Origin of the sequence: Methylobacterium planeticum (assembly GCF_008806345.1) — a bacterium.
Lineage (GTDB): Bacteria > Pseudomonadota > Alphaproteobacteria > Rhizobiales > Beijerinckiaceae > Methylobacterium > Methylobacterium planeticum.
The window spans coordinates 54,099-100,632 of sequence record NZ_VZZJ01000019.1; the positions used below are offsets into that span (position 1 = coordinate 54,099).

A 46,534-nucleotide genomic window follows, 5' to 3' on the forward strand; every position below is an offset into this window, starting at 1 on the left:
GATCAACTACGCGGTGCCCGACCCGGTGATCCCCCTCGACGTCGTGGCGAGCGCCCGCGACGAGCGCGTGGAGCGGGTCTTGTCGAACTCCTTCGGGTTCGGCGGGCAGAACACGTGCCTGGTCCTGGGCTCCGAACCCGCATGAGCACCTCCTCCCACGGCCGCGTCCTCGTCACCGGGGGCGCCTCGGGCCTCGGCGCCGCCATCGTGCGGGCGCTCTGCGGGGCCGGCCACGACGTCGCCTTCACCTACCGGTCCTCGGCCGGCAAGGCGGAGGCGCTGATCGCCGAGCTCGCCGCCGCCCATCCGGACCGGCAGGTGACGAGCCATGCCCTCGACCTCGCCGATCGCGCCGCCCTCACGACCTTCTGCGAGGAACTCGAGAGCGAGACCTGGCACGGCCTCGTGCACAATGCCGGGCAATCCTACGACGCGCTCGCCGCGATGCTGTCTCAGGACCGGGCCGAGGCGGCGATGCAGGTCAATTTCTGGTCGCTGACCCAGATCGCCAAGGCGATGGTGCGCGGCATGATCCGGGCGCGCAGCGGACGTATCGTGGCGATCGGCTCGGTGGCGGCCCTCCAGGCCAACCCGGGCAACGCCGCCTACGCGGCGAGCAAGGGCGCGCTGATCGCCTATTGCCGGACGCTCGCGGTCGAGACGGCCAAGCGCGGCGTCACCGTCAACGTGATCGCGCCGGGCTTCATCGACACCGAGATGATGGCGCCCTACGCCGCTCACCGGGAGGGCATGGAGCGCCAGATCCCGGCCGGCCGCTTCGCCGAGCCGGACGAGGTGGCGGCGCTCGCCGCCTTCCTGATGGGGAGGACGGCCGCCTACGTCACCGGCGCGGTCCTTCCCGTCGATGGCGGCCTCACCGCCATGATGGGCGTGCACCGCTCCTGAGGCCGACGATGCGACCTTGCCTCCCGCACGTCTCGATCGTGCTGCTTCTCGCCCTCGCCGGGCCGGCCCGCGCCGAACCCGAGCCCTTCCGGGTCGACGGGCTGCCGCGCGGCGAAGCCCTCAGCATCCGCGAGGAACCGGATGCCGGCGCGGCCGTGATCGGCGAGATCCCGGCCGGGCGCCGGCTGCTCGGCTTCGGATGCACCAACGACACCCCGAGCCGCACCACCTGGTGCCGGGTCAAGTTCGGCCGCTCCCTGGGCTGGGCCCGGCGTCGCTACCTCGCGCCGGAGTGATCCGCGGGTTGATGCGCGGGGGCGCCCTGTTATGACGGCCGGCACATTCGCCCGCCCGCGAGGGGCGGGCACGCGTCCTTGCCGCCACAGGAACAGCTCATGCAAGCCCTCCAGCTCTTCGGCGACCGCGACCTGCGCCTGAGCGAGGTCGAGGCGCCGCCCCCGCCCGGGCCCGGCGAGGTGCGGGTGCGGGTGCGGGCGGTCGGGCTCAACTTCATCGACGTCTGGGGCTTCCGCGGCATGGCCTTCGCCAAGCGCAAGCTGCCGCTCACCGTCGGAGCGGAGGCGGCGGGCGAGATCGCGCAGGTGGGTGAGGGCGTCGAGGGCTTCGCCGCCGGCGACCCGGTCGTGATGTACGGGGCCCAGACCTGCGGCCATTGCCGGGCCTGCCGCGAGGGGCGCGACAACCTCTGCGAGGAGGTCGCCGGCGTGATGGGCTTCCACATCGACGGCTTCGCGCGCGAGTTCGTGACCTTGCCGGCGCGCCTCGTGGTGCCCGTCCCGAACGGCGTCAGCTTCACGGACGCCGCCTGCGCGCCGATCGCCTTCGGCACGGTCCAGCACATGCTGTTCGACAACGCGCGCCTGGAGCCCGGCGAGAGCATCCTGGTCCATGCCGGCGGCTCCGGGATCGGCACCGCCGCGATCAAGATGGCGAAGGCCATCGGCTGCACGGTCTTCACCACGGTCGGGGACGACGAGAAGGGTGCCAAGGCCGCCGCCCTCGGGGCCGACCACGTCATCAACTACCGCGACGAGCGCTTCGAGGGCGAGGTGCGACGCCTCACCAGGCGCAAGGGTGTCGACGTCGTGTTCGAGCATGTCGGGCCCGACACCTGGAACGGATCGCTCCTCTGTCTCAAGCGCGGCGGGCGCCTCGTGACCTGCGGCTCGACCTCCGGCGTCTCGACCACGATGAACCTGATGCAGCTATTCCAGCAACAGTACCGCATCACCGGATCGTTCGGCTGCTCGATTCGCAACATCCGTGATTCGCTGGGCAAGATGGCGGGCGGATTGGTGCCGGTCGTCGACACGGTTTATCCATTGGCCGACTTCGCGAAAGGCCTCGAGCGGCTCGAATCCCGCAAGGTTTTCGGCAAGATCCTCGTAGCGCTCTGAGGCCATCTCCCCACTGGAGCTGAAATGTTCTAAGCGGGTACACATCCCGCGTTGCCGAGACGCCGCCTGCCAGAGAATCCCGTTGCTGCGCCTCGCCCTGATCCTCAGACGAAACCTGCCCCGGATGCTGGGCTTCGCCATGATCCCGTTGATCCGCGGGCTCTTCCTCCTGGCCCGTGCGCTCGGGCCTGAGCGCGCGAGCGATCTCGGCGGCGCCCTGTTCCGGACCCTCGGGCCTCGGCTTCCGGCCCATCGGACCGCCATCGCGAACCTGCGGGCCGCCTTCCCCGAACGGGATCGGGCGGAGATCCAGGCGCTGGCCCGCGAGGCCTGGGACAATCTCGGCCGTACGGGGGCGGAATACGCCCACCTCGCCACCCTCTTCGATTACGATCCCGCCATCGCCACGACCCAGCGCATGGAGGTGGAGGGGATCGACCACTTCTTCGCCCTGCGCGACGACGGCCGGCCGGGCCTCGTCTTCTCGGCCCACCTCGCCAATTGGGAATTGCCCGCGATCTGCGCCGCGAAATTCGGGCTGGAGACCACCGCGGTGTTCCGGCCCCCGAACAACCCGGCCGCCGCCCGCCTCGTTCAGGAGGTGCGTCGCGAGACCATGGGGGGCCTCGCCGCCGCCGGACCCGGCGCGGCCTTCGCCATGCAGGGCGTGGTGGAGCGGGGCGGCCATCTCGGCCAGCTCATCGACCAGCACTTCACCCGCGGCGTCGTGGTGGAGTTCTTCGGCCAGCCCTGCCTCGGCAATCCGCTGCTTGCCAAGCTCGCCCGCCACTACGATTGCCCCGTCCACGGCGCCCGGGTCATCCGGCGGCCCGGCGCGCGCTTCCGCCTGGAGCTGACCCCGCCGCTCGATCTGCCGCGGGATGCCACCGGCGCCATCGACGTGCAGGGCGCCATGCAGGCGATGACCCGGGAGGTCGAGGCCTGGGTGCGGGAGAATCCGGGACAGTGGCTCTGGATGCACCGGCGCTGGCGCCCCGCGATGCTGCCGAAGCCCAAGGTCGATGGTGACGCAGCTCATGCCAACGTGAAGTCCGTTGCGCCCGACCGTGCGTTCACATGAGATGAGACCCGATGCGCCTCGGCCGCGCCCCCGTCTCGCGGCGCTCCTGATCGGCGTGGGGTCGGCGCTCCTTCCGCCCGCGGGGCCAGCGCTCGCGGCCGAGCCGTTGCGGGCCGTGGTGGAACTCTTCACGAGCCAGGGCTGCGCCGTCTGCCCCCCGGCCGACCAGATGCTCGGTGAACTGGCGCGACGCCCGGGCATCCTGGCCCTGACCTTGCCGGTGACCTACTGGGACTATCTCGGCTGGAAGGACACCCTGGCCCTGCCGCCATTCAGCGAGCGGCAGCGGGCCTATGCCAGCGCCCATGGCGAGCGCCAGCTCTACACGCCGCAGGCCGTCATCAACGGCGGCGCCATCGTGGTCGCCTCCGACCGGCCGAACGTCGAGCGGATCCTGCGCGAGACCCGGGCACTCAACACCTTGCGGGTGCCCGTGGCGAGCGAGGAGCACGGCGAGCGCATCATCGTGGAGATCGGGGCCGATGCCGACCCGGGCGCCAAGGGCGACGTCTGGCTGATTCCGGTCCTGCGCCATCGGCCGGTCTCGGTCGAGCGCGGCGAGAACAAGGGCCGGGTCGTCGTCTACGTCAACGTCGCGCGCGGTCTCCAGCGACTCGGCCCCTGGACCGGCCAGCCCGCGCAGTTCGAGGTGCCCCGCAGCACCACGCGGGTCGGCGAGGCCGATACCTACGTCATCGTGGTCCAGGGCGCCTCCGGCGGCCGCCCCGGCCGGATCTGGGGCGCCGCCAAGGGACCGGGCCTCTGAACCGCGCGCGGACCGCCTCCGTCAGAGGCGGCGTGCGGAGCCTCAGACCCACTCGCCCCCACGCATCACCGGCACGGCGCGGCCATCCGGCGTGAGGCCGTCGACGTCGATCTGGTCCGAACCGATCATCCAATCGATGTGGATCAGGCTGCGGTTGGCGCCGCGCTCGGCGAGGTCGGCCTCGCTGAAATCCGCGCCGCCGTTGCGGAAGCACTTGCTGTAGGCTTGGCCGAGGGCGATGTGGCTCGCGGCGTTCTCGTCGTAGAGGGTGTTGTAGAACAGGAGCCCCGAGGCCGAGATTGCCGAGGAGGCCGGCACCAGGGCGACCTCGCCGAGGCGGCGGGCACCCGCATCGGTGTCGAGGACGCGGGCCAGCACGTCGGCGCCCGCGCGCGCCGCGGATTCGACGATCCGCCCGCCCTCGAAGCGCACCCGGATGCCGTCGATCAGGGTGCCCTGGTAGGAGAGGGGCTTCGTGCTGGTCACGTGCCCGTCGACCCGCGCCTTATGGGGCGTGGTGAACACCTCCTCGGTCGGGATGTTCGCGTTGCAGAGGATGCCGGACCGGGAGGTCGAGGCCCCGCCGCACCATTCATGGTCGTCGGCGAGCCCCACGGTCAGGTCTGTGCCGGGGCCGCGGAAGCGGAGCGCCGCGAACCGATGCTCGTTGAGCCAGACGGTGCGGGTGGCGAGATCCGCGTTGTGGCGCTCCCACGCCGCGACCGGATCGGGCCCATCGACCCGGGAGGCGGCGAAGATCGCGTCCCAGAGCCTCGTCACCGCCTCGTTTTCGGGCAGGTCCGGGAAGACCGTGCGGGCCCAGGGGGGCGTTGCCGCCGAGACGATGGTCCAGTTGGTCGCGAAGTTGGCGATGAGTTCGAGGGCCGGCACGTAAGCCTTGGAGCGGGCCCGATTGGCCCGCGCAACCTTGTCCGAATCCTGGCCTGCCAGGAGCGAGGGATCGTCGCCGCTGATCGCGAGCCGGGCCGCACCGCTGCGGAAGGCATCGGCCATGCCGCCGTAGAGCCAGCCGGCCGCCGTGTCGAAGGCGGCCTCCGGTGCGTGAGCGAAGCGGGCGAGCGTCGCGGCATCGTCCGCGTACAGGGTCGTCACCAGGGACGCGCCGGCCTTGTAGGCCTGCTCCGTGATCGCCCGGGCGAGCGGCACCGCGTCGAGGGGCGCCGTCATCACGAGTTCCTGCCCGGGGCGAAGGTTCAATCCGACCCGCACCGCGACTTCGGCCAGACGGTCGAGGCGCTCCGTGAAGGGCGCCCCCGACGGGGTGCCGGCGGCCTTCGGGTTCTGGGGAGCCGTCATGGGTGGCAGGTCCTCGCGCTGTCCGTGCCGATCTCAAGCCTCAAGATCAGGGGCAAGATCGGTGCGAGTTCGGCCGATTCAAGCGGCACGCGACCAAGTGATCTCGCCGAGGTTCTCCCGGAAGGCGAAGCGCATCAGATGATCGGAGACCACATTCTCGAGGCGGGTCAGGCCAGCCGGGTCCGCCGTGACGACGCGCATCAGCAGCGCATCGGGTTCGGCCTCGAAAGTGCAGACCCGGTCCTCGCCGAACGGCACCGTGCCGTGCTCCGCCGTGCTCTCGACCGGGAATTTATGGCTCCAGTGGCGGCAGAGCTGCTGCAGGTAGCGGCTGGCCTCGGCGGTCTGTACGCGGGCCTGTGAGGTGGGCATGGATTCGTCTCCTTGTCTCGATCACGCGTGCGATTCGTCGGAGCTGCGGCTCATGCGGACGGCGTGCCATCCACCCCGTTGGGGCAGGGCGCGACCGCAGATCCCGAGAATTTCGCGAAAGCCGTTAAGGTCTCGATAACGCACCGACCTGCGCCCCTCACCCGAAATTCCGATCGCTCCGTCGCGCCGGAGGCTGGGTTCGCCCCGGCTACCCGTGCGCGATAAGGTTCCCATCCTGACCGGTATTTGTGCGCCGCACAATAGCTGCCCCGGCAAAGGATCACGGCATCCCAAGGGGTCGTTCGCCCGACGGACCGGCAAGATCACCTCTGCCTCCGGCACGATCCTCGAAATCGTGATCGCCTCGAAATCGTGATCGCGCCGACACCGCTCGGATTAACGCTCCCGGGGCCGATTGCGTTGCATCGCACCAGCCTCCGAGGCTCGTGAGCGGCCGTGGGTCGTCAGGACGTTCGAGACTCGTCGCTCACCACCTTGCCGGGGTTCAGGAGGTTGGCCGGATCGAGGGCGGCTTTCAGGCGGCGCATCAGGTCGAGGCCGACAGGGTCCCCATAATGCTGCAGCGCGTCGCGCTTGATCAGGCCGATGCCGTGTTCCGCCGCGATCGAGCCGTTCAGACGCGCGACGCTGTCGTGGACGATGCGGTTGAAGCGGCCCCATTCCGCCAGGAAGGCTGCCCGGTCCATGCCCAGAGGCTGGCTCAGGTTGAAATGGATGTTGCCGTCGCCGAAATGCCCGAAGGCGCAGGGGCGCAGACCTGGCATCGCGGCGCGGCAGGCGGCTTCCGCCTCCTCCAGGAAGTCCGGCAGGCGAGCGAGGGGCACCGAGACGTCGTGCTTGATCGAGGCGCCCTCGTGCCGCTGCGCCTCCGGCAGTCCCTCGCGGAGCGCCCAGAGGGCGGCGTTTTGCGCCTCGCTCGCCCCGATCGTCGCGTCCTCGACGATCCCCGCCGCGAGGGCGTCGGCGAGGGCCGCCTCGAGGGCCGCCCCCATCCCGTCCCCGGGCCGGGGGCTCGAGAACTCGACGAGGGCGTAGGTGTCGTGGGCTGCGGCGAGGGGGCGGACGGCGCCCGGCATATGCGCCAGGACGATGTCGAGGCCGAAGCGCGGCATCACCTCGAAGGCGGTGAGGCCCGGGCCGACCACGCGCCGCATCGTTTCGAACAGGGCGAGGGCGGCGCGCGGCGAGGCGAGCCCGACGAAGCCGACCGCCCGCGAGAGCGGCTTCGGGAACAGCTTCAGGGTCGCGGCCGTGATGATCCCGAGGGTGCCCTCGGACCCGACGAAGAGATGCTTGAGGTCGTAGCCGGCATTGTTCTTCCGCAGCCCCTTCAGCCCGTTCCAGATCCGGCCATCGGCGAGCACCACCTCGAGGCCGAGCACGAGGTCGCGGGCATTGCCATAGGCGAGGACGGCGGTGCCGCCCGCGTTGGTGGCGAGGTTGCCGCCGATGCTGCAGGAGCCCTCCGAGGCAAGGGAGAGCGGGAACAGGAGGCTTGCCGCCGCCGCCGCCGCCTGCACCTCGGCGAGGATCGCACCGGCCTCGATCGTGAGCGTCGCGCCGACAGGGTCAAGGTCGCGGATGCGGGACAGGCGCGCGAGGGAGAGCACGATGCCGCCGCGCGGCACCCCGCCGCCGACGAGGCCGGTATTGCCACCCTGCGCCACGATCGGCACCCCCGCCGCGGCGCAGGTCCCGACCGTGAAGGCGACCTCGGCGGTGTCGGCCGGCCGCACCAGGGCGCAGGCCGTGCCGCGATAGAGGCCGCGGGTCTCGACCAAGTGGGGCGCGAGGGCCTCCGCCTCGGTGAGCACCTGCGCCGGACCCAGGCGCCCGCGCAGGGCCGCCAGCACGGCGTCGGAGATCGGGGCGGGCTCGGTCATGATCGTCCGGGGATATCAGCGCCGCGCAAGGGGTGGGATGGCGCCGACCGTCGCATCCGCTAGATACCAGACAGACCGGACCTTTGCAGGGCGGCGCGCCCGGCCGGCGCGGCGCCCCACCGGTCGAGGCCACGAGGCAACGCCATGCTCTCCGTCATCCCGAACCCGCCGCGCGTCGCGCTGCCGATCGTCGGCAGCGCGGACCTGTTCCCCGTCCGCCGCCTGTACTGCGTGGGGCGCAACTACGCCGCCCATGCCCGAGAGATGGGCGCCGATCCCGAGCGCGAGCCGCCCTTCTTCTTCATGAAGCCCGCCGACGCCCTGCAGATCGCGGGCGGGGCGGACCCGGTGCCCCATCCCTATCCGCCGCGCACGCGGAACTACCATTTCGAGGTCGAGCTGGTGGCGGCCCTGGGCACGGGCGGACGCGACATTCCCGTCGCGTCCGCCCTCGACCACGTCTACGGCTACGCGGTCGGCCTCGACATGACCCGGCGCGACCTGCAGGACGAGGCCAAGCGCATGGCGCGCCCCTGGGACCTCGGCAAGGCGGCCGATGCCTCGGCGCCGATCGGCCCGCTGCACCCTGTGAGCCGGATCGGGCACCCGGACCGCGGGCTGATCGGGCTCTCGGTCGACGGAGCGCCGCGCCAGAAGGGCGACCTCTCCGAGATGATCTGGTCGGTGGCCGAGCAGATCGCCTACCTGTCGGCCTATTTCGAGCTGCAGCCGGGCGACCTCTTGTTCACCGGCACCCCTTCCGGCGTCGGCCCGGTCCAGCGCGGGGAGACGATGGTGGCGAGCATCGCAGGGCTCGGCGAGATCGCGCTCGCGGTGGTCTGATCGCCCGGATGCTCCTCGATCGGCCGCTGCTGCGGCGCCTTTTCCATCTCGGTGCCCTAGCTACGCGCGGCATGACGCTCGGGGTGCGCGGCGCCGCGATCGACGCGCAGGGTCGCGTCTGCCTCGTGCGGCACACCTACGTGACGGGCTGGCACCTGCCCGGCGGCGGCATCGAGCCCGGCGAGGCCGCCCCCGACGCCATGATGCGCGAGTTCCGCGAGGAGGCGGAGATCCTGCCGACGGCGGGATTGCGCCTGCACGGCTTCTACCGGAATGCCGCCGCGGCCGGCCGCGACCACGTCGCCCTCTACGTCGCCCCCGCCTTCACAATCCTGGGGCGCAAGGCGCCCGACCGCGAGATCGCGGAATGCGGCTTCTTCCCCTGCGACGCCCTGCCGGAGGAGACCACGCGGGCGACCCGCGCCCGTCTCGACGAGATCCGCGACGGGCTCCCGCCGGCCGCTCTCTGGTGAGGCGGAGCGGGCGCGCCGCCCAGGCGGAAACCCTCAAACTCAGCGCTTGCAACCTCCGGCGGAATGGTGTTTAGAGATCGCCGTCCGGGGCCGCCGGGGCCGACAGCCTCGCAACGGCGCCGCTGTGAGAGCGGGTGTAGCTCAGGGGTAGAGCACAACCTTGCCAAGGTTGGGGTCGAGGGTTCGAATCCCTTCGCCCGCTCCAATTTTCCCAACCGACTGAATGACTTAGAGGCCGCCTTCGGGCGGCCTTAGTCGTTTCTGGGAACGCGCGGAAGCAGGGCGGAAGCAACAGAACCGCGAGTTTGGCGGCCTTGTCGCGACAGCATGCCGCGCCAAATGCTGGCTCGCTGGTGAGCGCGGTTGCGCACCGAACGCTTGCGGGGAGAGGGGGGCCTGATCGTGAACCAACGCACTCAGATGCTGATCGCCGGCGCGGCGATCTGCGCTCTCGCTACAGCTGCCGTGCTGCTGATCCTGGAGCCCGACGACCCGAAGGTAGCGCTGGGCGACACCGCTGCCGCTGCGCTGTTCGCCTCAATCATCGTGCTCGGGAAGATCCGCCGGGATCAATGGGAGCGATGACCCCCGCCATTCTCACTGAGACGCTAAGCGCCAGGATTTTCGCCATCGAGGGCGCGCTCGGACTCATCCGGCAACGGCAGGACGTTCACACGCAGGGCCGCAACGTTCGCGCCTACCTGATGGACGTGCTTGATCTCGTGCGACGCGATCCTGGTATCGATGCAGCGGTTGATGACCTGCACCGCAGTGTCTGCGCCTTTGTAGAGGCTGAACCAGCCGAGGGTGGCGTGGAGGCAAGGCGGTTAAGGCTGCTCGACGACGCTCACTCTCGTCTCCTCGATCGGCTGAGGGCTGCGGGCATCAAGATTGCGCCATCAGGCGGCAAAGACGGGATAGGCTGAGGATGGCCGTTGTTACGGAGCACCTGAAGGCGAAGGGCTATCTGAAGTAAGCAAATTCTCTGTGCGCGGTGAATAGTGAGCTGATAACTATGGTGGCATCGAAGCGATGGGTGGTTGCTTATAGCATTGACGCCACTGCAGGGCTTTATGACGAGCTTGAAAGTCTGAACTACACTCATCCTCGCGGAAAATTCAGCATAACTTTGAAAGAGAAAAGCGATCTTATGCTCGAAGAAGAGCATATGATAGCTTTTTTAATATTGAGCAGCCATACGATTGTATCAGCGCATGAAGCTGCAGATGATTATCTGCAAGAATGGATCAATCATCTCTGCTTTGTAACATGTGGTTCTTTCCGTCGGCGAAGAAAGATCTTTGTATTAGATTGGTCGGACGGGATTAAAGAACGGGAAAGTCTGATATGGACCGATGCGCTAAATGGGCCGTATATTGGATTTTTGAATGCTGAAATATTGAAATCGATTGAAGCACTTCAAGCAGTCGAATTAACTACACCGCAACGTAGTGCGTTACGCTGGTTTTCTGCTGGCCTCAGAGCCGAAATAGAAGAGGATCAATTTCAGTATTTCTGGTTTTGCCTGGAAATATCTGCGACATCTAGAAAAAATAAAATGAAAGTCACAGACAAGTGCCAGTTCTGCAGCGGGGATCTTAAGTGCTCTCAATGCGACAAAGTCTCGACTCACCGCCCATTTGCCAAGCAAGATATACAAAATTGGCTCAGAGAAATGCAAGTTGAAGATGATATAATAGCGTGTCTTTTTAAAACTCGAAATACGCTGCTTCACGGCGAAGATCGTGATGGCGTTGAGTCGGCAATAAGAGAACAACAACCGGACTTTGTTTTTGAGCAAGCGGTGAATTTGATCGGGAAGATTGCTTGGACGTCGCTATTGCGGTCCATTGACGGATCTGTTCGCATTCAGGATCTATATCTAGTCGGCAAGGACGATTTTGTGCGGCGAGTAGTGCGCGGGCAAGCGCAAGTTTTTGTAGGCACTCCCATTAGCGAACATGATCCCCAAATCGAACAAATAATTTTGCCTAAGATTTCTTTGGTAAAGAAATAAATGTATTCGCCTAGTATGCAGCTTCAAATCACGGGTGCCGCGCCAAGTGGGCCACCCTCGACAACCGCGCATGGCCGGATACATTTCCTGGCTGGGATCCCGCCTTGCTCGGTGTGAGTTTTGTGGCCTATGGGTCAGGCAAATCAGAAACGACTTCGTCATCGCGATCTAAGATCGGGTCGGCTAAAATGTGTCTACTGTGGCAGTCGCTCGGCCGACACGGTGGATCACATGCCGCCAATTGGAGCCTTTACATCACGGCGACGCCCAAACGAGCTAGAGTTTCCCGCATGTGAAGGCTGCAATGCCGCAACACGCGATGTGGACAATATAATTTCATGGTTGTCTCGTTTGCAGATGACCCGCGAGCCAGCGAACGACCGCGAGTTTGTGGAATTGACTGGCGTAATCTCCAGAAACTATCCAGAGGTATTCACATCCATTAAGGAACCAAAGCAAGTTGAATCGATTTGTCTGCCGTCAGGGCTAATTGTTCCTGCGAATTTCTCGCAGTTTGAATTTGATGAGTATCTAGGCGTTGTATTGAAGCTGTTCGGACTAAAGTTCGCGCTCGCGATGCATTGGTTAGGAACCCGGAAAGCACCCACAGCAGACGATCGAATACTGGTGTGGCCGGTCGGGAGCGGGTCGTTCGCCGCTGAGGAGACGCCAAAACAGCTTCTGAGAATGCTCCCGGAGACGAGAGCCTTGCAGCAGGGGCGAAAGATATTCAGTGGGCAATTTGTTTTTACAAGTCATTTCGAAGAAAGCAAGAACGGGAGTGTTCATTTCTGCGCATTCCGAGATAGCTTTGGGATATTTGCTTCATTCAATCCACTGCCGGATGATAATCTATCTGATACAGATGCCGAAGCAGTAGATAGTCTTTGCTTCAGACCATCCGATCTGTATCGATCGTATCCTTTTGGGCTGCCTCGGCTAACGCAAGAACAGCTTGATAGACGAGAGGCCTGGAAACGAACTCGGCCAGTGTGGCCTCGACAGCCAGGGTTCATAAGGTAAGTTCGCGCCATGCGCACCACCCTGCTCGCCCTCGCTCTCTGCCCCACCATCCTGGCGCCCACGCCGGCCGGCGCGGCTCCGCTGTGCGACGAGCTCTGGGGCGAGCGGAATGCTGTCTACGCCGAAGCCGGCTACTGCTTCCGCACGCCGCGCGGGATCCGCGCCTTCGGCAACGCCGGCTGCCGCTTCGACGACATTCGCGACGTTCCTCTCTCAGCTCGCGACCGGCAGAAGGTGTCGGCCATCGTGCGTGAGGAGCAGCGGAGCGGGTGTCGGGAGTGAGATCCGGCTCGCCTGCTCAAGCCCTATTGCCCTGGCTCCAATCGCGCCCTGAGCGTGACCAGAGGCCGTAGACGACGAGCGCGGCCACCATGCCGAACGCCAGGATCTTCAGACCCTCAGAGGTCAGGTGCTCGGTCGAGACGGCTTCGGCGCTTGGCGTCCAGCGCAGCACCGAGCGGGTGACCGCGGCCATGATGGCCACGTAGAGGGCAAGCGCGCACGCAGTGTGAAGCCAACGGGGCATGGGGCACTTTTATCAGCCCTGGTCGAATCTTGGTGCTGCGCTATGGCCACAGCGGGCCACTCCGGCTTCTTGCTGTCGCAACGACAAAGGCATGGCAGCGTCGCTTTCTTCTCGGATGGCAACCGCATGCCGAACGCACTATATCGCTCTCATGACTGAAACCGACCCGAGACTTCATCCATACTCCCTCGAGATCCTGCTGCCCAAGGCCGATGGCGGCTCCTATCAATGGGCCATTCGGAAGAATGGTAAACTGGCGCAGCGCTCTGACCGCAGCCTTCACAGCGAAGACAAAGCTCGTGAGAACGGATTAGCTCAGATCGAGAAGCTGCTGTCCGGCGTGGGCGATCGGTAACTCGCGCACCGCCACCATGACCCGCCTCAGCCCGCCCAGTTCGCCGCGGCGGGCTTTTTCAGGCCGGCCTGTCACATTCGTAAAGGCCCAGCGTCGAGAACCGGGCGATGGTCATTGCGCTGGGTGCCCACCTGGCCCGGTCCCGTTGGCGTTCTTTCCCCCCGGTTGTCCGCGGCGGAATCGGTCTCCGAGACCTACTCAGCCCCGCAGCCCCAGCTCGCGGGGCATTTTCGTGCACCTCGCACTAGACATTTGCAAGCGCTCCGCAGCCCGACGCGACGGAACATGCCTTAGCCGGTCTTCACACCCGGCGCGGTCCTGCTGGTTTCGTCATTCCCCCGATCGTAGCCAGCAGGGCGGACTCCCACGAACCACTCCACCCCACAGCCTCACGGCTCGCGGGGCTCTTCCTTGCTAGCAGTCAGCGCCATGCTCGATCGGCGCGCGGCGTTCTCAGAAGAAGCGGCGCCTGCCGAATTCAGCGTCGTAGCCGCGGCTTCTCCCATAGCCATAATTATGATGGCGATTGTGACCACCAAAGTGCCGACCGTAGCCACCACCATAGCCGCCGCGGCGGTAGCCGTGTCCGTAATGCCCGCGGTGGCCATACCCACGACCATAGCCGCCACCGTATCCGTACCGAGCGAGGTCGATGCTGGTTGCGGCCTCAGGTACGGCTGCTACTCCGATCTGCGCCGCTGAAGCTGGTGCGGACGTCAGGAACAGACCGGCGGCAAGCAGGCTCGCCGCGAACGTGATCTGTTTTTGCATAGGGCTTCTCCTCGTGGATGCGCCGCCTTTGAACCTGACGCGAGCTCAGGCTAGGGCATCCAGTCTGAACCGCGGCCATCGACCGCGGCCCAGGCATCACCGAGGCGACAGGATTGTTGCTCCCCCAGCGATATGATCTTCTCCGCTGACTGAACCTCAGCGTAGGCGGGTACGTGCTCAGATTTATCGGTCGCTGGCTTTTGCTCTCCGTTCCAGCCGGGATCGTCATCGGCAAGTTCATCAAGGCCGGCAAGGGCCCAGAACCAAGAGATCCGAAGGCTGACCGCTGAGCGCCCCGGGTGTTCGTATCGTTGCGGGACTTTTCTACGGTTTAGGCCTTCGGGAAGTCAGGACGCTCGTGGATAGCGCGAAGTATTTTGTACGTGGTGAGTGGCTTTCGTCCGTTCTCACGCACGATGATGCAAACCCGCTCGTCTGGCCGCCCAGACCATTGTCTGACAGCTCGCCGAACCGCGTCGCTTAGCGGATAAATTTTGCTCACTGGCTTGAGCCGCCTCAAACTCGGCAACTCATTCCAGACAATCTTTACCGGCTCGTCATAATCTATCCGCAGCATCTCTTTACCTTGCCAGCCCCGAGATGCACCCATCAATCGAGAAAAATTGGATAATTCAACGGCGGCACTGCTGGCTGTACGCATTTGCACCGATCAAAACAGATGAGAGCAATATTATTTGTTAACATGAGCTAATCGCAGCCGAGAACTTCGCTCTTTGTAATGAGCCTCGGGAACTTAGCCTCAGCGCGGTCGCTCCACCGCGAGCTGCGCCGACAGCCGCCCATCGCAAGTCAGGTCGACCACCTCACCCATGATGCTCAGCGCCCGCTGAAGCTCCTCGACGGTGAGGTCGGGCTAGGCAACGTCGGTATCAGGGCCGCCCCAGAGCGTCCCCGCTTCATCGTCGCGTCCTTGAACAGCGTGCCCTCGGTCGACGAGTTCACCTTCGCGCCCGGCGGCAGGGTCACGTTGAGATCTAGGCGCCCGCGGTTGTCGAAGGTGGCGTTTCACGACCTTCTATAGGCAGACCCATCCTCGGCCTTTGCAGGCTCCTCGACATAATGACCTTGCTTCGGCACGGCGACGATGTCGAAGTCGCGGGCCAATGTGTGCAGCGCCTTGCGAAGAGCGGATCCATGCAGTGGACGACCGTGCCCCGTGATCGCAAGCTCGGGCTCAAGACCAGCCAAGGCTTGGACTGACCGTCGGGCGGCGTCCCAATCAACCGTAAAATACATCGGCGGACCATGCAGTTCAGGCTCTTGCACGGCGACAGCGTAGGCCGACTCCTGGGCTGTCGTCACAAAGGCATCGGCCGCGATGAGGGTTCGATCGGCCTCACGCCAGAGAGCCACCTGGCCGACGGAGTGACCCGGCGTGTGAATCCAACGCCAGCCCGGCATCGGCGGCACCGAGCCATCCTCGGGCAGACTTTTGAGATGGTCGGATACATCGACAGGCGCACGCGGAAAGAGCGGGGAGAGCCGAGCTACCAAGCCGCCACCAACAGTGGGGTCCGGGGGCGGGTAGGCGGCTGATCCGTTGAGGTACGGGTGCTCAAGCGGATGAGCCCAAACCGGCACCTGCCATTCGCGTGCGAGGTCCTCAACCACGCCAACATGGTCGAAATGACCGTGAGTGAGCACGATTGCGGACGGGCGAGCGCCCGTACCGAAGCGCTTCTCGGCGGCCTTTATGATGGCCGCCTTCGAGCCCATCACACCCGCGTCGATCAAGACCCAGCCGCGATCACCTGCACCAGGGCGGCCGTAATAGATCACGTTGACGATGGCGTGGCGTTGGTAAGCAAGGTCGCCCCCAACCTCGTGAGTGCCATCTGATCCAAGCGGCCCATCAGCGCGCGCATCTGGATCAACGGGGATCTGCTGTGACATCAGGCGCCTCTGTAGCGGGCCTCGGGCTGGCCCCTTGGTCGACCAATCTTGCCTACGAGGTCGAAGTTCCAGGTCGGGCTGGCCGCCCTCAGCATGCCACGGCCCATGCCCCCGGCGTTCAGTTGTTACGCCGCTCTGCCGCCATCTGCGCCGACAGCCGACCGACGCAATCCAAGTCGACCATCTCGCCCATGACGCCCAGGGCCCGCTGAAACTCTTCAGCGGTCCAACCTGCCAGAGCATCCGCCCATGCCCTTGTCAGCAAGGAAGCTGGAGAGAGCCGAGCCAACAAGGCGCCCGTCCGGGCGATCATCGCCGGGCCAGACATCTCGACAACCACATACGGCCACGTACAGTCCGGCTATGCGCTCCACACTCTTCACTCTTGCCTTGGCCGTCGCTGTAAGCGTGGCACAGGCGCAGCAATTGCCGACCGTACCCGAACTTCTGGCTGCTGAAGCCAAAGCACAGCAAGGCTGCGAAGGGACCGGAGATCCTGCCGTCATCAAGGAGCAATGTACGCTGCGCGACCGTCTGAGCGGCCGGTTGGCTCAGGCCGGCTATTGCTGGGGACGTAAGGGTCAGCTCGACGCGAAGAAGGAATGGCACAAGTGCGAACCGGATTCGATCTACGTCGACGACGTCGAGGCCGTTAAGCGCTGAATACGAGCGCCCCCTCACAGTAGGCCCGCCCAGCTCACTTCAAGAGCATCAGTCCATACCGCGGTCAGCGGTAACGCGACCCTGTCGGTGTCTGAAGCGCCGCTGTGGGATCAATCTGAAACTGGGGTGGTGCAGCTCAGCGCGTGTGGTTCCGCAGGAGGCGCTGCATGCTCGCCATCGAGGGCGAAAGCTTGGGGGCCGGCTCGGGAGCGGCCGGTGTGCCATCGCGCTCGAGCTGCCGCAGCATGTTCGACTTCGCGAGGCCGCGGCCTGAACTCCGACCGGAAACCGCCGAGGCTCGCGCCGCGCAGTAGGATTCGATCATGGCCTGGGCCGGGCTCTGTGCGATTGGCGGATGCGCCGGGTCGGGGCGCGGCTTGAAGCGCGTGACGTCGGCTTGCTGCTGCTCGTCGACGGCAGCCATGATCTGCAAGCCGCTTGGCAAGCTGGCGTAGGTCTGCCGGCGGATCGCCTGCAGTTCGGCGTGATATGCGTGGTCCATCAGTTCACGATCTCCAGTGGCGGGCGGGTCGGGACGGCCTCAACCCAAGCCACAAGCTCGGGCAGGCTGGCTAAGTCGGGCGCAGCAGCAAGAAGCCGGCGCACCCGCATGACGGGAAGGTCGAAGCGGCACGCCAAGAGGAACGCGAGGCGCGGACGCCCCTCGGCCTCGGGCGATTCGTCGATCTCGCGCAACCGTTCGCGAGCGGCGGATTGCCGGACCAGGATCGTGTCAGCAAGCAAGGCAGCCTCGGGGACGATCTCCATCATGCGGCGCCCCGCAGCGCGGTGACGTTACCTTCGTGGCGGGGCACCACCGGCACGAGCTCGAGCCGCTCGCAGACCTTGCGCTCGATCTTCGGATCTGGCCGGAGGTCGCCGCCCAGATGTGCCAGGGCGGTGTCGGCGCCGCGGTAGTGCTCCGGTGTGCAGTAGGCGTCGCCGTAGACGTGCAGCGCCGGGAGACTGACGTAGGCGTACAACCGGTCGAGGGCGACGCCGGAGATGCCCTCGCGGTACGTCGAGCGAGTGAACGTGCGTAAGGTGCAGTGAAACGTGCCGTTGCTCCCGTACATGTGGTCGCTCCGCGGAGGCGTGTAGCTGCCGCGCTCCGGGTTGTTCGAGTTCCTCTGAACCTTCTCCTGAGCGTCTTCGGTTAGCGGCTCCACTCGGCCGTCGATCACCCAAAGGCGGACCGTCTCCTGCAAGATGATCTCCTCCGGCACGCCGTTGCCGCTGCGCACCTCGTCTTCCGGCGAGGGAATGAACTCGAACTCCGGCGCCTCCCGTTCCGCATGCTGGCGGGCCACTTCGGCCTCAGCGAGGTCGCGGAGGAGAGTGCGAAGGGCTCCAGCGTGATGCTGGTACTCCTGCGGCAGGCGAGCGCGGATCGCGTCGCACTTCTGCCGGGCATCGTCGTGGATCGCCTTGCGCCGGGCGCGGTCCTCAGCAGCACGCGCCATTCCGAGCCGCTGGACGAGGGCAGCAACGAGAGCCTCGGCCTGGTCGAGGCGGACGGTGGCCGCCGCTTTCTCCGCGAGACGCTTCTCCAGCTCGGCCTGCGGGCTGTCGAGCAAGCCGTCACGGTAGGCTGCCTCGACCGCCTCGCGCTCCCGGGTCGCTACCTCGATCTGGCTGCGGGCCTCGACGAGGGCAGCCTCGATCTTGGCGCTGTCGGTCTCCTTGCGGGCGATGCCCACGAGGCTGGCAAGGTCCTTGGCGAGCTTGGGCATCTTCATGCGTCGGTTTCCTTTTGACGGGTCATGCCGAGCCCGGCGCGGATCCGGGCGGAGAGGTTGCGGGCCACGGCACGATGCCAGGCCGTGACCCGCGCCGAGCCAGAGCCCGGGGACGCGACGACAGCGGGGAGATCCCGACCCACGTCGTCACGATCTGAGGAAGGAGGAAGCTGGGTCATGCCGCGACATCCGCGGCGGCGGTCATGGCATCGCGCAGCACGCGATCGATCTCGGAGACATCATGCTTCGTGAGATGCGGCAGGCTCAGCGCTACCTCGCCGGGCACCGCCAGGAGGCGGGCGCGCAGTTTTACGATCTCGTCGTCCCACCGGGCGCCGGCCTCCTCGGCATCGATGAGGCGGCCGCGCTTCAGGTCGTTTTCAATGGCCTTGCCGTCGGCTTGCTCCTTGGCGAGGCGGGTCCGCTCGGCCGTGAGATCCGGAGCATCCTCGCCACGGCCGGAGGCCGCGTCGCGGAGCCGGCGGCAGTAGTTCGCTGTCGAGGCGATGAGGTCGAACCGGCCCCGGCTGGTCCGGACGGCCACACCCTCGTCGGCGAGCTGCGCGATCCGTCGGGCAGAGACATCGAAAGCGGCTGTCATGACCGCGATCGACACGGATTCTGTCATCGGGAGACCTCCAATTTGAAACGGAACCCCCTCAGCGAAAATCTGCAGAGGGTGAGAGATCGGGAGCAACTCTGCCCGCAGAGGGGTGGGGTGCCCGGGGAGGACCCGTCGAGTTCCATTCGTTGCTGAAATGTCACGCCGCCTGCCGGTCGGGCCGTGCCTCGGCCGCGGGGACGCCGAAGCCGTCGCGCTGCAGCTTCTCGGCGAGCGCCTGCCGGACGTAGGCCGAGGGGGAGATAAAGACGCGGGACGCAGCTGCATTGATCAGGCTCGGCATCTCGCGGGGGAGACGAGCGGCAATGCGGACGTCGTAGGCGGTTCGGGACGACATGATGCCTCGCAATCTGAAGGTTGCTGGCTCTTTGTCCTCCGATCACTTGCTCACCGATACGTCGCCATTTCCGCGACGTTCAGGCTGCCTGGGTTTGCCAGCGTTCCACGAGGTCGCTCAGGCCTTCTGCAGCGAAGTAGCCGGCCACCGCGGGGCTGCGCCGATCGCCAGCGAGGTAGGCACGGAGTGCCGCTGCATCGCCATTCAGGAACATGGCCAGCGCGACCTTGGACACGAGCCAGGGACCACCGGCGACATGCCGTCCGATGTCATGGTCCCGGCACCACATCCTGATGGTGCGCTCGGTGCGATTGGCGCGCTCGGCGGCTTCGGACGTTGTCAGGCCTTCGCGGCGATCGAAGGGGATGAGACAGCGGGGGCGCTGGCCATCCGAATGACGGATGACGCTTGATGACGCGTCAGAGCGGATAGGCGAATTACGCGCACCCGTACGCGTGTAGGGGTAGAACAGGGATGACGCGTCATAATCCGTCATGCGTCATTGCTCCGGATAGCCCGGGGTTACTCGGACGCGCACACCCCGGAAGCCGCGTGAGTTCGTGGTCCGGTGTGGCTGAAATCCCTTCCGCCGCATCGCCGGGGCAAACGCCTTCACCGTGCCGGGATCGTCGCCTGCAGCGCGAGCGTAGTCACACCACGATGCGTAGAGTTCACCGGTCGTATCCCAGCAGTGCTGATCGTTCTGACGCACCACGCATTTCTCAGTGAGCCACTGGCCCATGAGATCCTGCTCGGCAAAATAGCTCTCGGTGGCCTCGACGACGCTCTCGGGCCGGACGAGCCCGTTCTGCTGCCAGTCCATGCAGCCCTCGATCATCCAGCGCAGGATGGCCGGCCACTCTTCCTTCAGCTTCTGCTCGAGCTCCCGATCGGGCGCCTCGGGCTTGCGGATGAAGGGCACAATGTTGAACCGCCGCCGAGCCGCATCGTCGACGTTGCGCAGCATGGGCTGGTGATTGCCGACAATCGTCAGCTTGAAGGTCGGCGTGAAGGTGAAGAAGTCCTGGCGCATGAACCGCGCTGTGACCGGGTCACCACCGGTGAGTTGCTTGATGCGCGCCTCGGCCCAGCCTCGATCCTCCTCCGTCTCCGATGCGGTCACCAGGCGGGCGCCGCGGAGCATGGCCATGTCGGTCGGGTGCTTGTCCCCCTTGGAGCTTACGAACGTGTCCATGGCAGCCGTCTTGGCGTAGGCCGAGAGGATCGCGGTCAGCACGTTCAGGAACACGCTCTTGCCGTTGCCGCCGGGGCCGTAGACGAACACAAGGGCGTGCTCTCGGGTCAGGCCGGTGAGGGCGTAGCCACACCATTGGCGAAGGAAGCGGATCAGTCCGCCATCGCTACCGGTGGCCTGGTCGAGGAAGGCGAGCCAGAGCGGGCAATCCGGCGTCTCGGCCGGCGTGATCGCCGTCAGCTTTGTGATGTGCTCGGCCTGGTCGGCGGCTCGGAGCTCGCCGGTTCGCAGGTCGACCGTACCGCCGGGCGTGCCGAGCAGCCACGGGTCCGAATCCCAGACCTCCGCTGTGACCGCGAAGGTCGGATCCGCTCGGCAGAACCGCTCGACGCCCGACGCGAAGCTGGTCTTCGAAGCGATGAACCGCGTCTTCTGATCGCCGTCCCGGCATAGCTCGCGGGCGAGCTCTCGGGCCCAGTGGAAAGCCACCTGTTTGCGGTTCGGCACCCACGCGGCACCTGTCCATGCGTGCCAGGATCCGGTGTCGTGACAGAACAGCAGTTCGCCCGTATGCCGCTCGGCGAAGGTCTGGGCGGCCCAATCCTCCGTTAGCAGGTCGCCGTTACTGCCGCTGCGCGAGGCGCGGCTCTGCTCGAACTCGAACAGCCGATGGATATCCTCAGCTCCGGCTGCCATCGCGCGCCTCCCTGCGTCGAAGCTCTTTCTTGGCGATCGATCCGACCGTCTTCGTCACCTCGTCGGCCGCAAGTGGCGGCCGGCAGCGGGCGAGGTTCCAGGCCTGCACCAGCTCGTGCGCCATGCCCGGGTCGACGTACCGGCGCAGGAGGTGGCCGGTGAGCCGGGAGACCGCGACGTTGCGGCCACCGTCGGCCACGCCCTCGGAGACGAGGCGGCGCCACTCGGACGGATCGCGCGCCGCGCCCTCGCTCGGCCGCGTCAGCGCCTGGACCATCCAGACCGGCATCTCGGCCATGGGCGCGTCGTCAGGATGATGGTCCACCGACCACTCGTAGGAGCGCCCGGAGGCGTGCAGGCTCGGCGGCGCCACGACGTACCCGCCGGTGCCGCGGATATCGAGGCCGGGAGCGAGCCCGCCGTGGTCGCCCGCGCTGTTGCGGATCTCGACGCCCTCGGGCGGGCGGAAGAAGATGTGCTCGCCGCCGCCGCCGGTCAGCGCCCGGCAGCTATGGGGCAGCGGGCCGTGCTCGGCCTCCAGCGCCTGCAGGCTCTCGTCGCCGCCGTGCCGCGGGTCGACGTCGAGCACAACCGCGTTGCCGGTGGCGAGGCCCCCGTTGGCGAAGGGCGCCGTCGTGAACCAGTGCCGGATGATGTGCTCGTGGCTCGTGGCGTTCGTCAGCCCGCGCGGCGCCAGCTTCGCCAGGGGGTGCTTGCCGGCATCAGTGCAATCGGGCTTGCCGCAGGTGCAGACCAGCCGGCCGCCGTCGTCGGCGCGGATGCCATGCAACGGGAAGACGCGGCCGCCGCGAGAGGCGAGATAGAGGGCGGCGTCGAGGCGCGCGGTGTCCGTCATGCGGCGCCTCCCGCATCGCCGCGGCCGGACGAGCAGCGGAGGCAGCGCTGCGCTTCCTCGAACCGGCGCTCGCGCTGCAGGTTCATGAGATGCCAGCGGGCGAAGGTCAGCGCGCCGATCAGCTCGGTGAGTTCCTGATCGGTGCCGGCCTCGGCCGATCGCAGGGCGTCCGGAATGCCCGGGATCGTGCAGAGGATGGCTTGGGCAAGGCTCATGCGTGGCCTCCCTGCAGATAGGCGCGCACCTCGTCGGGCCGGCGGAAGAGGCCGGTGACCGTGCCGTCGCGGTCGATCAGAGCGACGAAGGGGAGGGCGATCTCCCGCTCCCCGGATCGGGGGAGCGGCTTGGACGGGATGCGGGCCGGGCGCCGCTTCGCGGGATCAGCCATGACCGTCCTCCGAGGTGGAGCGCACCACCCGGCCGAGGCGGGCGAGCGCCCACTCGTCGAGGAGGTCCACGGGGTAGAGCGGGACGCGGCCGGCTTTCTGGAAGGGCGGGCCACCGCCGAGGCAGGCGAACTTCGCCAGGGTGGCCACCGCGAGCTCGATGCCGTGCCGATCGAGGAGATGCCGGCTGGCCTCCCAGCGGCGGAGCCGGGGCTTGCCAGCGGTCTTCGGCGGGAAAAGCTCCGCCGGCCCCCTCGAGAGGGGCTGTTGCACATCGGTCATGAAATGCAGCTCCTAGAAGTAGAGCTTTGGCCTTCGTCTGCGGCCTAGGCTCTGAGGATTGCTACTCGCCTTCGTCCTTCAGGTGCTCACCGTTCTCGATGAGCTTCTTCATGTTCTCCATCGACCGCTCGATCGAGTTGGGCCGCTGTCGGAAAGAGAACGGGGTGCTCCAGAACTCTTCCGGTATCTCGATCCCGAGCCGGTGACTGCGGGTGATCAGAAGAGCAAGGCTCCGGCTGGCGCTGGAGCGGATCGACCGGATCGCGGGCAGCTCCGAGGCCGCCAATTCCTGGTCGATCTCGATGTCCGTGCCGACAATCGGCCGGGGCTGATGCAGGCCAGCTGGTGAGTACCGGCCGCACATGATCTCCTCGATCTTCTGACCCGTGCCGTCGGCCTTGTCGCGTGCGGTCTCGACGATGCGGGACCACTTTGGCGCGAGCGCCTCGGGGAGAGCCGCCGCAATCTCTGCAGCCCGCGTGACGTTCACGCCGTGACCTTCGTAGAATTCCTGCGAGACGATCGTGAGGAAAGTCTCGAAGAAGGTGTAGCCGCGGCCGGAGGCCTTCTGGTCGATGGAGAAGGGCAATTGCTCGCGTCGCGAGAGCGACTTCAACGCGTCCGGGGCGAGACGCGTGAGGTCGCAAAATTGGCTACGAGACAGGTCGGGCATGGGCGCATCTCTATGGGTGCGAACTGACACCATCTGTTAGACCACTTACGCCACAAGGTGTCAACGCGCATCCTTAAAGTTTCTTCGGTCGATCCAGCTCCTGCTCCAGACCTCGATCTCCGCCCGCGGCCCAGATGAGCTGGCTCGGCCCGCCCACGGGTGCCGCCAGCGACGGCTCGGCGTCTCCGCCATCCTCATGGTCGGCATCGCCGTCAGACGCGTCGAGCAACGCGACGATGCGGTCGACGACGTCGAGGGCGAGTTCGGCCAGGCGCTCGAACTCCTGGCGCGGGATGGTAGCGGCCGGCACTCTGCGCGAGGCCGGGAAGCGAACAATGTTCGTCACTTTGCGCGCTCCTCGGTACCCGGTGCTGTGGCCGGCTCTGCGAGCCAGCCGCGGATCTCATCCGGCGTCACGTCCGGCCGGCGAATGCGTGAGAGACCCGCCAAGCCAAGCACCCGGTCAAGCAGCTGGCGACAGAGCTGCTCGGGGAGCTCGATCTCATCGTCGTCCCACCAGCCGCCTGACACCGAAGCGATCAGGCGCGCTTGCAGGCCTAGGGCGGAGATCGATGCGGCCGGCAGTCCGACCGCCTCTCTCAGGATAGCGCGCTGGAGGCGAGCCGAGTGTGCCTCCGCCTGATTGAGAGCCTTGCCGTTCGCTGGTGTGGGCGAGACGCAGTTGAGGTCGTCGTGCACGCGCTGAAACTCTTCGTATCGCTCATTGAGCGCGATCAGTTCGGCCTCGACTGTCGTCGCGAACGGGACCGGCAAAGGGGCGGCCTCGGCGCCGCGCGGCAGGGACGATCGCAGCGCCTCGGCGCGCTGGCGGAGCGAAGGGCTCTCGGGAGCCGCCTTCCTGTTCCTCGTCGTGTTCATGCCAGCCTCTTTCACGCCAGGTGCAGGAAGCCGTAGGCGGCGACGCCCCCGGCGATGATCACGAAGGCCGAGACGAGGTCGCCGGCCATGTCGAGGAAGCGCGGGGCCCGCACGTGGGCGGTGTCGGGGCGGACAGGCGCCACGGCGTGCCAGGGTTCGATGCTGCCGGGCAGCGGCTCGTCGGGCTGCAGATCGGACACGGGACGCTCGTAGAGCGAGGAGAGGGTGACGAAGCGGGCCGATCTTGCTGGACGGCGGCCGAGCGGGGGCATTGCCATAACCGGTGTGCTCCGGGGCTAAAGGGATCAGGGATGCTTGGAACTGCGCGATTGCGCAGGCATCAGGCCTCGGCCGCGTTGCTCTTCGGCGCCGCACCTGATAACATTAATATCAGGTCGGATCCCGACCTAAGTCAATATCAAAAATATCAGGTGCGCATGATTTCGATCAGGCAGGTGAAGGCAGCACGCGCTCTCCTGGGCTGGTCGCAGGACGATCTGGCTCGCAGCTCATCCGTTTCAAAGCCGACCATCGCGCGCCTGGAGACCGGCGAGGGCGCGCTCGGCGGCTATGCCGACACCCGTGACAAAATTCTTGCTGCCCTCGAAGCGGCCGGTGTCATCTTCATCGAGGAGAATGGCGAAGGGCCTGGTGTGCGGCTGCGGAAGGTCGCCGAATGACCTTCGATCTGCGCGAGCTGCCGAGGCTTCTGACTGACCTCTACGCAATAGTGGCTCGGCTTGAGGAGTTGGCACCAGGCCGGAAATTCACGCCTGATGGCCATCTCGTGGGCAGCATCGGTGAGGCAGTGGCCGCGTATGCATATGGTCTGGAGCTACTGCCTGCCTCAGTGAAACAGCACGACGCCCAGGCATCGAACGGCAGGCTCGTTCAGATCAAACTCACGCAGGGCCAATCGGTCGCGCTGAGCTATGACTGCGAGCATTTGCTCGTTCTGCAGCTTGATCAGAAGCGCGGCTTCGTCGAGGTCTACAACGGCCCCGGTGCCCCGGTTTGGGCGAGGATCGAGAGCAAACGAGGTATTGGGCAGCAACGGCAAATTCGCCTTTCCACTTTGCGCAGCATCGCTGAGGCGGTGCCAGGGGCAGCCCTGCCGCAGCTGCGTCCGCTTCCTGACATCCTTCCAAAGGCGCTCGAAGCGGCCGGCGTCGAATTCAATCCAGAGAACGGGGCTAATTGAAGTGAGATGATCCCGAGTCCCGGTCTGAAACTATTTTTTCCGGGACTGGCTGAACTAGATGTCCTCACCGGGTTAGAGTGCCACCCTCTGAATGGCAGGATTTGGAAAATGGCGCAGTACCAGCATGTTTTCTTCGAGCCCTGGATTGGATCGAAGTATTACACCGATGGTCTTTGGGGCAAAAAGGTCTTGATCGTCGGAGAGTCACACTACGACGAATTTTTCAGCAATAAATCTGATGCTGCTTCAGGTATGTCGAAGCCAAAGCATACATTAGGGCGCGACTGGACCCAGTATTGTATTCAAGCAATCGTCAGTGGTGAAAAGGGTCCGGCCTTCTGGACGAGTTTGAGGAACAGAGTAGGCGGTGCGGAGCACGAAGAAGCACCAGCCGCAGCATTCTGGCCGAGGGTTGCGTACTACAACTTTGTGCAGACCCCTGTCGGTGGCGCTGCACGTGTTGCTCCTACCAAAGAGCAATTCAAGAACTCCATGGCTGCATTCGAGGAAGTGCTTGAGAAACTGAACCCTGATCGCGTGATAGTAACTGGAGATCGTATGCATCCATACATACCCTCTCGAGTTGGAAAGTGGCCCGACCTGATGGGCGAGGACGAATACACAAAGATCCCGATCGAGTATTTCGTAGATTGTGGTGGCAAAAAAATTTATATAACAATGACATCTCATCCAACTAGCTCCTATTTCTATAAGACTCTAGCGGTTCTATTTCAAGAATTTATCGCGACAGATTGGGATAACTATGAATGTGAGTATTGGATAGCAGATCTGAAAATTAGAACCAGGAAGGCTCTAAGTGGTCTTGACGTTCTAACCTCTCTAACATCTCATTTGCATTTGAAGCATCATAGCAAAGGCTACGCGACTATGGAGAACAGCGCCATTGAGAATGGCTTTTACTTGTTGAAGAATAAGAAAACTAACGCTGAAACGTCGTACAAGGATGCCGACAGCGTGATCGCGGCCGGATGGGTAATTGATTGAGGTTATGCCTATGATTGCAGCGGGCGCCGTGATTTGTTGACCGGCGCAGCGGTCAGTCTGGAAATCGCCGGAGTGGCCGCACGTGCCGCAGCAGCCGGCGCCTACAATCAGGGCAATGGCTCCGGCTACTACGGGTCGCGGCTACTAAGCCAACGCCCACGAACTGTGTTCAGAAGCCCTGCTGCGCATGCTGCGGCGGGACCTCTCTCATTTTGGCCACGGCTGGAACCAAGCTGCAGGCAATCCGCTCCGACACCGCATCAGCCGCGGCTACCAGCGCCGCGTCGGGCACGTGGGCATAGCGCGCTGTGACGCCCGGCACGCTGTGCCCGAGCAGCCCCGCGATTGTCAGCTCCGAGTAACCCATTCCCGCCGCCGTGGCGGCGAACGAGTGCCGCAGGACGTGCACCGTGACGCCCTGCAGCCCGGCGCGGGTGCAGAGCCGATCCAGCACCTTGGGCAGCCCGACGAAGTGGCCGTCGCCGCGCTCGGCCGGGAACGTCCACTTCGAGCCGCTGGCATAGGGCAGGGCGCCGAAGGCTGCTTTGCCGATCGGCCGGAGCTGCGCACCGCTCTTGGTATCTCCGAACCGGATGCAGCCGTGCTCCTCGTCGAGCCAGGCGCGAGGCAGGGCGAGTGCCTCCATGCGCCGGCAGCCGGTCATCAAGAGGAATCGCACGGCCGCGATGCCAGACGCCGTCTCGCCATCGTCCTCCGCTTCACGCATGGCGCGGCCCAGGCGGCCAATCTCGGCAGCCGAGAGGAACCGCCGCTGCTTGCCGTCCGGCGAGCGCTGCACGCCGCGGGCGGGGTTCGCCGTGACGATCTTCTTTCGCTTTGCGAACTCAAGGATGGTGCCGAGCATGCCGACGGTGCGAGAGGCCACGCCCTTGCCGCCGGTGGTGACGCCACCGACCCCGACGCGGGCCGCGGCCGTCCTCCCGGCCTCGATGTCCCGCTGCATCGCCTCGACATCGTCGGAGGTGAGGGCAGGGACCCTGCGCGTGCCCAGCAACGGCTTCACGTGTCGCTCGATGCGGCTGCGGTCCATCGCCAGTGTCGAGGCCTTCACGCGGCCGGCAGCGTCCGCCAGGTAGAGGTCGCAGAGCTCGGCCACCGTCACGGCCCGTCGGATCTTGTGGCGGTCGGCGGAAGGGTCCTCGCCGTTGGTCGAGGCGCCGATCTTCTCGCGCGCCGCGCGCCGCGCTTCGTCCGGCGTGACTGCGCCGACGCGGGCAAAGGTCAGCTTGCGCTGGCGCCCCTCGGCAGTCCGGTAGAACACGAAGTAGGATGCCACGCCGCTCGGCATGACGCGTACGCCGAATCCTCGTAGCTCGCTGTCCCAGACCTGAACCTCGCGCGCGGGATCCGGCTCCAGAGCATCCACGAGGCGCTTCGTGATCTTCGGCAAATTCGACCCCAACCCAGTTTTCGGCCCGGCCGCGGAAGCAGGGCGGAAGCAGATGGGGGAAAATCGAGGCCCATCCGCGCAATCGGAGGCAAACTCGAAATCGGCGGAAGAACAAGCCAGATCAGGCGCTTAGCAATGACGCGCCAACTCAAGCAAACATACGAAAAGTGGAGAACCTAAACTTGCCAAGGTTGGGGTCGAGGGTTCGAATCCCTTCGCCCGCTCCAATTTTCCCAACCGACTGAATGACTTAGAGGCCGCCTTCGGGCGGCCTTAGTCGTTTCTGGGAACGCGTGGAAGCAGGGCGGAACCAAACGACCAGCGATTATGGCGCTCCTGTCGCGACAGCGTGCCGCGCCAAATCCTGGTTCATTGGCAAGCGCGGTTGCGCACCGAACGCTTGCGGGGAGAGGGGGCCTGATCGTGAACCAACGCACGCAGATGCTGATCGCCGGTGGGGTGATCATCGCTCTCACCGCGGCCGCCCTGCTCCTGACGCTGGAGCCCGAAGATCCGAAGGTGGCCCTGGGTGACACCGCTGCCGCAGCGGTGTTCGCCTCGATCATCGTGCTTGGGAAGATCCGGCGGGATCGCTGGGAGCGATGATCCTCACCGAGAGCCTGACCGTGAAGGGCGACCTGACGGCATGAGCAGCCAGAGGCGGGTAGAGTGCGCTCTGTGGCCGGCCGGCTATGTCCTTTTACGCTCCCCGAAGCGGCGAAGCTTCCTCGCCGCTTACCGGTCCTCACTCGCCTTCGTTCTCGTCCTGCCGCTGGCAGCATCGCTAGCTTACCTCACCCGGCCGTCGGGCGAGTTCTGGTGGTGTGATAAAAATGATCGCTCCGGTGTCGTCTGTGTTCGCAACTGGTTGAACGCTGTCGGCAATCTCGGCGCGCTCATCATCGCCGGTGGCGCTGCCGCTGCAGCATACGGGCAGTACACGGCTGCGAAGCAACAACCTGAATTGGCGCAGCTTCCTTCAATCGAGGCCGTGATCAGAGAAGTTCGGCCCGTCCAGAGGTAGCGTCCGCGGACGCTACCTCTGGACGGGTGGCCTTGATTTCGACAGCGACGGTTCCCTGTCGTCCGCCACCGGCGCCCTCGGCAGGGTGATGGCACTGTCGGCGCTGCCACGGCCATCAGGGGCGAACGAAGATTGATGAGGCACATGGAACGCTTCTCGTCTCGCCGGGTAGAGCAGACATAGGCGGCTACGTAGTGGACCTGCGACGGCCGCTGGTAGGAGGAGCACGAGGCATGCTGGCGAACGAAGTCACCGCTGCCCTTGATGGCGGCATCCAGTTCATCGACGTCGCGCAGCCGCTTCCGGCGTATCTCAGCTCCGATGAGCCGGACGACGAGCGGGTGTTTTGGAAGGCAAGCGGACACGACACGCTCGACGGCTGTGACCAGGCGATCCGCCGGTCTTCGGGCCGCCGCGCGCCGGAAGCCATCTCGGCACGCGCCTGAGCACCGCGCCGCTGTCCAGCGGCTCTCGAGTCGGCAACGCTCATCGTAATCCAGCTCGATCTTCTCACCCATGGTGCTCAGCGCCCGCTGAAGCGCTTCGACGGAGAAGTCGGGCCACTTCCAGCGCGGTAGGAGTCAGGACGGCCTAGGGGCAGTCGTGGCCGCTCAGGGAAGGGATCGTGTTGGCGCGCTTCCATTCGGCTTGCGCCGCTGCCCTATCGCCACGCTCGGCGTCCTCGCCCACTGGTGCGCGAATCAGAACAGATCACTTCTGATGAAGCTTGAGCGGAACAGATCTCACTGGGCCGGGGTTCTGAGCGAATCAGGAGAACGACCATGAAAGCTATATTTGCTGGATCGCTCGTGGTGATTGGCTTGATCGGCGCCACCCCAGCGTTCGCCCAATCCATCGACATCGGACCCGGAGGTCCGAGCATCGATCTACGGTCCCGGCGGGAGAGGGAGCGGGACATCGATCGAGAGGAGGCACGGCGCGATATGCGCCGCGAGGAACGCCGGGAGATGCGGCGCCGCGACATGCAGGACGACGATGTCGATCGCCCCCGCCGCGGGTATTGAGCCGAGCTGCGGGTCGCGCATCCCTCGATCTGAGGCGTCAGGCGATCTCCCGCGCCCGCGCTGATCCGGTGCCAGCTGGCTTCAGAATGCGAGCCGCCGTCTCCGAAGCCAAGCTGCTGGCAAGGCACACCGTGCCGGGCTTGCCTTGCGATCCGCCCCTGCGACAAATCCATCCATCACGGAGACAACATGAAGATGCTTCTTACGATCAGCGCCATGACGCTGATCGTGGTTGGGCCAGCTCTCGCTCAGACCACTCTGCAGACGAAACGAGGGAATGAGAACCTGAGGAAATACTGCACAGGCGATGCGCTCTCGTTCTGCAGCGGCATCGATCCCGACGACAAGAAGATGGATTCCTGCTTCAAGGAGCATCGCTCCGAACTCTCCGAGAACTGCCGGCGCGCCATCGACGCCTATCAAGCCTCAGGCGGCAAGTAGGGTGCCGGCGCATGCATCGGCTTCCGTCTACTGTCTTCATCAGCCTATTCCTGGCGACGAGCGCTCATGCGCAGAACGAGCCGATCCAGAGCCCACAGGACGCGGCTTGCCGCGACGAAGCCCGAGATCGCGTGTTCGGCGCTCCGAACCCGCAGGGATTGAGCTTCTACAACCTCGGCGCGCAGATCTATCGTGAGTGCATGAAGCGCTCGGGGTCTTCGGAAACGCCAAGCCTTAGCCGGCGCGCGCCACGCGGGTAAGCGAGGCACAACCCGCGTCAGCCCATCACCTCGTCCGCGGAGGCATATTCCCTTATGCGCCTTGCACCGTCACCGTGATCGGTTCCATCGATTGGGTCCCAAGTGTATCGACGAGATCGCTGCCGGAGAGTTCTCAAGCGTCGGTCTAAGTCATTTCCCAACGGGACTTATGGAATCCATCACCGAGATTTTTTGCTGGTGAAGGTCATGGCTGATCAGGCGGAACAAGCCTCTCTCCGCTATTCGCTACTGGGTCGCCCAGGTCATTGCGAGGACGGTTAGATCGGTCACGGTCAGCGCCAACAGGATCGCTGCGATCACCACGCCGCGCCGCGCACGAAGGAACCGACGCATCAAATCTGCTCCGGCCATGTCACCAGGAGGGGCCTCCGAATCGTAGGTCCGAAGCCCCTTCGCCTACTCCACATAGATCTCATGCACGCTGCCGTTGTACCTGAACCAGTAGACCTCCGTCGCGGGGTTCAGCCCATGATCATGGTATGCCGTCGCGATGTTCCGCGCCAAAGTTTCGGCCTCAACCCGGCTCGTAATATCGTAGGCGAGCATCCGAGGCTGGCGATCACCGAAGCTTCCAAGGCTGCGAATGAAAATAGAATGGGTCATCGGCCCTCCGCATTTCGCTGCGTATCTACAATGCTGCAGGTATACGGTTCACGATTTCATCGGTTCAGACTCGTTACATGTGATGGTTAAGAGGATTTAACGGAATTTCTCATAATTTGGCACACAACCAGCGCGTGCATATCCGTGATGAGATGGTCCAAGGCCGACATGCGCTCCATGGGCATGGCAACGCCTGGTAGCGTCCGTCGATGAGGTGGCCTTTCGATGTGGAGTTCAAAGGGGCCATCGGTCAGGCGGCCTGAGGCGGAAGGGTGACGGTCTCCTCGATCAGCGCCGATCAGCGCCGGCGCGAGGCCGGCCTTGCCCTCGATAGGCATGGAACGGTGCTGGACCTGCCACGCGTCGTCGGCCTCCATCAGGATCTGCAGAGACCGTCTCGGCCAGGCTGCACAGGGCGTTGCCGTCGTCGGCCTTCCGCAATGCCTCGAACAGCGCCACCCCGTCGTCGGTCATCGGGGTGCTCCGGCCCGGGTTGGCGTCCGCAAACACCACCTCAGCGGCCGGCCGAAAGGATGCGTGGGCGAAGCCGAAGCATCAACACCGTCACCCAAGCGTCACGACGCCAGCTTAATCCACCCGAAACCGCAAAAAATATTCGAGGCATCCATGTCCGACGCAGCCCTGGCCCCGACCGGAACTGCCGGCCCTGCGCCGACCGGCAAGCCTCGCCTCGACCACGGGATCCATCCCGGCGGCGTCATCGCCTTCCTGCTCGTGCTGGTCGCGGGCCTTTGCTACGCCGTCTACAGCCTGATCGCCGACATGAACGCCGTGCACCAGGAGCCCCTGGCGGTCGGTGCTTTCGTGCTCCTCGGGCTGGCGCTGCTGATCGCGCTGGGCTTCGAGTTCGTGAACGGCTTCCACGACACCGCCAACGCGGTGGCCACCGTCATCTACACCCACTCGATGCCGCCCCTCGTCGCGGTGATCTGGTCGGGGACCTTCAACTTCCTCGGCGTGCTCCTCTCCTCCGGGGCGGTCGCCTACGCCATCGTGACCCTTCTGCCCGTGGAGCTCATCCTGCAGGTCGGCTCGGGCGCCGGCTACGCGATGATTTTCGCGCTGCTCCTCGCGGCCATCATCTGGAACCTGGGCACCTGGGCGCTCGGCCTGCCGAACTCCTCCTCGCACGCCCTGATCGGCTCGGTCCTCGGCGTCGGCCTCGCCAACCAGCTCATGGGCGGCCAGGACGGCACCTCGGGGGTCGACTGGAACCAGGCGTTCGGCGTGTTCAAGGCTCTGGCCTTCAGCCCGATCTGCGGCTTCGTGCTGGCCGCCCTGCTGCTCCTCGCCCTTAAGTTCGCGGTGCGGCGGAAGGACCTCTACGAGGCTCCGAAGGGCGACGCGCCGCCGCCCCTCTGGATCCGCGGCGTCCTGATCCTGACCTGCACGCTGGTCTCGTTCTTCCACGGAGGCAACGACGGCCAGAAGGGCATGGGCCTGATCATGCTGATCCTGATCGGCGCGGCGCCCACCGCCTACGCGCTGAACCGCACCATGACCGCCGATGCGACGCCGGCCTTCGTGCAGACCTCGCAGGCCGCCAGCACCGTGTTCGCAAGCTATGCCGGCGCGGGCCCGCGTCCCGACGCGGCCCAGGCCCGCAGGACGGTCGCCGCCGCCTTGAAGGCGAAGGAGCTCAACAGGCCGGAGGTGTTCGGGGCCCTCGCGGCGCTCGCGACCGACATCGCGACATCCGTGAAGAGCTACGGCTCGATCCAGCAGGTCCCGGCAGGGGCGACCTCCAACGTGCGCAACGACATGTATCTGGCATCCGACGCCATCCGCCTCCTGCCGAAATCCGGCGCGACCGTGTCGGAGGCCGACGCCAAGACCCTCAAGGGCTACACGGAGCTCCTCAACGCCGGCACCCGCTACATCCCGGACTGGGTCAAGGTCTGCGTCGCCCTGGCGCTCGGCCTCGGCACCATGGTCGGCTGGAAACGCATCGTCGTCACGGTTGGCGAGAAGATCGGCAAGACCCACCTGACTTACGCCCAGGGCGCCTCGGCCGAGATCGTGGCGGCGGGCACGATCGGCTTGGCCGAGCTCTACGGCCTGCCGGTCTCGACCACGCATATCCTGTCCTCAGGCGTCGCCGGCACCATGGCGGCGAACGGCTCCGGCCTGCAGCTCGCCACCGTGCGCAACATGGCGCTGGCCTGGGTGACGACGCTGCCGGCCGCGATCCTGATCGCCGGCACCCTGTTCTTCATCCTCCGCCACGTGTTCTGAGGCGGGATGGCCGCTCCCGCGCCGCCGATCCGGCTCCTCTGCGACGAGCCGGCGCTTCCGGGACTGCTCTGGGCCATGCGCTTTGACGAGAGCGGCGTCGGGCACCTGGTCGAGCGCGGCGAGGACCTACCCGCCCCCGGACGCTTCGGCGAAGGCTTTGTCTGGCTGCACTTCAATCTGAACGACGCGCGGCTGGCCGAGCTCGTCGCCAATGGCCGGCTCGGGCCGCCCCATCTGACGACCACTGCCTTCGCGAGCGATCCCCATCAGCGCCTCATCGTCGAGGAGGGCCATATCGGCGGCGTCGTGGCCGATCTGGTCCGAGAGGCGGGCGAGGGCGCCAAGGTCGATGCGGGCGGGCGCCTGCATTTCGTGATGGGCCCGCGCCTGCTCGCGAGCGGCCGGCGCCATCCCGTCGTCGGGCCGGATCTCGCCCGCGACGCGGCCACGGAGGGGCGAGGCATCCTCGAACCGGTCCAGCTTCTCGAAGTCATCGTCGATCACGTGGTGACCGCGATGGCGGAGAGCGGCGGTCGCCTGGCCGACGAGCTCGACGAGATCGAGGACCACATCCTCGACGAGCGGGTGCGCGGCGAGCGACGGAGACTGGGGCCGATCCGCCGGGACGCGGTTCGCCTGCACCGCCAGCTCCTGGGACTTCGCGCCGTGTTCCACCGCCTTGAGACGGCCGCCGCCGTTGAGCAGGTGCCGGCGGCTTCCGCCGCCGCGGCAGCACGGATCGCCCAGCGGCTCGACGCGCTCGATCGGGACATGGTGATGCTCGCCGACCGCAGCCGGCTGATGCAGGAGGAACTCGCCTCCTACCTCGGGCAGGCCTCGAACCGCCAGCTCTACACCTTGTCGGTGTTGACCGCGCTGTTCCTGCCGCCGACCCTCGTGACCGGCCTGTTCGGCATGAACACCAAGGGGCTGCCGCTCGCCGAGAACGAGAGTGGGTCGTCGATCGCCATCGCGTTTGCGGTTGCCTCGGCTCTCGCGGCTTTCGGGCTGATCCGCGGTCTCGGCATCCGGCCGCCGCGAGACTGAGCGGCGGTCCTCAGTAGCGGATGGTGGCACGCAGGCCGAGGATGGTCGCGTTGCGGATCCTGGCGCCGTCCGGATCGCGCGGATTGCCGATGCCGCCGCCGGGCTTGAAGACGTACTGCACGCTCGGCTGCAGGGCGACGCCCGGACCGAGCACGGCTTGGTAGGTGGCTTCCACCACCGCCTCCATGCTGCGCCGTGGGCGCGGGCCCTCACCGAGAACGACGGCCTCGACGTCGAGCCGATGCGCGCCCCGCGCGATGTGCGCATACCCGACGGCCAAGCCCATCGTGTCGTCCGAGCGCCCGGGGAGGAGGCCCCGGTAGGCGATGCCGCCGTCCAGGTAGAAGTCGATCAGGTTCCGGTCGCCAGGTGAGCCCGAGGCGCGCAGGAACACGCTGGCGCCGTCGTTCGGATCGTTCGGCTCGCGGTAGATCGTCTGATCGATGAGGCCGTAGACGCCGCTGTCGCCACGCAGCCGACGACCGACCCCCGAACTCGCCGGGTCGGCCAGCGAGCGACCGTTCGCGTCCTGGCCCAGCGCGTTGAAGCGGCCGAAGCGGTACCAGCCGCCCAGCGTCACCGTGCCGGGCTCGCCCTTGGCGCCCGGCTCGATGTTGTAGGCATAGGACACCTCCGCGATTGCGAGCGCCGGATCCGAGAGGGGGAAGCGGGTGCCGCTGCGGTTGCGCCGCTGTGGATCGGGCTCGCGCCCGAACCGATCGGGTCCGCCCGGATCGCCGTCGTAGAGGCCGCCCTGGAAGGAGAGGTTCGCGTTCGGCACGACCTTCACGCGCACGCCGGGCGCCGCCAGCGGGTAGGACGGGCCGCCGCTCGTGATGTCGGTCGCCAGGATCGCGGGCCAGCCGAAAGATCCGTTGGTAAACAGGATGCCGGTCTGGCTCACCATGTACTCGGTATCCGTGGCGAGCTGCCCGATGCGCACGGCAACGCGGCCCTCGAACAGGCTCTGCTCGAACCACAGCTCGTTGAGGCGGGAGGCTGACAGCGCCTCGATGTCGCTGACGGTCAGGAGATTGCCAACGAAGGAGCGCGACGCGCCCGTGCCGTGGATCTGGTAGAAGGTCGTGTGGAGCGATCCACCCTTCCAGCCCGCGAAGGCGTCGAGATCGATGTCGACATCGATATCCACCAGCCCGAGCGTCGCGGTGCCACGCCGCATGCCGCCCCGCGCGGTGTGAACGGCTTCGGTGAAGTAGATCAGGTCGTAGACGATGCCCCGCGTGCGCAGGTAGGCGCGGTACCCGCCCGGATCCCCTGCCGGGCCGAGGAGATCCTGGATCGAGGTGGTCACCTCCGCCGAGCGCCGCGCCGAGAAGACCGGCTGGGCGACGGAGGTCTGAGGATCGCCGCCGGCACCCGCCTCCGATCCGATCGCGGGCTCCTCGGCGGCGATCCGTCGAGCCTCGCTCTGCAGGTCGGACGCCGGCTGCGCGACGGCTGCAGCTGCGTGGAGCAGTAGGATCCCCATGACCGCCAGGCGTCGGGACCTTCCGCAATTCTCAGGGCGCACACGCTTCTCCACGCTCGCGCTTCCTACGGGCCGAGCCATACATCCCCGGCCGGAGCCGGCTCGCGGATGAAGGCAAGGAAAGCAACAGGCTTCCATCACAAGCCCGAGAAGCACAGGACGCCTCGAAACGGCAGCCGAAAGCGCTGGGGTTTGATGCACGCTCTGCGGCCGCGGTCCGGGGCACTTCCTGCACGTTCGATCGGTCTGAACGCGCAGCGCGCCGGCAGCGGTGTGCTGCAGCCACGATGACCCGGGAAGGCGTGGATGAGCGAGCCGCGCGAGATCGAGCTGAAGTTGGGGTGTGAACCTTCCGACATGGACACCCTCCGCAACCACCCGCTGCTGCAGGACGCCATAGACCAGGCGGATGCTGACCTCACCTCGGTCTCTGCCGGTCACGCAGGACTGACAGGTGACGAACATGATCTCGCTGCGCGACGTCCCAACCGAGTACCGGCTGATGTGCCAGCGCGTCCGCGAGCGGCATCGGCCGGCCGCAGCCGCAGGTTAGGGCATGGTCGACGGCCCGGCCATAGCTGTGATCGGGCTGCGATCTGCAGCGGCATGCCTGCCCGCGCTGCCAAGCGCGGGCTGCGGTAGCGCTCGTCGACGATCGACGCCTGACCGATCCAGGCAGGCAGCGGGACCGTCTCGTCCTCGCGGCCGAGTTCGACCTCAGCCAGGATGAGGCCGCTCAAGGCTCCGGCGAACAGGTCCACGTCCCAGATGTCGCCATCAGCCTCGATGCGAAGCCGGGCCTCCTCGACCCGGCTTCTCGTGCCGTGACGCGGTCAGAGGATTCACGGCTCCTCGACCGCCGCGTTCCGACCACGTCCGAACGGGATCTTGCGTCCCACCGGGACCGTTCGGACCCGTCGATCGGACGGTCCAGAGCGGGCAGGCAGCCGGCGCGCGCGCCAATGCGTCCGCCCCGGCGGAACGCTCGCCCGGCGTTCAGAACCGGTAGGTGAAGTTGCCCTTCACGGCGTGGTCCTGGATCCGATCGCCGACCTGGCCCGTATAAGCCACGCCGAGGGTGGCGTTCGGCGCGACCCGAAGGTCGAGCCCGGCCTCGGCCACGAGGGCGTCCCGGGCGATCGGGACGCCGGCCGTCAGGAAGGCCGGGCCGGTGCCGAAGGCGAGCAGCGCCGTCGGCACCACGTCGCCGAAGGCGCGGCGGTAGCCCACGAGGCCGTGGGCCGAGACCGGCGCCCCGAGCCCGAGCGCGAGGTCCGTCTGGCCCCGCAGGCCGGCAGTGACCGCACCCATGTCGTAGGTCCGGGTGAAGCTCGTCAGCGCAGCGATCCCGCCGGTCTCCGTGAAGCGGTCGTGCCCGATCGAGACGTAGGAGCCGCCCACGAACGGCTCGATATAGCCGAGCGCCGCCTGGCTCGGGCGCGACCCGTCCTTCGACAGGAGCGGCGCGGGACTGTTCTGGCCGAGGAAGATCTTGTAGCCGAGCTCCCCGAAGCCCTGGATCGTCGAGCCGCCGGTGCGGGCGGTCGCCGTGTCCGAGAAGCCGGCGAACAGCACCGAGCGGCGGCTGCGGCCGCTGTTGTCGGCGTAGGTCGCGCCGAGCCGCAGCGAGACCGGACCGAGCTCGTAGCCGCCGTAGACACCGCCGTATCCGCTCTCGATCGTGCCGGATTGCAGGCGGCCCGTCGTGTCGAGGGTGGCGTAGGTGTAGCCGCCCACCGCGCCGAGCTTGATCCCGTTCTCGAGCCGGACGTCGGCGCCGAGGGCAAAGCCGGAGATCTGGCGGCTGAAGCCGGCGGCGTTGCCGTCGCCGCGCGCCTCGCCGAAGCTGCCGAAGCCCTGACCCCAGAGCCCGAAGACGCGTGGATCGAGGATTCGGGCCGGCACCGCGACGACCGGGGGAGCGCGGCCGGGCAGGTCGGCCGTGTAGGCCGCCGGCAGATTGCCGTAATTCAGGCCATCGGCCGCGCCCGGCGTGACACCCCAACGCAGACGGTCGAGGATGGCCTCGCGCACGAAGAAGGCGGTGGCGTACTCGGTCGAGACCGTGTTGGCGTGCACGTCGCCCGAGAGCGCCTGGAACGCACCCTGCGCCTCGGATGCCGTCAGCCCGACGGTGCGCTGGAACGGGGCCGTGCCCGCCCCGCCCGCCTGGATCGCGTCCGCCACCGAGGCCTGGTTGCGGTTGCGCGCCACGCTCGAGAAGGCGACGTCGTTGCGCGTGAGGTTCAGGTCGACCTCGGTGCCCGTGTAGGTGAGGCTCGGATACAGGAAGGCGAGGTTCGAGGTGACGTCGGCGAACTGACCCGTGAGGCCGCCGGCCGCCGTCAGGATGGCGTAGCGGGTGCGCGGATCGTAGCTGCCCTGCGCCGCCGTTACCTGAACCGTGCCGCCGCTGAGCGTGGCGCTGCCGGCCGCCGCGATCCGGTCGGCCTGACCGGCCGCGTTCGCGTTAACCTGGTAGGTCGCGCCCGGCGCGAAGGCGAGATTGCCCGCGACCATCAGCGTGCCGATCCCGCCATTCGGCGCGCCGGGTGCCACGGCGCCCCCGCTGTTCACCGCAAGTCCCGCGACCGTCCCGCTGCCGCCGAGCGTGCCGCCCGAGCCGACCGTCACGTTGGTCGTCACCTGATCGCGCGGATCGAGGATCAGGGTACCGGTCACGTTCCCGAAGTAGCCCCCGGCCGAGTACAGGTCGATGCGGCTCCAGTAGCTGAGCGGCGAACCGTAGAACGCCGCGAGCGCGTTCGTCTCGGTGTTCACGATGATCTGGTTGATGGTGTCGGTCTGCAGGGCGCCGTAGAGGCCTCCGCTCGGCGCGATGGCGCGGGCCGCGTCGGTGCTGCCGCCGTAGAGCGGTGCGAGCAGGATCGAAGCATCGGGGCCGTTCGCGGGCGCCGCCTCGCGCGGGGCCTGGGCGAAGGTCAGCGTCGGCAGTCCGTAGGTCAGCCGCTGCTGGTACAAGGCCTGGTTCGCTGCCGACGGCAGGTAGGGGTTGTTGGTGGTGTTGGCAGCGCTCGCCGCGCAGGCCGCGACCGTATTGCCGCACTGGGCCGAGAGGTAGCTCGTCAGCTGGGCCGAGGCCTGGTTGAACTGGTTCGGCAGGTTGATCGCCGTGCCTGTGGTGACGGCATTGCTGATGTAGAGCGGGTTGCTGAAGGCCTGGGCGAGGTCGTAGCTCGCGAGCGCCCGGGCACCGATGATGTCGAGCGGATAGTGGACGCCGAGCACGATGCGGCTGTTACCGTACTCCGCGGCGCGGGCCAGCATGCCCTGATACTGGCTCGGCACCAGCATGGCGAGCAGGATGCCGTCGGTGAAGGCGTAGGTGGTGTGGCCGCTTGGGAATGACGGGTTCGTCGCGAGGCCGTTCAGGGCGGTCGGGTCGAACTGGTTGATACGGTTTGGCACGACTTGTACGGGCCGCGAGGAGCCGTAGACGTCCTGCCCAGGCTGCGTGTTCCGCACGCCGTAGGCGAGGTCGTAGACGCTGTCCGCAATGTTCGGCAGGCCGTTGGCGCGCGGCAGGGTGTAGCCCGCGGGCGCCACCGCCGGGACCGCGACGTAACCGGCCGGCGTGGTGCTCGGATTCGTGGCCGCACCGTTGGCAAAGTAGTTCTTCGCGACGCCCAGGTTGTTGCCTGTGAAGGTGTAGGCGTTGGCGAGCAGGTTCAGGGTCGCGCCGAGGGGGCCGGCGGCGCCACTTGCCGATCCGCCGACGTAGATCTGGCCGAGGAGGGGCCCGAGGCCGCCGACCGGCTGCTGCGGCACGATCCCGTTGATGGAGGTCTGCGCCGGCAGGCCGCCCGCGAGGTTCGCGCCGGCGCCGTAAGTGCCGAGGCCGACCGAGGAGAGGTTGTTGGTCACCGACCCGAGCAGGTTCTTGTCGCTGATCGCGAGTTGCTGCTGAGCCAGGCCCGCGCCGTTGTTGGTCGCGATCGATTGCTGAAGGTTGGTCTGCAGCGTTGCCTGTCCGATCGCCGTCGCGTTGAGATTCAGGTACGGCGCCAGCAGGTTCAGAACGTTGACATCGGACGGCGTGGTGTTTGCGGCCTGCGCCCAGGCGGCGCCGGGCGCGCAGGCCGTCGCAATGAGCGCTACCATTGAGACACTGTGCTTGAACGGCATTGTCGACTTCCCCTGCGGTGTTCGGGCAAGTCACTAGCCAAAACTACGTTTCATGTATTGTCATAATCCGTTCATATTATTTGATCACCGGAAATGTGATACTAATGACACAGATTTAATGTTATACGACTAAGTAATAGGCGGAATTTTTAGCCGATAATCAATACATTTTGCGCATCTCAATCTCGACATGTGGGCAGCCGCGGTGATCGGCCGCCCTCCGTAGGATGAGGGTTCCCGCCTCGTGATGAAGGGTTGCACGGGGATCACTCGATCGATGCATGGAATCACACCGGCGGCCGTGCGGTGTCGGGTGAAGGCCGCCGAACGCGGCACGTCTGTCTCGCCCGCATCGTGAACCCGTCAGGACCACGCGAATCGAGAGCTATCCGCGTCGCCATCCTGGCGGGGCGGACGTCCTCGCGGGGCAGGCAGCGGGCGGGGCTCCGTCACGGGCGATCGGTTGAGCGCGGCCGCAAGCGAAAAAGATCCCGGCGTTCCCGCCGGGATCAGAGTCTTGGAGGTTTCGAAACGCGTCGCAGCGTCTTGGGAGAGTGGTTCGGGCTTCGAAGAAGCAGGCGTTGCCGCGGCGGCCCTTCGGTCCCGGTGCGGCGGGACCGAAAGCTCGATGGTCAGCCCGACCTAGAAGTCGCGCTGGACGCGGAAGCGGCCGTAGAAGCCGTCCGTGGAACTGACGGTGCGGGTCGGAACGCCGTTGACCGTCGCCGGAAAACCCGGCTGGTTGGTGTCGCTCTGCCGCCCGCTGTTGAGGCCGTAGCGCAGATAGGCGCCCTCGAAGCCGATATCGAGGTCCTTCACCGGCGACCAGATCAGGCTCGCGCCCGCGTAGGACACGTTGGCATCGCGCAGGACGTTGGTGAAGTTGAAGGCGGCGACCTGCGCGGCCGAGGCGCCGATACCGTTGGCGAGGTAGGGCAGGCCGAAATTGACGGAGGCCAGCGCCCGGCGCGCGCCCTGCGGGAAGTAGACCTCGCCGTAGGAGCCGAAGAAGGCCGAGCGCCACTCGGGCGACCAGTAGTGCAGGTAGGAGGCCGTGACCGTCCAGCTCTGCGAGGTCTCGATGCGGCGCGTCAGCGGGTTGACCACCGCGTCGTTCAGGAACGGGATGACGCTCGCGCCCGGGATGATGCTGGTGGAGGAGATCTCGCCGCCCTGCGTCTGGAAGAAGCCCGAGTAGGACATGGCGCCGTCAGCATAGGCGCCCTGCAGGTAGAGGGTGTCGCCCGGGGCGATGAAGGGCAGGTTCAGCTTGACGCCGCCCTGGACGCCGAACCCGTAGGCGTTGCTGACGCGGGGAACGGCGACGGCCGTTCCGGTGACGGCCACCGGCGTCGCTGCGCCGCCCGGCAGGGTGGTGAAGGCAAGCGGGCTGCCCGTGGCGCTGCCCATGTTGATCTCGTGGACGGCCGCCGAGAGCTGCGCCGAGCCCCAGGCCGCGTCGTAGCGCAGGACGCCGACGAAGTCGGGCGTGCGGTTCTTCTGCGTGGCATCGAGGAATTGCAGGCCCGTGACCTGACCGGCCGCGTTGAAGATCGCGACGGGCGCGAAGGAGGACGAGGCCGTGAAGACGTTGAAGCCCGAGGTGTTGCCGATGACGCTGTTCGACGCGCTCGAATAGATCGGCTGGAAGCGGAAGGTCGGGTCTTCCATCGAGATCGTGGCGGAGAAGCCGTCGCCGAACTTCGCCGTGTAGGCGAGCAAGTTCGTGGAAGGCACGTCCGATCCGCCCGTGAGAGCGATCATCTCGAAGTCGTGGGCGTAGAAATCGAAGAACGAGGAGGCGCGACCGGCGGTGAGGCCGGCGAACTGCACGAAAGCCTTGTCGACGTTCACGTATTGCTGGGCGCGGCCGAACGTGTCGGGGCCGAGCGCCGGGAAGGCGTTGGCGAAGCGCTGCTGGGTGCCCGAGGTCATGTGCTGGCCGGTGCGGCTCGCCACCTCGAGACGCGTGAAGGCGCGCAGCGTGCCGTAGGCGGTCTGCGTCCGGGCGTCGAGGTTGAAGCGGGCGAGGCCCCGGTACTGCGTGGTGTCGCCCGTGTTGGCATTCCGGTTGTAGCCCGGCACGTAGCCGGCCTCGAAGCGGGCGCGGCCGGAGACGCGCAGGCAGGTGTCGGTGCCCGGGATGTAGAAGAAGCCGGCGCCGTAGGCCGAGCAGACGCGGACATACTCGACCGGGATGGCCTTCTTGACGGGAAGGTCGGCGGCCTGCGCTCCCGCGACGGCGGTCAGCCCCGCCGCCGATCCCAGAAGCAGGCTCTTCACGAGCTTCATTGTGAAATCTCCAGTTTATCGAGATGTACAGTTCGGACATTCCGGAGTCACGACCGCGTCACGATCGATCATCCGTCATGGTTGCTTCTGTTGTTGAGCCAGCTCAAGTTTATAGCTTGAGCAGGCTGACCGCGTCGGAAGCTTGAGCGCCGCCGCTTCATGCATGAGCGTTATGCGGAATACAACGCCGGATTCGCGCACCTCGACAGAAACTCAACAACGACTTTGCGCCCCGTTGCATGCAGGACACAATCTTAAGATTACCCGGCTAATATCCTGAGTTGCCCTGCAGCAACAGCGATCAGAAGGATCTTACCTGTGCGCCGAGCAACACGATCCTTCGACGATTTGTCATAAATTCTTCGCGCTGAGTCTCGGCGAGCAGTGACGAGCAGCTGCGAACGATCGAACGTAGCCCTGCGACCGTTGCTCGATCTGCGATGCCCCTTTCCTGGCCGAGTGGCAATGCCATCGAGGCGGACGTCTCCGTCCTGCCCGCTCACGATCCATGTCGTGCGCTGGGAATGTCCGCTCGCGGCCACTTGTCCACTGAGAGCGTCACCGGCGACCGGCTGCGCATCAGGCGCGCGACGCGCACAGTCCCGCGAGAAGGGGAGCGTACGCGGCGAGCCTGCGGGATACGAACTCAGTGAAGAGCCGCACGCGCTTCGTCTTGCGTGTCTCCCCCTGCGTGAGAAGCCAGAGTGTTCCATGCATGTGCAGGTCGGTGCCCGGCACCCTCGCCAGGAGGGGGTCGGCATCTCCGACGAAGCACGGCAGTGTCGTCATCCCGAGCCCTTGCCGTACCGCAACGATCTGCGCCTCGCCGTCCGTGGTCTTGAACGGAACCCCAGTGGTACGAACCTCACCCTCGCGGGCCCAGTCCGGCATTCCATGAATGCTGATGACGATCCACCGGATTGGATCCGACGCACCCGCACGCCACGCGGCCAGACGTTCGCGAGACATGTAGACGCCGCCGGAGAGCTCCGGTCCCTTCAGGCCGTGAAGGTTGAGCGGCAAGGTCCTGCGGTCATAGACGACGCGGATCGCGACATCGGCCTCTCGGTTAGTCAGATTTGCCAGTTCGCCGGACGACAGGATTTCCATCTCGATGTCCGGATGCAGACGCGCGAAATCGGCGAAGTCCGGCATGAGCAGGTGTGTCGCGAGGGTCGGCGCCAGCGTCACCCGCAAGAGCCCGCGCACGCTCTGGTCGCGCCCGAAGACGCGCGTCTCCAGCTGGTGCGATGATGCTTCCATCTGGTCCGCGAATTCGAGGATCTCCTCGCCCGCAGCCGTCAGGCGGTAGCCCGAAGGCAGCTTTTCGAACATGTGCACCCCGAGGCGTCCCTCGAGCTGGGCGATGCGTCGCAGCACGGTCGAGTGGTTTACATCGAGGCGCTCGGCGGCAGCCCGCACCGAGCCTCCGCGCGCGACGGCCAGAAAGTAGCGAACGTCATCCCAGTCGATCATGGTGCAATCCGGCACCGCGCGGTGCGGCTTCCAAAACCCGTATCCGACACATCGATCAGCGGTACGGGCGGTCATCATAGCTTACGTCGACGAGCGTGGCCGAACTTCGAACAGCGGACACTGATCGTCGTGGCAGGGGCAAGTCGTCCACCCGGATCGATTTCGCACCACCAATGTGCGCGCTTCCGCACTCAACGCCGGCCATTGGCGGACTCATGTTGCGGTTCTCGGGGGCCTCCCCGGACAGCCAAAACGGAGCCGGAAAGACGTCATGGGAAAGCTTGAGGGCAAGGTTGCAGTCATCACGGGCGGATCGAGCGGCATGGCGCTGGCGAGCGCCAAGCGGTTCGTTGAAGAAGGCGCCTACGTTTTCATCACGGGCCGGAGGCAGGAGGCGCTCGATGAGGCCGTCAGGCTGATGGGCCGGGACGTGACCGGCGTGCGCGGCGACGCGGCCAATCTCGACGACCTCGACCGCCTGTTCGATACGGTCAAGCGGGTGAAGGGCAAGATCGACATCCTGTACGCGAGCGCTGGCACGGGCGAAGCCGTCCCATTGGGCGAGATTACCGAGCCGCATTTCGATGCGACCTTCGGCCTGAATACGCGCGGCACGCTGTTCACGGTCCAGAAGGCGTTGCCGCTGTTCAACGATGGCGGATCGATCTTCATGACCGGGTCGGTTGCTTCGGTGAAAGGGTTTCCTGGTTACGGCGTGTATTCGGCGAGCAAGGCGGCGTTGCGCTCATTCGCACGCACTTGGCTCAACGAACTGAAGGGCAGGAATATCCGGGTGAACGTGCTGAGCCCGGGACCGATCGCCACCCCGATGCAGGACCAGGTTCTCACCGAGGAGGCGAAGCGGATGTTCGAATCCCTGATCCCGCGGGGAACGATGGGTCGTCCCGAGGAAATTGCCGCGGTCGCGCTGTTTCTGGCTTCGGACGATTCGAGCTTCGTGAATGGGGTGGAGTTGTCCGTCGACGGCGGCTTCTCGGCCATCTGAATTCGCGCCGGAGCGCGGGACGTGGCCGATCGACGGGAACTCGCGTGTCCGGGGTGAAACGACGTCCGCGCTGAACGCTCAGTCCGGCCGCGCGGAAATCGTTCACGGCAGGACATCGACGCGAAGGTCGCCACGTTGCGGAACGAATACCCAGCGCCGTTGAAGGCCGGGAAATCAATATCAGCACGAATCGGAGAAGTATCATGAGCTATGCGATCGTAGGATTCGGTGCGGTAGGCCAAGCCCTTGCCCGCGCCTTCGCCCGTAAAGGCATCGACGTGACCGTCGCGAGCCGCCGGCCGGCCGACGCGTTGGCGCCACAAGCTCGGGCGATCGGACCCAGGGTCATCGCCAAGGCGCTGCAGGATGCCGTCGGGGCCGACACGATCATCTTGGCAATCCCGTTCTGGGAGCACCGCGAGGTTGCGAAGGCCCTGCCGAGCTGGGAAGGCAAGACGGTCATCGACGCCACGAACGCGTTTGGAGTTCTCCCTGACGAGCTGGGCGGTCTCCCGTCCTCCGCCGTCATCGCGAAGGCGTTCACCGGCGCCAAGTTCGTGAAGGGTTTCAATCACCTGATTGCGGCCACCCTGGCTGCCGATCCGATCGTCGAGGGTGGCCACCGGGTCATCTTTCTGTCGAGCGACGACGAGGACGCGACCGCTCCCGTGGCGAGCTTGGCCAAAGAACTCGGGTTCGCAGCCGTCAAGCTGGGGAAGCTCGACGAAGGTGGCGCGCTGGTGCATGCACGCGGCCGCACTTGGGGCCAGCTGATCTTCCAGGACCTTTTCAAGAAGGAGCAGTGACGGATCCACTGTCCATGGTCAGGGGTGCTGCTTGCCCGGGCCCGTACAGGCCCGCCATGTCATCTTCCGTGGCACACCGGATGTTAGATGAAGTTCGCTGCGGCAGCAGGCCCTTCCCAGGAGCAGCCGTGACGGAGGGCCGGGCGGTCGGGCTTCGTCTCCTCGTGCCGTCCAATTCGCTTGATCGAGCGGCTGAGGTTACATCCCTCCTCCTGGGCCTGATCGGATTCAGGAGGAAGGTCATGGCGAAGATGGACGACCAAACCAAGCTGAAGAGCGACGCGGCCGAGGTCACCGCCAAGATCGTCGGGAGCTACGAGAAGCTTGCCGGCAAGTTCCGGGAGAAGTCACAGCGCGCGGCCGAACGGGTCAAGACCGCCAAGGGCGAGAGCAAGCGCGCGATGCACCGACGCCGGTTCGAACTCTATGGCGATGCGGCGCAGGATCTGGATGAGCGCGTGCAGGCCGTCAGAACGCGCCATGAGCAGAGCAGCGAGTAGCGACGGTCTGGCACCCCAGAATCATCAATGCGCAGTGTGATGCGCGTCCTTGTGGGCTTTGCGCCTCCCCTTCTTGTTCTTGCTGGACCGCTTCAGCACGACGGCATCCTCATCCTCGATGGCGCGTTCCCCGAGGTCAGATTCCTGTAGGTGCTTTGCCTGCTCCGTGGCGCCGTTCTTTTGTTCGATCAGCGCGTAGAACGCGGCTCGAACGATGTCCTTCTTCGAGGCGCCCGGATGCTGTTCACGCACCGCCGCGATGAGGGCCTTGGGCTTCTTGCCAGGCGCCACCAAGCTGCTGATCGTGGCGGCGATGGCCTGGATCGAAGACATGCTCTTTCCCTCGGATTGCAGACGGGAATCGGGGTCAGCCACCCTTTAGCACTGCTGCCTCGGCCAAGCCCAACGCAGCTTCCGCAGAGTTGCCCCGAGCGAGGCAGACCGTGTAGCGCCTTCGGTTTGTGAGACACCGGGAAAGAGCCTACGCGGCGAGGGCCGCAGGTGAAAGTCG

At 66.0% G+C, this 46,534-nt stretch carries 55 protein-coding genes and 1 tRNA gene (1 of these 56 running past the window's edge); 27 read left to right on the forward strand and 29 right to left on the reverse strand.

What is annotated here, in order from left to right; genetic code table 11:
• From F6X51_RS19450 to F6X51_RS19475, 6 genes are all read left to right on the forward strand, one after another.
• Nucleotides 1–145, forward strand: the final stretch of a protein-coding gene (locus F6X51_RS19450; RefSeq protein ID WP_150965332.1) for a beta-ketoacyl-ACP synthase. The gene continues 1,139 nt to the left of window position 1, outside the view; 145 of the gene's 1,284 nt are visible here — the last part of the coding sequence; its start codon lies beyond the left edge, outside the window; the stop codon is at nt 143–145.
• Nucleotides 142–906, forward strand: coding sequence for an SDR family NAD(P)-dependent oxidoreductase (locus F6X51_RS19455; RefSeq protein WP_150965333.1), 765 nt, complete (start codon nt 142–144; stop codon nt 904–906). Before F6X51_RS19450 ends, F6X51_RS19455 begins: the two co-directional genes overlap by 4 nt.
• A gap of 8 nt (nt 907–914) precedes the next feature.
• Nucleotides 915–1,202 (forward strand): SH3 domain-containing protein, encoded by a 288-nt coding sequence (locus tag F6X51_RS19460; protein ID WP_150965334.1) that lies wholly within the window; start codon nt 915–917, stop codon nt 1,200–1,202.
• 99 nt (nt 1,203–1,301) lie between these two features.
• Complete coding sequence (locus tag F6X51_RS19465; protein ID WP_150965335.1) at nt 1,302–2,324, forward strand: zinc-binding dehydrogenase; 1,023 nt, start codon at nt 1,302–1,304, stop codon at nt 2,322–2,324.
• Between the two features lie 82 nt (nt 2,325–2,406).
• Complete coding sequence (locus F6X51_RS19470; RefSeq protein ID WP_150965336.1) at nt 2,407–3,405, forward strand: lipid A biosynthesis lauroyl acyltransferase; 999 nt, start codon at nt 2,407–2,409, stop codon at nt 3,403–3,405.
• Between the two features lie 115 nt (nt 3,406–3,520).
• Nucleotides 3,521–4,171: a DUF1223 domain-containing protein gene (locus tag F6X51_RS19475; protein ID WP_246696896.1), complete on the forward strand. Its 651-nt coding sequence runs from the start codon at nt 3,521–3,523 to the stop codon at nt 4,169–4,171.
• A 42-nt stretch (nt 4,172–4,213) separates the two neighbouring features.
• Here F6X51_RS19475 and F6X51_RS19480 read toward each other — a convergent pair whose 3' ends face one another.
• From F6X51_RS19480 to F6X51_RS19490, 3 genes are all read right to left on the reverse strand, one after another.
• Complete coding sequence (locus F6X51_RS19480; RefSeq protein WP_150965338.1) at nt 4,214–5,488, reverse strand: aminopeptidase; 1,275 nt, start codon at nt 5,486–5,488, stop codon at nt 4,214–4,216.
• Nucleotides 5,489–5,566: 78 nt separating this feature from the next.
• Nucleotides 5,567–5,860 carry a DUF2218 domain-containing protein gene (locus F6X51_RS19485; RefSeq protein ID WP_150965339.1) on the reverse strand — a complete coding sequence of 98 codons (294 nt, stop codon included), beginning with the start codon at nt 5,858–5,860 and terminating at the stop codon, nt 5,567–5,569.
• Nucleotides 5,861–6,324: 464 nt separating this feature from the next.
• A complete protein-coding gene (locus tag F6X51_RS19490) occupies nt 6,325–7,764 on the reverse strand; it encodes an FAD-binding oxidoreductase (protein WP_150965340.1) in 1,440 nt (479 codons plus the stop codon).
• A gap of 144 nt (nt 7,765–7,908) precedes the next feature.
• Between F6X51_RS19490 and F6X51_RS19495 the strand changes: the two genes are divergently transcribed.
• From F6X51_RS19495 to F6X51_RS19525, 7 genes are all read left to right on the forward strand, one after another.
• Nucleotides 7,909–8,607 carry a fumarylacetoacetate hydrolase family protein gene (locus F6X51_RS19495; protein ID WP_150965341.1) on the forward strand — a complete coding sequence of 233 codons (699 nt, stop codon included), beginning with the start codon at nt 7,909–7,911 and terminating at the stop codon, nt 8,605–8,607.
• A gap of 8 nt (nt 8,608–8,615) precedes the next feature.
• Entirely contained in the window at nt 8,616–9,080 is a 465-nt protein-coding gene (locus F6X51_RS19500) for an NUDIX domain-containing protein (protein ID WP_150965342.1), read from the forward strand.
• Nucleotides 9,081–9,210: 130 nt separating this feature from the next.
• Nucleotides 9,211–9,285 (forward strand) — tRNA-Gly (locus tag F6X51_RS19505).
• A gap of 197 nt (nt 9,286–9,482) precedes the next feature.
• The gene (locus F6X51_RS19510) at nt 9,483–9,665 is read left to right on the forward strand and encodes a hypothetical protein (RefSeq protein ID WP_150965343.1); all 183 of its coding nucleotides are present in this window, start codon (nt 9,483–9,485) and stop codon (nt 9,663–9,665) included.
• Entirely contained in the window at nt 9,662–10,006 is a 345-nt protein-coding gene (locus tag F6X51_RS28045) for a hypothetical protein (protein WP_191970178.1), read from the forward strand. Before F6X51_RS19510 ends, F6X51_RS28045 begins: the two co-directional genes overlap by 4 nt.
• 89 nt (nt 10,007–10,095) lie before the next feature.
• Entirely contained in the window at nt 10,096–11,097 is a 1,002-nt protein-coding gene (gene mauJ / locus F6X51_RS19520) for a methylamine utilization protein MauJ (RefSeq protein WP_150965344.1), read from the forward strand.
• A gap of 1,032 nt (nt 11,098–12,129) precedes the next feature.
• Complete coding sequence (locus F6X51_RS19525) at nt 12,130–12,402, forward strand: YARHG domain-containing protein (protein ID WP_150965345.1); 273 nt, start codon at nt 12,130–12,132, stop codon at nt 12,400–12,402.
• 16 nt (nt 12,403–12,418) lie between these two features.
• Here the strand turns inward: F6X51_RS19525 and F6X51_RS28050 are convergent, their stop codons facing one another.
• On the reverse strand, nt 12,419–12,595 hold the full coding sequence (locus F6X51_RS28050; RefSeq protein WP_191970179.1) for a hypothetical protein: 177 nt from the start codon (nt 12,593–12,595) through the stop codon (nt 12,419–12,421).
• A 142-nt stretch (nt 12,596–12,737) separates the two neighbouring features.
• Here F6X51_RS28050 and F6X51_RS19530 point away from each other — a divergent pair, with 142 nt between their 5' ends.
• Nucleotides 12,738–13,001, forward strand: coding sequence for a hypothetical protein (locus tag F6X51_RS19530; protein WP_246696897.1), 264 nt, complete (start codon nt 12,738–12,740; stop codon nt 12,999–13,001).
• A 453-nt stretch (nt 13,002–13,454) separates the two neighbouring features.
• On the opposite strand, the gene F6X51_RS28055 is transcribed toward F6X51_RS19530, so the two are convergent.
• Together F6X51_RS28055 and F6X51_RS19535 are read right to left on the reverse strand one after the other, a co-directional pair.
• Complete coding sequence (locus F6X51_RS28055) at nt 13,455–13,772, reverse strand: hypothetical protein (protein ID WP_191970180.1); 318 nt, start codon at nt 13,770–13,772, stop codon at nt 13,455–13,457.
• Between the two features lie 1,026 nt (nt 13,773–14,798).
• Nucleotides 14,799–15,686: an MBL fold metallo-hydrolase gene (locus F6X51_RS19535; protein WP_150965346.1), complete on the reverse strand. Its 888-nt coding sequence runs from the start codon at nt 15,684–15,686 to the stop codon at nt 14,799–14,801.
• Between the two features lie 363 nt (nt 15,687–16,049).
• Between F6X51_RS19535 and F6X51_RS19540 the strand changes: the two genes are divergently transcribed.
• On the forward strand, nt 16,050–16,349 hold the full coding sequence (locus F6X51_RS19540) for a hypothetical protein (protein ID WP_150965347.1): 300 nt from the start codon (nt 16,050–16,052) through the stop codon (nt 16,347–16,349).
• Nucleotides 16,350–16,485: 136 nt separating this feature from the next.
• Here the strand turns inward: F6X51_RS19540 and F6X51_RS19545 are convergent, their stop codons facing one another.
• From F6X51_RS19545 to F6X51_RS19610, 15 genes are all read right to left on the reverse strand, one after another.
• Entirely contained in the window at nt 16,486–16,851 is a 366-nt protein-coding gene (locus F6X51_RS19545; RefSeq protein ID WP_150965348.1) for a hypothetical protein, read from the reverse strand.
• Entirely contained in the window at nt 16,851–17,120 is a 270-nt protein-coding gene (locus F6X51_RS19550) for a hypothetical protein (RefSeq protein ID WP_246696898.1), read from the reverse strand. The genes F6X51_RS19545 and F6X51_RS19550 overlap by 1 nt, the downstream gene beginning before the upstream one ends.
• Nucleotides 17,117–18,082, reverse strand: coding sequence for a hypothetical protein (locus F6X51_RS19555; RefSeq protein WP_210250324.1), 966 nt, complete (start codon nt 18,080–18,082; stop codon nt 17,117–17,119). Before F6X51_RS19555 ends, F6X51_RS19550 begins: the two co-directional genes overlap by 4 nt.
• A 181-nt stretch (nt 18,083–18,263) precedes the next feature.
• Nucleotides 18,264–18,704, reverse strand: coding sequence for a hypothetical protein (locus tag F6X51_RS19560; protein WP_150965350.1), 441 nt, complete (start codon nt 18,702–18,704; stop codon nt 18,264–18,266).
• A 145-nt stretch (nt 18,705–18,849) separates the two neighbouring features.
• Nucleotides 18,850–19,047 carry a hypothetical protein gene (locus tag F6X51_RS19565; protein WP_150965351.1) on the reverse strand — a complete coding sequence of 66 codons (198 nt, stop codon included), beginning with the start codon at nt 19,045–19,047 and terminating at the stop codon, nt 18,850–18,852.
• A gap of 79 nt (nt 19,048–19,126) precedes the next feature.
• Nucleotides 19,127–19,543 (reverse strand): helix-turn-helix domain-containing protein, encoded by a 417-nt coding sequence (locus F6X51_RS19570; protein WP_246696899.1) that lies wholly within the window; start codon nt 19,541–19,543, stop codon nt 19,127–19,129.
• A 3-nt stretch (nt 19,544–19,546) separates the two neighbouring features.
• Nucleotides 19,547–20,938, reverse strand: coding sequence for a phage/plasmid primase, P4 family (locus F6X51_RS19575; RefSeq protein ID WP_150965352.1), 1,392 nt, complete (start codon nt 20,936–20,938; stop codon nt 19,547–19,549).
• Nucleotides 20,922–21,794 (reverse strand): bifunctional DNA primase/polymerase, encoded by an 873-nt coding sequence (locus F6X51_RS19580; RefSeq protein WP_150965353.1) that lies wholly within the window; start codon nt 21,792–21,794, stop codon nt 20,922–20,924. Before F6X51_RS19580 ends, F6X51_RS19575 begins: the two co-directional genes overlap by 17 nt.
• Nucleotides 21,791–22,009 (reverse strand): hypothetical protein, encoded by a 219-nt coding sequence (locus F6X51_RS19585; protein WP_150965354.1) that lies wholly within the window; start codon nt 22,007–22,009, stop codon nt 21,791–21,793. The genes F6X51_RS19580 and F6X51_RS19585 overlap by 4 nt, the downstream gene beginning before the upstream one ends.
• Complete coding sequence (locus F6X51_RS28060) at nt 22,006–22,182, reverse strand: hypothetical protein (protein ID WP_191970181.1); 177 nt, start codon at nt 22,180–22,182, stop codon at nt 22,006–22,008. Before F6X51_RS28060 ends, F6X51_RS19585 begins: the two co-directional genes overlap by 4 nt.
• Entirely contained in the window at nt 22,175–22,462 is a 288-nt protein-coding gene (locus F6X51_RS19590; protein WP_246696900.1) for a hypothetical protein, read from the reverse strand. Before F6X51_RS19590 ends, F6X51_RS28060 begins: the two co-directional genes overlap by 8 nt.
• Before the next feature lie 61 nt (nt 22,463–22,523).
• Nucleotides 22,524–23,135: a hypothetical protein gene (locus tag F6X51_RS19595; RefSeq protein ID WP_150965355.1), complete on the reverse strand. Its 612-nt coding sequence runs from the start codon at nt 23,133–23,135 to the stop codon at nt 22,524–22,526.
• A gap of 73 nt (nt 23,136–23,208) precedes the next feature.
• Nucleotides 23,209–23,481 (reverse strand): hypothetical protein, encoded by a 273-nt coding sequence (locus F6X51_RS19600; RefSeq protein ID WP_150965356.1) that lies wholly within the window; start codon nt 23,479–23,481, stop codon nt 23,209–23,211.
• Nucleotides 23,478–24,014, reverse strand: coding sequence for a hypothetical protein (locus F6X51_RS19605; protein ID WP_150965357.1), 537 nt, complete (start codon nt 24,012–24,014; stop codon nt 23,478–23,480). The genes F6X51_RS19600 and F6X51_RS19605 overlap by 4 nt, the downstream gene beginning before the upstream one ends.
• Nucleotides 24,015–24,025: 11 nt before the next feature.
• On the reverse strand, nt 24,026–24,292 hold the full coding sequence (locus tag F6X51_RS19610) for a hypothetical protein (RefSeq protein WP_246696901.1): 267 nt from the start codon (nt 24,290–24,292) through the stop codon (nt 24,026–24,028).
• Between the two features lie 33 nt (nt 24,293–24,325).
• Between F6X51_RS19610 and F6X51_RS19615 the strand changes: the two genes are divergently transcribed.
• From F6X51_RS19615 to F6X51_RS19625, 3 genes are all read left to right on the forward strand, one after another.
• Nucleotides 24,326–24,694 (forward strand): helix-turn-helix transcriptional regulator, encoded by a 369-nt coding sequence (locus F6X51_RS19615; RefSeq protein ID WP_322098531.1) that lies wholly within the window; start codon nt 24,326–24,328, stop codon nt 24,692–24,694.
• Nucleotides 24,691–25,215: a DUF6998 domain-containing protein gene (locus F6X51_RS19620; RefSeq protein ID WP_191970182.1), complete on the forward strand. Its 525-nt coding sequence runs from the start codon at nt 24,691–24,693 to the stop codon at nt 25,213–25,215. The genes F6X51_RS19615 and F6X51_RS19620 overlap by 4 nt, the downstream gene beginning before the upstream one ends.
• A 108-nt stretch (nt 25,216–25,323) precedes the next feature.
• On the forward strand, nt 25,324–26,220 hold the full coding sequence (locus F6X51_RS19625; RefSeq protein ID WP_150965358.1) for a hypothetical protein: 897 nt from the start codon (nt 25,324–25,326) through the stop codon (nt 26,218–26,220).
• A gap of 169 nt (nt 26,221–26,389) precedes the next feature.
• Here the strand turns inward: F6X51_RS19625 and F6X51_RS19630 are convergent, their stop codons facing one another.
• Nucleotides 26,390–27,631, reverse strand: coding sequence for a tyrosine-type recombinase/integrase (locus tag F6X51_RS19630; RefSeq protein WP_150965359.1), 1,242 nt, complete (start codon nt 27,629–27,631; stop codon nt 26,390–26,392).
• Nucleotides 27,632–28,054: 423 nt separating this feature from the next.
• Here F6X51_RS19630 and F6X51_RS19635 point away from each other — a divergent pair, with 423 nt between their 5' ends.
• From F6X51_RS19635 to F6X51_RS19645, 3 genes are all read left to right on the forward strand, one after another.
• Nucleotides 28,055–28,237, forward strand: a complete 183-nt coding sequence (locus F6X51_RS19635) for a hypothetical protein (RefSeq protein WP_150965360.1) — start codon at nt 28,055–28,057, stop codon at nt 28,235–28,237.
• A 40-nt stretch (nt 28,238–28,277) separates the two neighbouring features.
• Nucleotides 28,278–28,655, forward strand: a complete 378-nt coding sequence (locus tag F6X51_RS19640) for a hypothetical protein (protein WP_150965361.1) — start codon at nt 28,278–28,280, stop codon at nt 28,653–28,655.
• A 233-nt stretch (nt 28,656–28,888) separates the two neighbouring features.
• The gene (locus F6X51_RS19645; protein ID WP_150965362.1) at nt 28,889–29,101 is read left to right on the forward strand and encodes a hypothetical protein; all 213 of its coding nucleotides are present in this window, start codon (nt 28,889–28,891) and stop codon (nt 29,099–29,101) included.
• Between the two features lie 441 nt (nt 29,102–29,542).
• On the opposite strand, the gene F6X51_RS28065 is transcribed toward F6X51_RS19645, so the two are convergent.
• Entirely contained in the window at nt 29,543–29,701 is a 159-nt protein-coding gene (locus tag F6X51_RS28065; protein WP_191970183.1) for a hypothetical protein, read from the reverse strand.
• Nucleotides 29,702–29,896: 195 nt separating this feature from the next.
• On the opposite strand from F6X51_RS28065, the gene F6X51_RS19655 reads away from it, so the two are divergent.
• The gene (locus F6X51_RS19655; protein ID WP_246696905.1) at nt 29,897–30,121 is read left to right on the forward strand and encodes a 3',5'-cyclic-nucleotide phosphodiesterase; all 225 of its coding nucleotides are present in this window, start codon (nt 29,897–29,899) and stop codon (nt 30,119–30,121) included.
• Nucleotides 30,122–30,798: 677 nt separating this feature from the next.
• Here F6X51_RS19655 and F6X51_RS19665 read toward each other — a convergent pair.
• Complete coding sequence (locus tag F6X51_RS19665) at nt 30,799–31,005, reverse strand: hypothetical protein (RefSeq protein ID WP_150965366.1); 207 nt, start codon at nt 31,003–31,005, stop codon at nt 30,799–30,801.
• 627 nt (nt 31,006–31,632) lie between these two features.
• Here F6X51_RS19665 and F6X51_RS19675 point away from each other — a divergent pair.
• Both F6X51_RS19675 and F6X51_RS19680 read left to right on the forward strand, forming a co-directional pair.
• The gene (locus F6X51_RS19675) at nt 31,633–33,261 is read left to right on the forward strand and encodes an inorganic phosphate transporter (RefSeq protein WP_150965368.1); all 1,629 of its coding nucleotides are present in this window, start codon (nt 31,633–31,635) and stop codon (nt 33,259–33,261) included.
• A gap of 6 nt (nt 33,262–33,267) precedes the next feature.
• Nucleotides 33,268–34,308, forward strand: coding sequence for a CorA family divalent cation transporter (locus F6X51_RS19680; protein ID WP_150965369.1), 1,041 nt, complete (start codon nt 33,268–33,270; stop codon nt 34,306–34,308).
• Between the two features lie 10 nt (nt 34,309–34,318).
• Here the strand turns inward: F6X51_RS19680 and F6X51_RS19685 are convergent, their stop codons facing one another.
• The 4 genes from F6X51_RS19685 to F6X51_RS19700 form a co-directional block, all read right to left on the reverse strand.
• Nucleotides 34,319–35,797 carry a carbohydrate porin gene (locus F6X51_RS19685; protein WP_246696902.1) on the reverse strand — a complete coding sequence of 493 codons (1,479 nt, stop codon included), beginning with the start codon at nt 35,795–35,797 and terminating at the stop codon, nt 34,319–34,321.
• Between the two features lie 996 nt (nt 35,798–36,793).
• Nucleotides 36,794–39,919 (reverse strand): autotransporter family protein, encoded by a 3,126-nt coding sequence (locus F6X51_RS19690; protein WP_246696903.1) that lies wholly within the window; start codon nt 39,917–39,919, stop codon nt 36,794–36,796.
• 666 nt (nt 39,920–40,585) lie between these two features.
• Complete coding sequence (locus F6X51_RS19695) at nt 40,586–42,235, reverse strand: porin (RefSeq protein ID WP_150965372.1); 1,650 nt, start codon at nt 42,233–42,235, stop codon at nt 40,586–40,588.
• A 579-nt stretch (nt 42,236–42,814) separates the two neighbouring features.
• A complete protein-coding gene (locus F6X51_RS19700) occupies nt 42,815–43,711 on the reverse strand; it encodes a LysR family transcriptional regulator (protein ID WP_150965373.1) in 897 nt (298 codons plus the stop codon).
• 271 nt (nt 43,712–43,982) lie between these two features.
• Between F6X51_RS19700 and F6X51_RS19705 the strand changes: the two genes are divergently transcribed.
• The 3 genes from F6X51_RS19705 to F6X51_RS19715 all read left to right on the forward strand — a co-directional run bounded on the left by F6X51_RS19705 (nt 43,983) and on the right by F6X51_RS19715 (nt 46,023).
• Entirely contained in the window at nt 43,983–44,717 is a 735-nt protein-coding gene (locus F6X51_RS19705) for an SDR family NAD(P)-dependent oxidoreductase (RefSeq protein ID WP_150965374.1), read from the forward strand.
• Between the two features lie 203 nt (nt 44,718–44,920).
• On the forward strand, nt 44,921–45,523 hold the full coding sequence (locus tag F6X51_RS19710) for an NADPH-dependent F420 reductase (protein ID WP_150965375.1): 603 nt from the start codon (nt 44,921–44,923) through the stop codon (nt 45,521–45,523).
• A gap of 242 nt (nt 45,524–45,765) precedes the next feature.
• Nucleotides 45,766–46,023, forward strand: a complete 258-nt coding sequence (locus F6X51_RS19715; RefSeq protein ID WP_150965376.1) for a hypothetical protein — start codon at nt 45,766–45,768, stop codon at nt 46,021–46,023.
• 24 nt (nt 46,024–46,047) lie between these two features.
• On the opposite strand, the gene F6X51_RS19720 is transcribed toward F6X51_RS19715, so the two are convergent.
• Nucleotides 46,048–46,356 (reverse strand): hypothetical protein, encoded by a 309-nt coding sequence (locus F6X51_RS19720; RefSeq protein ID WP_150965377.1) that lies wholly within the window; start codon nt 46,354–46,356, stop codon nt 46,048–46,050.
• Nucleotides 46,357–46,534 lie beyond the last annotated feature (178 nt).

Coding starts and splice junctions, on each gene's coding strand:
- F6X51_RS19455 (WP_150965333.1), top strand. CDS start 142: ATGAGCACCTCCTCCCACGGCCGCGTCCTCGTCACCGGGGGCGCCTCG.
- F6X51_RS19460 (WP_150965334.1), top strand. CDS start 915: ATGCGACCTTGCCTCCCGCACGTCTCGATCGTGCTGCTTCTCGCCCTC.
- F6X51_RS19465 (WP_150965335.1), top strand. CDS start 1,302: ATGCAAGCCCTCCAGCTCTTCGGCGACCGCGACCTGCGCCTGAGCGAG.
- F6X51_RS19480 (WP_150965338.1), bottom strand. CDS start 5,488: ATGACGGCTCCCCAGAACCCGAAGGCCGCCGGCACCCCGTCGGGGGCG.
- F6X51_RS19485 (WP_150965339.1), bottom strand. CDS start 5,860: ATGCCCACCTCACAGGCCCGCGTACAGACCGCCGAGGCCAGCCGCTAC.
- F6X51_RS19490 (WP_150965340.1), bottom strand. CDS start 7,764: ATGACCGAGCCCGCCCCGATCTCCGACGCCGTGCTGGCGGCCCTGCGC.
- F6X51_RS19495 (WP_150965341.1), top strand. CDS start 7,909: ATGCTCTCCGTCATCCCGAACCCGCCGCGCGTCGCGCTGCCGATCGTC.
- F6X51_RS19500 (WP_150965342.1), top strand. CDS start 8,616: ATGCTCCTCGATCGGCCGCTGCTGCGGCGCCTTTTCCATCTCGGTGCC.
- F6X51_RS28045 (WP_191970178.1), top strand. CDS start 9,662: ATGACCCCCGCCATTCTCACTGAGACGCTAAGCGCCAGGATTTTCGCC.
- mauJ (WP_150965344.1), top strand. CDS start 10,096: ATGGTGGCATCGAAGCGATGGGTGGTTGCTTATAGCATTGACGCCACT.
- F6X51_RS19525 (WP_150965345.1), top strand. CDS start 12,130: ATGCGCACCACCCTGCTCGCCCTCGCTCTCTGCCCCACCATCCTGGCG.
- F6X51_RS28050 (WP_191970179.1), bottom strand. CDS start 12,595: ATGGCCGCGGTCACCCGCTCGGTGCTGCGCTGGACGCCAAGCGCCGAA.
- F6X51_RS19530 (WP_246696897.1), top strand. CDS start 12,738: ATGGCAGCGTCGCTTTCTTCTCGGATGGCAACCGCATGCCGAACGCAC.
- F6X51_RS28055 (WP_191970180.1), bottom strand. CDS start 13,772: ATGCAAAAACAGATCACGTTCGCGGCGAGCCTGCTTGCCGCCGGTCTG.
- F6X51_RS19535 (WP_150965346.1), bottom strand. CDS start 15,686: ATGTCACAGCAGATCCCCGTTGATCCAGATGCGCGCGCTGATGGGCCG.
- F6X51_RS19540 (WP_150965347.1), top strand. CDS start 16,050: ATGCGCTCCACACTCTTCACTCTTGCCTTGGCCGTCGCTGTAAGCGTG.
- F6X51_RS19545 (WP_150965348.1), bottom strand. CDS start 16,851: ATGGACCACGCATATCACGCCGAACTGCAGGCGATCCGCCGGCAGACC.
- F6X51_RS19550 (WP_246696898.1), bottom strand. CDS start 17,120: ATGATGGAGATCGTCCCCGAGGCTGCCTTGCTTGCTGACACGATCCTG.
- F6X51_RS19555 (WP_210250324.1), bottom strand. CDS start 18,082: ATGCCCAAGCTCGCCAAGGACCTTGCCAGCCTCGTGGGCATCGCCCGC.
- F6X51_RS19565 (WP_150965351.1), bottom strand. CDS start 19,047: ATGTCGTCCCGAACCGCCTACGACGTCCGCATTGCCGCTCGTCTCCCC.
- F6X51_RS19570 (WP_246696899.1), bottom strand. CDS start 19,543: ATGACGGATTATGACGCGTCATCCCTGTTCTACCCCTACACGCGTACG.
- F6X51_RS19575 (WP_150965352.1), bottom strand. CDS start 20,938: ATGGCAGCCGGAGCTGAGGATATCCATCGGCTGTTCGAGTTCGAGCAG.
- F6X51_RS19580 (WP_150965353.1), bottom strand. CDS start 21,794: ATGACGGACACCGCGCGCCTCGACGCCGCCCTCTATCTCGCCTCTCGC.
- F6X51_RS19585 (WP_150965354.1), bottom strand. CDS start 22,009: ATGAGCCTTGCCCAAGCCATCCTCTGCACGATCCCGGGCATTCCGGAC.
- F6X51_RS28060 (WP_191970181.1), bottom strand. CDS start 22,182: ATGGCTGATCCCGCGAAGCGGCGCCCGGCCCGCATCCCGTCCAAGCCG.
- F6X51_RS19590 (WP_246696900.1), bottom strand. CDS start 22,462: ATGACCGATGTGCAACAGCCCCTCTCGAGGGGGCCGGCGGAGCTTTTC.
- F6X51_RS19595 (WP_150965355.1), bottom strand. CDS start 23,135: ATGCCCGACCTGTCTCGTAGCCAATTTTGCGACCTCACGCGTCTCGCC.
- F6X51_RS19605 (WP_150965357.1), bottom strand. CDS start 24,014: ATGAACACGACGAGGAACAGGAAGGCGGCTCCCGAGAGCCCTTCGCTC.
- F6X51_RS19610 (WP_246696901.1), bottom strand. CDS start 24,292: ATGGCAATGCCCCCGCTCGGCCGCCGTCCAGCAAGATCGGCCCGCTTC.
- F6X51_RS19615 (WP_322098531.1), top strand. CDS start 24,326: ATGCTTGGAACTGCGCGATTGCGCAGGCATCAGGCCTCGGCCGCGTTG.
- F6X51_RS19620 (WP_191970182.1), top strand. CDS start 24,691: ATGACCTTCGATCTGCGCGAGCTGCCGAGGCTTCTGACTGACCTCTAC.
- F6X51_RS19625 (WP_150965358.1), top strand. CDS start 25,324: ATGGCGCAGTACCAGCATGTTTTCTTCGAGCCCTGGATTGGATCGAAG.
- F6X51_RS19640 (WP_150965361.1), top strand. CDS start 28,278: ATGAGCAGCCAGAGGCGGGTAGAGTGCGCTCTGTGGCCGGCCGGCTAT.
- F6X51_RS19645 (WP_150965362.1), top strand. CDS start 28,889: ATGCTGGCGAACGAAGTCACCGCTGCCCTTGATGGCGGCATCCAGTTC.
- F6X51_RS28065 (WP_191970183.1), bottom strand. CDS start 29,701: ATGCGCGACCCGCAGCTCGGCTCAATACCCGCGGCGGGGGCGATCGAC.
- F6X51_RS19655 (WP_246696905.1), top strand. CDS start 29,897: ATGACGCTGATCGTGGTTGGGCCAGCTCTCGCTCAGACCACTCTGCAG.
- F6X51_RS19665 (WP_150965366.1), bottom strand. CDS start 31,005: ATGACCCATTCTATTTTCATTCGCAGCCTTGGAAGCTTCGGTGATCGC.
- F6X51_RS19675 (WP_150965368.1), top strand. CDS start 31,633: ATGTCCGACGCAGCCCTGGCCCCGACCGGAACTGCCGGCCCTGCGCCG.
- F6X51_RS19680 (WP_150965369.1), top strand. CDS start 33,268: ATGGCCGCTCCCGCGCCGCCGATCCGGCTCCTCTGCGACGAGCCGGCG.
- F6X51_RS19685 (WP_246696902.1), bottom strand. CDS start 35,797: ATGGGGATCCTACTGCTCCACGCAGCTGCAGCCGTCGCGCAGCCGGCG.
- F6X51_RS19690 (WP_246696903.1), bottom strand. CDS start 39,919: ATGGTAGCGCTCATTGCGACGGCCTGCGCGCCCGGCGCCGCCTGGGCG.
- F6X51_RS19695 (WP_150965372.1), bottom strand. CDS start 42,235: ATGAAGCTCGTGAAGAGCCTGCTTCTGGGATCGGCGGCGGGGCTGACC.
- F6X51_RS19700 (WP_150965373.1), bottom strand. CDS start 43,711: ATGATCGACTGGGATGACGTTCGCTACTTTCTGGCCGTCGCGCGCGGA.
- F6X51_RS19705 (WP_150965374.1), top strand. CDS start 43,983: ATGGGAAAGCTTGAGGGCAAGGTTGCAGTCATCACGGGCGGATCGAGC.
- F6X51_RS19710 (WP_150965375.1), top strand. CDS start 44,921: ATGAGCTATGCGATCGTAGGATTCGGTGCGGTAGGCCAAGCCCTTGCC.
- F6X51_RS19715 (WP_150965376.1), top strand. CDS start 45,766: ATGGCGAAGATGGACGACCAAACCAAGCTGAAGAGCGACGCGGCCGAG.
- F6X51_RS19720 (WP_150965377.1), bottom strand. CDS start 46,356: ATGTCTTCGATCCAGGCCATCGCCGCCACGATCAGCAGCTTGGTGGCG.